The 44693-nt window shown below is 69.8% G+C and carries 29 protein-coding genes (1 of these 29 only partly in view); 14 read left to right on the top strand and 15 right to left on the bottom strand.

The window, feature by feature from the left end:
• Positions 1–352: 352 nt before the first annotated feature.
• Positions 353–889: a class IV adenylate cyclase gene (locus G011_RS0119535; RefSeq protein ID WP_019609969.1), complete on the top strand. Its 537-nt coding sequence runs from the start codon at positions 353–355 to the stop codon at positions 887–889.
• Positions 890–894: 5 nt separating this feature from the next.
• Here the strand turns inward: G011_RS0119535 and G011_RS0119530 are convergent, their stop codons facing one another.
• Both G011_RS0119530 and G011_RS0119525 read right to left on the bottom strand, forming a co-directional pair.
• Positions 895–1110, bottom strand: coding sequence for a helix-turn-helix domain-containing protein (locus G011_RS0119530; RefSeq protein ID WP_019609968.1), 216 nt, complete (start codon positions 1108–1110; stop codon positions 895–897).
• A gap of 182 nt (positions 1111–1292) precedes the next feature.
• Complete coding sequence (locus G011_RS0119525) at positions 1293–1745, bottom strand: ATP-binding protein (protein WP_019609967.1); 453 nt, start codon at positions 1743–1745, stop codon at positions 1293–1295.
• 234 nt (positions 1746–1979) lie between these two features.
• Between G011_RS0119525 and G011_RS0119520 the strand changes: the two genes are divergently transcribed.
• From G011_RS0119520 to G011_RS0119510, 3 genes are read left to right on the top strand one after another with little or no spacing between them, the layout of a single operon-like run.
• On the top strand, positions 1980–2801 hold the full coding sequence (locus G011_RS0119520) for a helix-turn-helix transcriptional regulator (RefSeq protein WP_026338455.1): 822 nt from the start codon (positions 1980–1982) through the stop codon (positions 2799–2801).
• On the top strand, positions 2798–2977 hold the full coding sequence (locus G011_RS0119515) for a DUF397 domain-containing protein (RefSeq protein WP_019609965.1): 180 nt from the start codon (positions 2798–2800) through the stop codon (positions 2975–2977). The genes G011_RS0119520 and G011_RS0119515 overlap by 4 nt, the downstream gene beginning before the upstream one ends.
• A gap of 50 nt (positions 2978–3027) precedes the next feature.
• On the top strand, positions 3028–3207 hold the full coding sequence (locus G011_RS0119510; protein WP_019609964.1) for a DUF397 domain-containing protein: 180 nt from the start codon (positions 3028–3030) through the stop codon (positions 3205–3207).
• A gap of 42 nt (positions 3208–3249) precedes the next feature.
• Here the strand turns inward: G011_RS0119510 and G011_RS0119505 are convergent, their stop codons facing one another.
• Positions 3250–4017, bottom strand: coding sequence for a helix-turn-helix domain-containing protein (locus G011_RS0119505; RefSeq protein WP_019609963.1), 768 nt, complete (start codon positions 4015–4017; stop codon positions 3250–3252).
• An 83-nt stretch (positions 4018–4100) separates the two neighbouring features.
• On the opposite strand from G011_RS0119505, the gene G011_RS0119500 reads away from it, so the two are divergent.
• The 3 genes from G011_RS0119500 (at position 4101) to G011_RS0119490 (ending at position 7987) form a co-directional block, all read left to right on the top strand.
• Entirely contained in the window at positions 4101–4913 is an 813-nt protein-coding gene (locus G011_RS0119500; RefSeq protein ID WP_019609962.1) for a TSUP family transporter, read from the top strand.
• Positions 4914–5057: 144 nt separating this feature from the next.
• The gene (locus tag G011_RS0119495) at positions 5058–5774 is read left to right on the top strand and encodes an SDR family oxidoreductase (RefSeq protein ID WP_026338453.1); all 717 of its coding nucleotides are present in this window, start codon (positions 5058–5060) and stop codon (positions 5772–5774) included.
• 488 nt (positions 5775–6262) lie between these two features.
• Positions 6263–7987 (top strand): hypothetical protein, encoded by a 1725-nt coding sequence (locus G011_RS0119490; protein ID WP_155979806.1) that lies wholly within the window; start codon positions 6263–6265, stop codon positions 7985–7987.
• A gap of 204 nt (positions 7988–8191) precedes the next feature.
• Here G011_RS0119490 and G011_RS0119485 read toward each other — a convergent pair whose 3' ends face one another.
• The 6 genes from G011_RS0119485 to G011_RS0119460 all read right to left on the bottom strand — a co-directional run bounded on the left by G011_RS0119485 (position 8192) and on the right by G011_RS0119460 (position 22133).
• A complete protein-coding gene (locus tag G011_RS0119485; RefSeq protein WP_155979805.1) occupies positions 8192–9367 on the bottom strand; it encodes a hypothetical protein in 1176 nt (391 codons plus the stop codon).
• A gap of 135 nt (positions 9368–9502) precedes the next feature.
• On the bottom strand, positions 9503–10687 hold the full coding sequence (locus tag G011_RS0119480) for a hypothetical protein (protein WP_155979804.1): 1185 nt from the start codon (positions 10685–10687) through the stop codon (positions 9503–9505).
• Positions 10680–14390, bottom strand: a complete 3711-nt coding sequence (locus G011_RS0119475; protein WP_020722861.1) for a hypothetical protein — start codon at positions 14388–14390, stop codon at positions 10680–10682. Before G011_RS0119475 ends, G011_RS0119480 begins: the two co-directional genes overlap by 8 nt.
• Complete coding sequence (locus G011_RS0119470; RefSeq protein WP_019609957.1) at positions 14390–16744, bottom strand: hypothetical protein; 2355 nt, start codon at positions 16742–16744, stop codon at positions 14390–14392. The genes G011_RS0119475 and G011_RS0119470 overlap by 1 nt, the downstream gene beginning before the upstream one ends.
• Positions 16741–20958, bottom strand: a complete 4218-nt coding sequence (locus G011_RS0119465; RefSeq protein WP_019609956.1) for a DUF6603 domain-containing protein — start codon at positions 20956–20958, stop codon at positions 16741–16743. Before G011_RS0119465 ends, G011_RS0119470 begins: the two co-directional genes overlap by 4 nt.
• Positions 20959–21026: 68 nt before the next feature.
• Entirely contained in the window at positions 21027–22133 is a 1107-nt protein-coding gene (locus tag G011_RS0119460) for a ComEC/Rec2 family competence protein (protein ID WP_019609955.1), read from the bottom strand.
• An 876-nt stretch (positions 22134–23009) separates the two neighbouring features.
• Here G011_RS0119460 and G011_RS31230 point away from each other — a divergent pair.
• On the top strand, positions 23010–23174 hold the full coding sequence (locus G011_RS31230) for a transposase (RefSeq protein WP_019609954.1): 165 nt from the start codon (positions 23010–23012) through the stop codon (positions 23172–23174).
• Positions 23175–23238: 64 nt separating this feature from the next.
• Here G011_RS31230 and G011_RS33015 read toward each other — a convergent pair whose 3' ends face one another.
• Positions 23239–23523, bottom strand: a complete 285-nt coding sequence (locus G011_RS33015; protein ID WP_369757393.1) for a hypothetical protein — start codon at positions 23521–23523, stop codon at positions 23239–23241.
• A 425-nt stretch (positions 23524–23948) separates the two neighbouring features.
• Between G011_RS33015 and G011_RS0119450 the strand changes: the two genes are divergently transcribed.
• Positions 23949–25469 (top strand): carboxylesterase/lipase family protein, encoded by a 1521-nt coding sequence (locus tag G011_RS0119450; RefSeq protein WP_231391531.1) that lies wholly within the window; start codon positions 23949–23951, stop codon positions 25467–25469.
• Positions 25470–25722: 253 nt separating this feature from the next.
• On the opposite strand, the gene G011_RS0119445 is transcribed toward G011_RS0119450, so the two are convergent.
• Positions 25723–26205, bottom strand: a complete 483-nt coding sequence (locus tag G011_RS0119445; RefSeq protein WP_231391530.1) for a hypothetical protein — start codon at positions 26203–26205, stop codon at positions 25723–25725.
• A gap of 82 nt (positions 26206–26287) precedes the next feature.
• On the opposite strand from G011_RS0119445, the gene G011_RS0119440 reads away from it, so the two are divergent.
• The gene (locus G011_RS0119440) at positions 26288–27883 is read left to right on the top strand and encodes an MFS transporter (protein ID WP_019609951.1); all 1596 of its coding nucleotides are present in this window, start codon (positions 26288–26290) and stop codon (positions 27881–27883) included.
• A gap of 151 nt (positions 27884–28034) precedes the next feature.
• The gene (locus G011_RS0119435; RefSeq protein WP_019609950.1) at positions 28035–28703 is read left to right on the top strand and encodes an O-methyltransferase; all 669 of its coding nucleotides are present in this window, start codon (positions 28035–28037) and stop codon (positions 28701–28703) included.
• On the opposite strand, the gene G011_RS30035 is transcribed toward G011_RS0119435, so the two are convergent.
• From G011_RS30035 to G011_RS0119415, 4 genes are read right to left on the bottom strand one after another with little or no spacing between them, the layout of a single operon-like run.
• The gene (locus G011_RS30035; protein WP_019609949.1) at positions 28687–29796 is read right to left on the bottom strand and encodes an HAD family hydrolase; all 1110 of its coding nucleotides are present in this window, start codon (positions 29794–29796) and stop codon (positions 28687–28689) included. The two genes, G011_RS0119435 and G011_RS30035, sit on opposite strands and share 17 nt — an antisense overlap.
• Positions 29797–29810: 14 nt before the next feature.
• A complete protein-coding gene (locus tag G011_RS0119425; RefSeq protein ID WP_026338451.1) occupies positions 29811–30932 on the bottom strand; it encodes an acyl-CoA dehydrogenase family protein in 1122 nt (373 codons plus the stop codon).
• Positions 30925–31209: an acyl carrier protein gene (locus G011_RS0119420; RefSeq protein WP_019609947.1), complete on the bottom strand. Its 285-nt coding sequence runs from the start codon at positions 31207–31209 to the stop codon at positions 30925–30927. Before G011_RS0119420 ends, G011_RS0119425 begins: the two co-directional genes overlap by 8 nt.
• The gene (locus tag G011_RS0119415; RefSeq protein ID WP_019609946.1) at positions 31206–32063 is read right to left on the bottom strand and encodes a 3-hydroxyacyl-CoA dehydrogenase family protein; all 858 of its coding nucleotides are present in this window, start codon (positions 32061–32063) and stop codon (positions 31206–31208) included. The genes G011_RS0119420 and G011_RS0119415 overlap by 4 nt, the downstream gene beginning before the upstream one ends.
• A gap of 645 nt (positions 32064–32708) precedes the next feature.
• Here G011_RS0119415 and G011_RS0119410 point away from each other — a divergent pair.
• The 3 genes in view from G011_RS0119410 to G011_RS30635 are tightly spaced (at most 20 nt apart) and all read left to right on the top strand, a layout consistent with a single transcriptional unit that may run on beyond the window.
• Positions 32709–38978 carry a type I polyketide synthase gene (locus tag G011_RS0119410; protein WP_036552831.1) on the top strand — a complete coding sequence of 2090 codons (6270 nt, stop codon included), beginning with the start codon at positions 32709–32711 and terminating at the stop codon, positions 38976–38978.
• Positions 38975–42703 carry a beta-ketoacyl synthase N-terminal-like domain-containing protein gene (locus G011_RS30770; protein ID WP_081642995.1) on the top strand — a complete coding sequence of 1243 codons (3729 nt, stop codon included), beginning with the start codon at positions 38975–38977 and terminating at the stop codon, positions 42701–42703. Before G011_RS0119410 ends, G011_RS30770 begins: the two co-directional genes overlap by 4 nt.
• Positions 42704–42723: 20 nt before the next feature.
• Positions 42724–44693 carry the 5' portion of a type I polyketide synthase gene (locus G011_RS30635; protein WP_019609942.1) on the top strand. Its footprint extends 1414 nt past the window's final position, so the window shows 1970 of its 3384 coding nt (coding positions 1–1970); it begins with the start codon at positions 42724–42726; its stop codon lies off the right edge, out of view.

The raw sequence follows: 44693 nt of genomic DNA, 5'->3' as shown, positions 1-44693 counted from the left end.
GCCCGGCACAGTGAGCCCCGCGCACGCGGGGATGGACCGCTTAGAGAGCCGCATGTCCCCCATCGGAGACAGTGAGCCCCGCGCACGCGGGGATGGACCGGAGGACAACACCATGGCGAGCACCCCCGACAAGTGAGCCCCGCGCACGCGGGGATGGACCGACCTGGAGAGCGGCGGCCCCCGCCAGCACCATGTGAGCCCCGCGCACGCGGGGATGGACCGGGGTACCGGGTCGCGCACGGTGAGTCCCGCGCACGCGGGGATGGGCCTGTCTTGGGAAACTCCCGCCTGGTGGGGCGCGGTCTCGGTACGCTCGCCGGGACGGTGGTGCCGAGACGCGAGGGGGCCTGTGATGCGGGAGATCGAGACGAAGTACCGGGTGGCCGACCTCGAAGCGCTGCTGGCCGCGCTCAAACAGGCCGGGGTGCACATGAGCGACCCCGCCTACCAGGACGACCAGGCCTACGCCCCCGCTGGCTGGCGGCCGGAGCTGGGCAAGGTCGGCCACACCTTCGCCCGTGTGCGCACCCAGGACAGCGTGCACCTGCTCACCACCAAGACCCCGCTGGCCAACGCCATGGAGTGCGTGGAGTACGAGACCATCGTCGCCGACCGCGAGCAGATGCACGGCGCCCTGCTGGCGCTGGGCTACGAACCCACGGTGCGCATCGTCAAGCACCGTCGCACCGGCACCACAGGGCCCATCGGGGTATGCGTGGACCTGGTCGAGGGCCTGGGCGTCTTCACCGAACTGGAACTGGTGGTCGATGACGACCGAGACGGCCTGGCCGCCCAGGCCGAACTCGACGCGTGGGCGCGAGGGCTCGACGTGGCCCTGGAACGCACCACCGACACCTACGACACCCTCGTGCGCGCCGCGACGGCCTGACGGCTTCAGGGGGTGGGGGCGGACTCATCCGGCTGGTTGAGGAGGGTGGCGATGTGTTCTTTGGGGTAGCGGCGTGCTCCGCCGGGGGTGCGGAAGGGTTTGAGGACGTTGTCCCATTCGCCTCGGTGGAGGCTGCGGGGGCGGATGTTGAAGAGGGCGGCGACTTCGCTGGGGGTGAGGACGTCGGGGCGGCCGTCGAGGAGGTAGCTGTAGTCGGGCATGAGGGGCTTTCCGTGTCCGGTGTTCTGTGTTTCTGTCGTTGGTGGGGTGGCCCCGCCTCCCCGGGGAAGGAGGAGGCGGGGCTTCGGGCCGGTGCCTTCCGCATCGGCCCTGGTCCGCAGCGGCCCGGGGGACAGATCGGGTGGCGCGGAGTCTGGAAGGGCTCGCCTACCGGGGAAGCGGGTTACCAGGGGAAGACGGCGCGGACGGTGATCGCGCCGCAGGAGTGCTGCTTCCAGTCCCAGTAGGAGCACAGGGCCTCGACCAGGCGCAGCCCGTTGCCGCTGGGGCGCAGGGGCTCGGGGTCGGGCACGGCCGGGAAGCTGGGTTGTTCTCCGGGGCGGGGGCCGTTGTCGGTGACGCGGAGTTCGAGGCGGCGCGGGGTGCGCTCGATCTCCACGCGGATGGTGCCGCCGGGGAGCCCGGACGCCGAGTGGCGCAAGGTGTTCGTGACCAGCTCGGAGACGGCGATGCCGACGGGTTCGGCCAGGCTCGGCCGGGAACGGGTGGCCTGGGCGGCCCAGCGGCGGGCGATCCTGACGTGACCGAGTTCGGGGCCGAGCAGGATGCCTGATTTGGTGGCGGTTCCGCACAGTCGGCGTGGAAGTGCCGGGGCCTGGACGATAGGCTTGTTCATGTCTCACCTCGGGTGACTCGGGGTGGGGCACTCTGCCTCGGAGACCGCTCTCACCTTCGGTCTCCGGGGCTTTTTCATGCCCTTGTGAATATTTCGCCCGATATGGGCTGCGAAGCTTTCTGTATTTGCTTCGTCATGAACCTTGCCAACTGGTCTGCCTTCGGCGCTATGCTTACCACTGAAGACGGTAAAACTTCTATGGCTAGTGGTAGGTCCGGTTAGCCTGGTGGTGAAATGGCGCAAGAAGAAGATGGAGACGAGGCTGCTCGGCTTCGTTTCGGGAAGCTCATTAGGAAACTCCGAGGTCAGGCCGGACTTTCTCAGCAGGAACTCGCTGACCTGGCTGTGATCTCACAGAGCGCCGTCAGTGATTTGGAACTGGGGAAAAAGGGGACGCGGAGAGACCCAGTAGCACGACTCGACAAAGCCCTTACCGCTCGGGGTGTGCTCGTGGACGCATGGGACGCAGTGTTCTCCGGAACCGGGATGACCGCGTACTTCCGCGAGGCGGCTGAGGCCGAACAGGCGGCAACGACGATCCGCGACTACTCCCTGGGCCTGGTGCCTGGCTTGTTCCAGGTTGAGGAGTACGTCCGGGCGATCAGTGAACTCGCTGAGCCAGACGCTACCCCCGAAGTCATCGACCAGATCGTGAACGCACGACAACATCGTCAGCAGATCCTGGAGCGCTCGCATCCTCCGAAAATCACGATGCTCCTGGACGAGGTAGTGCTGTTGCGACGCTTCCGGAACCCAGAGGTGATGGATGCGCAGATCAGCCATCTGATCAACCAGTCCTACCGCCCTCGCGTGAACATTCAGCTTGTGCCGATCGCAGCCGAGGGGCATGCAGGTCTGGGTGGGTCCTTTACGCTGATGGCTGTACCTGGAAACGGGGCGTTCGTGTACGTCGAGAGCCAGCAGACCGGGGTGTCGCTGAAGCAGCCCGATGTTGTGGCACGCTATGACCGAACGTTTGCGGAGTTGAGGAGCGCCGCGTTGCCGGTATCGGTGTCACGGTCCCGCATGGAAGAGATTCGAGGCAGCATCACATGATGACCGAGGCTTGGAGCAAGTCCAGCTACAGCAACGGCAGCGGCGGCCACTGCGTGGAGGCCCGTCGCGACCAGGCGGCCGTCCTGGTTCGCGACACCCAGAACCGGTCGCTCGGCCACCTGGCGGCTCCGGCTGCCGAGTGGACGGCCCTGTTGAGTGCGGTACGCGGTCGGTAGCGTCAGCACGTGAACGGATCGCTCATGGAAGAGATTCGAGGCAGCATCACATGATGACCGAGGACTGGAGCAAGTCCAGCTACAGCAACGGCGAGGGCGGCCAGTGTGTGGAGGCCCGTCGCGACCAGGCCGCCGTCCTGGTCCGCGACACCCAGAACCGGCCGCTCGGCCACCTCGCGACCCCCACCGTCGAGTGGACCGCCCTGGTCAGCGCTGTTCGCGCCCAGTAGTCCACAGACACGACCGGCCCCGCCCGAACCGGGCGGGGCCGCTCACTGTCCCGCCGCGTAGTCCCGGGGCGACGACCCCAGCACGCGCAGGAACATCGTGGAGAACGCCGAGGGGCTCTCGTACCCCAACCCCGTCGCCACCCTGGTCACCGGCTCACCTCTGGCCAACAGCGGCAGCGCGTGCAGCACGCAGGCCCGCTGCCGCCACCGCGCGAAGCTCATCCCCGTCTCCGCCCGGAAGAGCCGGTGCACCGTCCGCTCGCTGACGTGCAACCGCCCCGCCCACCGCGCGGGCGGATCGTGCACGTCAGGCGCCCCGAGGAACTCCTCGCACATCCGCCTCAACCCCTCGTGCCCGGGCAGCGGCAGGTCCAGCGGCAGCGGCACGAGCCGACGCAGTTCGTGCAGCACCAGCGCGAACACCGCCGCGTCCCGGCCGTGCGGGGAGTAGCGCGGCTCCAGGTCCACCGCCGTCAGCAACAATTCCCGGAGCAGCGGCGACACCTCCACCACCTGGCAGCGCCCCGGGAACCACGCGACCGTGCTCGGCTCCAGGTACAGGCTGCGCGTGCTCACTCCCGTCATGACCACCCGGTGGTCGGTCCCGGCCGGGATCAGCACGGCCCGGTGCGGCGGCACGGTCCACTCCCCGTCCGCGGTCTGGACCCGCATCACCCCCGTCGCCCCGTAGAGGAACTGCGCCCGCCGGTGCCGGTGGGCGGGCAGCACGTGCTCGGGCGGGTAGTCGGTGCCGATCGCCAGGACGGGCCGGTCGATGGAGTCCACCTCGGCGACGGGGATGTTACGCACGGGACCGAAGCTACCGGGTGTTGTCCGCTGCGCGAAGGATGGTGGCCTTCTTTCGAAAGCGCGCCAACCACTGTCTGCCTAACGTGGTCCGGGTGCTCACCTTCGTCCTTCCCCTGCTCGCCCTGGGCCTGCTGACCGGCGTCACCACCGTCCTGTTCGGCTTCGGCGGCGGCTTCGTGGTCGTCCCCGTCGTCTACTACGTCACCCGCGCCCAGGCCGACCCCGGCGTGGACCCGATGGCCGTGGCCGTGGCCACCGCCACCGCCGTGATGGTCGTCAACGCGCTCAGCGCCACCCTCTCCCAGCGCCGGGCCGGGCGGCTGCGCCGCGACTACGTGTGGCCGCTGGCCGCCTACATCGGCGTCGGCGCGGTGCTGGGCTCCCTGGTCGCCACGGCCGTCGGGGGAGGGGCCCAGCGCGTGCTGTTCATCGCCTACATCGCCGTCACCCTGCTCGACACCCTCCTGCGCAAGGGCTTCCTGACCCGCGACCCCGACGCCGGGCCCCGTCTGCTGGGGCGGCGCACCACCACGGCGGGCGGGGTCGCCATCGGCGCGGTGACCAGCTTCCTCGGGGTGGGCGGCAGCGTCATGACCGTCCCCCTGCTGCGCCGCCGGGGCCTGCCGATGGGGGAGGCGACCGCGATGGCCAACCCGCTCAGCCTTCCCGTCGCGGTGGCGGGCACGGCGGTGTACGCGCTGTTCGGCGACGGGGGAGGAGCCGGTCCCGGCCACCTGGGCTCGGTGGACCTCGTGGCCGGGGCCCTCCTGCTCGCCGGGTCGCTGCCCGCCATCGCCGTCACCCGTCGCCTGGTGGGCCGGGTGCCCGACCGGGTGCACGCGGTCTCCTACGTCGTGTTGCTGGCGGTGGTCCTGGCGGCCTTCCTGTTCGTGTGAACGTTCGGCCTCGGGGCGTCCCGCCGCTGGCCCTACCGCCGCGTACCGCTGGCCGCCGGGGCGCTCCGGCGGAGGGGCCGCACCAGTGCCCGGGGGCGCGTGTCGGTGACCGGTCCCCCCGCCACCTGCGGAAATACTGACCGTATGGATCTTGAGGGAGCCCGAGTCCTGGTAGCCGGGGCCACGGGCGTACTCGGCGGGCACATCAGCAGGGCACTGAACCGGGAGGGCACGCGGGTCGTGCTCGCCGGACGCGACGAGGAGGCGCTCGACGCGCTCTCGCGGGAACTCGACGGGTCCTCCACGGCCGTGTTCGAGGCGGCCGACACCGAGGGCTGCGCCGCACTCGTGCGCCGCACCGCCGAGGAACAGGGCGGTCTGGACGGACTGGTCATCGCCTTCGGCGTCGTGGCCTTCGACACCGGCCCCGACTCCGAGGGCGGCATCGAGGACGCCGCGGTCGAGAAGATGTTCCAGGTCAACACGCTCGCGCCGATGGCGATGCTGCGCGCGGCAATCGACGCGGTCAAGCCCGGCGGAGCGGTGGCGGCGGTCACCGCCGTGACCGCCGAGTACCCGACCCACGGCATGGCGGCCTACTCGGCCAGCAAGGCCGCCCTGTCGGCCTGGCTTACCGCCGCCCGCGCGGACTACCGCGCCAGGCACGTCGCGGCCCTGGACGTGCGCGCGCCGCACATGGACACCGGCCTCGCCGACCGCCCCCTGGCCGGGACCGCGCCCGGGAACCTGCCCGAGCCCCACCCCGTGGACGAGGTGGTGGACGCGATCGTGCGGGCCCTGCGCTCCGACGCCAGGTCGGTGGCCTTCGATCCCCGGGACCGCAAGCTCAACGTTCGGTAGCCGGTAGCCGGTAGCCGGTGGCCGGTGGTGCCCTGCACGGTCGTGGTTCCCCGGGGTGCGCGAAACACCTGGTCGCCGTGGTGTGCCTTTCGGTGGAAATCAGGTGTATGTGTCAGACCTTTTCTCGATGTGAGGATTGGTTTCCGACAGGTGTGAAGTACCGGCGCATAACGTCGCATCTGAGTTGTTCCATCTCCTGTTCGTCCGGAGTGCACAAAGGTTCCGAGGCGGTTCCCATCGGCCATCGGGTTCACGGGAATTCAGACGTCACCACGGGCCCGCCGTGCCGTAGTCCCGGGCCCGGAAATGACCTCGAACGTTCTCGCCCGCTTCCCCTCGACCTCCTGACCTGGTATTCCAGGTCGTGTCAGAAGGTTTGGCGTCCTCTCGGCCGGTCACTATAGCTACATGCAGTAGTCATGAGTAACTGAGAGTATTGGAATCTTTTCTGTGCCAGTTCGTATCAGTTGTGGGAAGGGATGCGGGGAATGGCAAAGTACGCACCGATGATCACCTCGGCCGTGATCCCCGAGGGCACGGCAGACGACGCCTATCTGTTCCAGGGGACATGGGTCGCGCACTACAAGCGCAAGAACGGTAAATGGGAGCACACGTACGCCGCCAACGAAGCACAACACGTCTCCCGTATGTGGCCCCAGCTCGCGCATACGGTCGGCCGGAAGGCGCACCGCGCGGTCTTCGAGCACAAGGAGGAGCTCTGGTTCTTCCACAACGGGAGCAAGAAGATCACCCTGTACAACCTCCGGGACAAAAAGGTCACTACGGTAGACACAGCCGCCAAGATCGTCCTTCCCGACGCGTTCAAGGACAAGCCGATCACCGCGGCGGCCAAGACCTCCTCGGACGTGGTGTACCTCTTCTCCGGGAGCGAGTACTTCGCCTACCGGCTCAGCGACGACGCCACGCTTGCGACGGGCGCGCTCGACACTCCCAAGCCCGTCGACTCCGGCTACCGCGACCCCAAGACGGGGAAGGCCTACCTGTGCAGCGGTGACAAGCTCGTTCCCGTCACGGCCGGAGACGACCACAAGCTCACCCCGGGAACCGCCGCCAGCCTCGCCGGGACCTGGCCGAAGCCACCTCTGGGGCGACCGCAGTTGGTCCTCTACTCCACGCGTAAGGCGGGAAACGTGTCCCGGCACGTCTTCGCGACCCACACCGACATCGACGCGAGCACCGAGGACACCCCCAAGGGCACAGCGAAGATCACGGTCAGCTCCCAGGACGTGGGGAACAACGAGCAGAAGAGCCAGTGGTGGACCGGCAAGCTCCTCCTGGCACCCGACCACAGGTACCTCCTGTGCCTCACCGCCGCCGCCCTGGTCAGTATCGACGTGAGCAGGATCGGTGCGGAGGGATACGAACCCTACGCCGCCGTCCTTCCGGTGAAGGAGCCCTGGAGCAACGCGGACGAATGCGAGATGGCTTTCAGTCTGGACGGCACGTCGTTGTGGATCAAGGGACGCCCCGGCCGCGGGGAATTCCAGCCCTTCCAGTGCGACGTCTCAAGCCCCGGCGCGCCCAGGATCACGGGCCCGGTCAAGAACCAGAAAGACATCTCCTCCTACCTCGGGGTCTCCGCGGGGCGGACCAAGAAGTACGAGTACGCCTACTTCGGAACGCACGGCGACAGAGGGATCATGCGCGTGCGGAAGGACGACCTCAAGGATGTCCAGTTCTTCCGCGGCGGACTGGAGGTGAGGGTGCTCGGTCACGAAGGGCAGGGAGAGACCCTGTACCTCTCCAGCAAGGAGGAGGAGAACGGCAAGTGGTCGCTCCGCCTGGAGTCCTACGAAACCCAGAGCAACGAGGCCGAGTTGATCAAGGATTACGCTCTCGACCAGCCCCGCCTCCATTTCAACTCCTTCCTCACCAATGGCGAGAGGATGTGTACGCTGCGCTCGCCGGGGTCGATTTATTATTATCTCTGCGAATTCTGGCGGAGGGGTGAGAAGAACCCCTACTCCTCCTTCGGGGTCGCTGTCCCGAGCAACTGGTCCGCTGACGATGAGTTGGGTTCCATTCTCGCCATGGACCCCAACGGGAACTTCGTGTACTACCTGTACGAGGAGAACGACACGAGCAGGATCGGGATCCTCTCCTTCGAGACCGGCACCCACGTCGCGCGGATCGACACGGGTACGCAGATCTACGACAGGGACCTCGTGCTCGGCTGGGCCTGGTCTTCCTAGCGTCTGAGCCGGATAGAGCACACGACCACCGCCGGTGCCCCAGCTGATCGTGTGCGGCCTCCGGCGGGCGGTGCCTGACCGGCGCCGCCCGCCGGAGGCCGACAGGGAGCCACGTCAGGCGGAGGGCCGGGAGGGTGTCCCTCCTGTTCCCCGCCGCGGGGCGGCGCGGCCGGTGGTCCGCGGCCTCGCCCGTGGGCGGGACCCTCAGTCGGCGGGGACCAGCATCCCGTGGCTCATGGCGTTCCAGTCAAGGCGGGCCTCGAAGGTGATGGACCTGTCGACGCCACCCGCCGCGGGAGCGCGGTTGGTCACCTCCCACGTCACCTCGATGGTGCTCCCCGAGGGCACGGGCGCGCTGAAGCTGCGGCCGGGCGTCGTGGTGTCCTCGGCCGAGCCCAGACTGCTCACCCGGGTTCGATGGGTGTGCCGCTCCCTGGTGACGGCGACCGTCGCCGTGACACGGGTCCTCGCCTCCAGGGCCTTGACGGAGCCGAACAGCGTGCCGTCGGTCTGGGCCGTGTACCTGCGCGTGTGTCTGCCCTCCAGGTAGGGCGGCGGAACGAGCTCCGGCTCGGTGGGGAAGCGCCGGTGCCGGAGCGCCCTCACCTGTCCGTTGACCGTGAGCGTGTTGACGGTCAGGTGCGGATCCGGAACGGTGACGAAGGTGTACAGGCTGTGGTCGAGCGCGGGGCTCCCGCGCAGGGCGCGCAGCCGGAAGGCGGTGTCGCGCCACACCTGGCACGCCCTGGCCCGCTCCTTGGTGACGATCTCGTCGTGCTCGCCCCCGTCATCGGTCCAGATGAGGTGTACGCCGATGTTCCCGGCCTCGGTGTGCTTCCACAGCAGCTCCGCCCTCGTCCCGGCGTCCACCAGCGGGTTCCGCGGGCGGAAGTCGGTGAGTACGAACGAGGTGGGGCCCTTCTGGAGGGGGAACGGCTTCTCCGGGTCCGGCTCGGTCCCGTGCTGGCACTCGCACGTGACGTGGAACGACGCGCTGCCCTCGACGGAGTTGACCTGGACCCCGTTGAGGACGACGATCGCCTCGTCGCCCGGTCCCAGGGTCTGGGACATGCCGGTGAACTCCACGTGGAAGGAACTGCCCTTCTTCCCCTTTTCGGACTGGGGCCACCTCCTCGGCTTGGTGACTCTGACGTCGTTCGCCTTGGCCTCGTTCTCCACGAGGTCGGTCGGCCCCGTCCCCAGCCCGAAACGTATTCGTACGGCCTTGAACTGAACGGTGTCCTCGGCGTGGATGTTCTTGATGGTCACCCTGATCTCCGCCGTCTTTCCGGCCTGGAGGGGTTCTGGAGTTCCCTTCACCCTTATCTCCAGTTTTTTCTGCCCTGTCAGCGAGGCGGCGTTGCCGTGTGCATCACGCATATCCCGTGTTTCTCCGCACTTGGGTCGGTGTCGGGGGCTCCGGTCCGGTCGGTGGCGTGTTCTGGGACCGTAGGCCTGAGGTCCCGAGGGTGTCGGGGGCGTTCGAGAGCGCGCCCGCGGGGAACGGCGGCCGCCTCAGAGGGAGACGGCCTTGCCCTGGCCGGTCGGATACCAGGTGAGCTGCGCGGTGTACTTGCCGGTGCCGGACAGGACGTAGCGGAACGACCCGCCGTGGGGAACGGGCACCGTCAGGCTCTGCGGTGAACCGGAGTTCTCCGAGGTGGCCTGGTAGAAGCGCGGTTTTCCCTCCCCCGCCTGCGGCGCTCCGTCCCCGTGAGCCCCGCTCCGGGCCTTGGGCAGGGTCACGGTGACCGTCACCACCGCCGGGGTACTGGCGTGGTCGCTCCTGATGCTGGCCGCGAGCGTCCCGTCGGTGGGCACCTTGAACGTCTTGGCCTCCTTGTTGTTCTGCGGTGTGGTGATCGTGCGGATCGCCTGGGGTGTGCCGAGCAGCCGGACCGAGCCGTTGGCCCTGATGCTTCCGACCTTGAGGTCGGCGTTGGAGGCCGTGACCGCGCAGGTGAGCCCCTGGGTCGTCTTGACCTGTTGTTCGGTCCACTCCGCCAGGAGCATGTAGGCGGTGGTCTCCTTGGGGGCGTGCTCGTACTTGCCGTTGCCCTGGTCGTCCATGATCGACCGGCCGTTCTGCTTGTGGCCGGGGTCGCCCACCTCGTGGACCTCGTTGCCGCAGTAGAGCCAGTACCGCAGGCCGTCCTTGCGGGGGCGGGGCAGTCCTTTCCAGGTGAGGACGACCTTGTTGCGGTTCGGGTCCTTGACGTCGACGTGGGTGATGCTCGGCCGGAAGTCGGACATCTTGCTCTCCGCCGTCTTGACGAGCGTCGTCTGGGAGGCGGTCCGCGACGCGCCCTCGGGTCCGTCGGTCTCGACCTCGGCGCCCAGGGTCACGGTTCCGACCGGGGCACTGGGTTCGATACCGGTCAGTGCGAGGGTGAGGGGCTCGTCGTACCCCAGTTCGCGGTGGTGGTCGGGGGTGAGCGTCAGGACGCCGCCCCGCTGGTCGTGGCCGAGGTCCCACCCCTGCTGGACCAGTTCCGGGGTCCGCCCCGGGGCCAGGAGGTCGCCGGGGCCCGAACCGGTCGGGAGCGTGAGCCGCACGCTCCTCAGGACCAGGGGGTGCGGGCCGGTGTTGGTGACGGTCAGGTGCAGGACCTCGCCGCCCTCCCGTCCGACGAGGAACAATCCCGGTGTGCCGGTGTGGACGACCGCCCGCACCGCTGACGTGGAGGTCCCGTCACTCATCGCTGCTCTCCTTGCTCGTCCGTCGCGGCTCCTCCCGCGGGGTGTAGGTGAGGTAGCCCGTGCGTGCCTGCCTGGTGTCGGTGCTGAACTCGGGTGCTCCGGAGCCCACGAGCGGCAGGTTCCGCCACGGCTCCGGGCCGGTGACCCGCTCGCTCCACGACCACGAGCCCTCCTGGGAGGACGCGCGCGGCAGCGCGGCGCCGACCTGCCCGGGCGCTCCCGGGCCGGGAGCCGCGGCGCGCACGTCCATGAGGAGCGGGCCGGTCCGGACCGCGTGGTCGACGCGGGGCAGCCCGTTGCGGAGGTAGTGCTCGGGCAGGCGCGCGCTGTACACCGGGAGGATGTCGCTGGTCACGTGCAGCGCGGCCCACGGGTCCAGGAGCAGGGTCAGCCACGCGTGGAACCGGGACGCCTGGGAGGGGTCGTCCGCCCGCAGGGCCGGGTCGCCGGACGTGTCGATCGGGCGGACGTAGGTCGGCTTCTCCAGGCCGGAGCAGTGCCCGCTCCACAGCCTCCGGTAGTCGGTGGCGGGCTGGTTGGGCTGGGTCGGGAGGAAGTAGCCGACCAGGCCGTCCGTGCGCCAGGAGGAGGCGCCGAGGCGGACCGGCCACCGCAGGGTGCGCAGCGGGTTCTTGTCGTCGGCCGAGGGACCGAGCCTCTGCCGGTCCCAGGCGGCGTCGGGCAGCGGTGGGGCCTGGAGCTCCAGCCGGAGCCTGGCCCTGGCCACCGCCACCGGCCGCCCACCGACCAGGGCCGGGGCGGGGTCGCGGCGCATGCCGGACACGCTGATCGTGCGCTGCGCCCGCGTGATCGCGGCCACCAGCTCCCGTACCTGTCCCGGAGCACCGGTCAGCAGCGGTGCGAGCAGGGGGCCCAGGTGCGGGTGCGCGTCGGTGAACTCCCGGCTCAGCACGGAACGCGCGGTCGTCCACGGGGAGCCCGGCAGCGGAAGCCAGATCGGGTTCGTGCCGGTGCCGGGCACGAGTTCGCCGAGGCCGCGTCCGCGGTTGTCGTGGACCAGGAGTGTGCCGTCGCGGTGGTCGGGGACCAACCATCCGCAGACGGGCGTCTCGGGTCCGAGGTGGCCGGTGATCTCCAGGTCGCGGTGGTCGTCGCGGGTGGAGAGCCATTCCAGGCCGATCCTGGCCGGCTGCTGGATCCTCGGCGGCAGCTGGACCAGTTGGTGCTTGCGGTCGGCGTCCACGGGTGTGTCCGGCGTGGTGGTCCGCGAGCGCTGGGGGAGGAGCCGTTTGTGGTTGTCGTCCAGTGTGCTGGCCAGGACCAGGGGCTGGCCGAACCGGTCGATCAGCTCCAGGGAGGTGAACAGGAACTGGTTGGCGCGTACCGGGGAGAAGGGGGTCTGGCCGTTGAGGGGGTCGGGCACGTCCGCCCCCGGCAGGGGCAGCCGCCCCAGTGTCCGCTCCGCGTCCTCCAGGCCGACCCGGCTGACGGGGGAGCGCCGCGCCAGCCAGGGGTTGAGACCCGTGAGGGACTGCGAGACGAACTGTTCCCGCCTGGTCCGCGCCAGGAGCTTGACCAGTTCCTTCTTGAGGTCGGCGTTTCTGGTGGGGTAGTTGTCGACCCGCCCGGCGACGGTGAAGGCGGAGAGGTCGGAGAGCAGGCTGCGGCCGCGCCAGGAGGCGGCCGAGCTGTGCTCACCGCCCTTCCACCGGTACCGGACGCCGTCGAACTCCCACTGCCGTTTCCCGTTCTTGTCCAGGAGCGGCAGGGCGTGGCTCGTGATCTTGAAGTCCAGGAACATCGGCGCCCAGGGCTGGTCGCCCAGGGCGCAGAACTCCGGCCAGGACGCCGTCGCGTGCTCCGCGGTCCTGATCACGTCCTGGGTGTGCCGGGGCACCAGTTCGCTCAGGGCGCCCCGGGCGTCCTTCGAGGCCAGGCGCACCCTGCGGGCCACCCGGTCCAGGACCCCGAACTCCGTGAGCAGTGCGGGCAGGGGAGCCCAGGGCAGGTGCGTGGCGAGCCTGTCCAGGTTGGCCTTGACCGTGCCGGACGGTTCGGGGAACCGGGTGTTCTCGTCGAGTTTCTTCCCGGGCACCACCGAGGCGATCAGACCGGAGGGAACCCGGCAGGGGAGTTTCGAGCGGCGCTCCGGACCGGCCGCCGCTCCGAGGCCGCGCAGCAGCACGGTCGGGTCCTCGGGCTGGGAGAAGGGCTGTCGGGGCCGTCGCCTGAGCACGCGGTTGTCGGGCAGGCCCGCCTTGCGGGCGTACGCGGCGGCGCTGGCGGCGAGTTCCTCGGGGGTGTCCCCCTGGGGCACACGGCCGTACAGGCTGGGCACGGGGGGTTGGGCGTGGGGGTCCCCGACGAAGCACTCCCTGTGCAGCTTCGCGATCTGTCCCGCCGTCGTGGTGACGGCTTCGCCGAAGTCCGTTCCGCCGGGTTTCTTGGGGTGGCCCTGCAACCACCACAGGGTGAACAGGCGCTCACGCAGGTCCGCCAGGCGCCGGATCGCGGTGTCGTAGGCGTCCTGGTCCTCGTTGAGTCCCTCGACGACGACGTGTTCGGGGGGACCGGTGAGCGCCGAGGGGCCCTTGCCGGGCGCGTCGCCCAGGGACCAGGTGAAGCCGCCGGGCACGGGGGTGAACCAGGTGCGGTGGGACGCGGCGTGCAGTACCCCCTCCCTGTCCTTGCGGGTGACGGCGTCGTCCAGCTCGTCCAGGCAGCCCGCCTCGAAGGCGGTCCGGAACAGCCGCCAGTGCTCCGCGTTCTCGAACCCCGGGGGCGCCTGCTCCAGGATCGCGGAGCGGGCGTCGACCGTGCCGTTGCCGAGGCCGAGCCTGACCTTGTTGACCTCCGGGCGCGAGGGCTTGCCGCCCTCGGGCCGGCTCTGCGTCTGCCAGTGCCGGTCCAGCAGGGTCCCCGCGTACAGCGACCGCTGTAGGCCGCCGGTCGGGGTGCCCTCGGGGAGCCGCCACCTCAGCGCGTCCAGGAGTGCGGCGACGCGTTCCTCGTCGCTGTACCCGGGATCGTCCAGGCCGTGGAAGTCCAGTACCGCTTCGGTGTGGGGCGGGGCGAGGGCGTCGTCCTCCCATCGGGAGTACCAGCCCACGACGAGGTAGCTCAGCCGCCCGGCCGCGAGCTTGACCCCTGCGCTGGCGAGGGGGTCGTGGAGGGAGAACACGTCCTCGTTGTAGGGCTGGAAGCCGGCGAACACCGGGATGCCCGGGCCGATCGCCGTCAGCCGGTCCTCGTGCGGCAGGCGGTCCTGCGCCTTCGGGTCCCATTCCTGTGTCAGCAGGTCGTACTTGCGGCCGATACGGGTGGCCTTCCCGCCGCCCCTGTCGTAGTAGGGCGAGGTGGCCTTCTCCTCGTCCAGGTAGTCACCGCAGACCATCCAGGCCGCGAGCCCGGGCTGGTCGGGCCGGGCGTCGGGGCGGTGGACCCGCAGCACGAGCCACCGGTTGGGGACCTGCGGGAAGACCGCCGAGTCCCACTCCGGGACGGGGCCGCGGCTCAGGTCGACGCGGCCCTCGGTGAGGGCCTGCGGCAGCTGCCAGTGCAGGTACATCCCGTCGTCGGAGTCCTCACCGAACGAGGTGTAGTCGTTGTTCGGGTCCTCGGGGTGGCGGCGGCGTGTGGAGAAGTCCAGTTCCCAGCGTCGGACGGTGTCGTCGCGGACGGGCTTGTTGACCATCCATCCGCTGACCTCGACCGGGACCACGGCGCACGTGGGAGGTGCCATCACTCGGACTCCTTCGGCTGGGACACGGGGGCGGGCACACCCTTGGGGGAGAAGACCAGTTGGCAGGGGCTGTTGAGCAGTTGCAGGCCCACGGCGGAGGTGGGCAGGGCGTCGTCCTTGGCGCACTGACCGGCCTTGTGGAGGCGGTCGCGGAGCGCCTTGACGAGGGTGTCGTCCTCCTTGGCGTCGGCGGTGCCGATGCGCAGGACCTCGCGTGCCCGCCCGCTCTCGCCGCGTGTGCGCAGCAGCTCCCGGCCGTATTCGAGCCGGGCCTTGTCGATGGTCTCGCCGACCCTCTTGCCGCCTTCGGCCTTCAGGTAGCGCAGGTTGAGGAAGTCCCTGCCGTTGCTCGTTCCGTCGGGGCCGAAGCTCAGGGCGTGGCCGGGTTCGCGCAGGACGACGTCGGTCGGCATCCGCGTGAACGTCAGCAGGAGGAGGTCGGGGGCCAGGCTCAGGGGCGGCCCGAACATCACGTCGACGGGGTCGCCGTTCTTCGTCTCCGTCCGGGTGGCGCTGATCGCCAAGCCGGGCCAGTCGCGGACCAGGGCCGAGCGGACGAACATCCCGGCCTCGGGGAGCTTCACCTTCTCGCGCAACCGCTCCAGGAGGAGGGCGCCCAGTTCCCCGCCCGGGGCCCCGCGTGTGCCCGTGGCCACCGCTCCGGCGGCCACCGCGTCGAACCACCGGGGGTCCAGGACGAACACGCGCGCGCTGTCGGGCGGGAGCATGCGGGCGTCCGGGACGACGTGGTCGAAGGGCAGGGCGCGGATCAGGGAGGCGAAGCCGAGACCGGCCTCGTCGAGGTCGCGTGCCCTGTCGGCGGCGAGAGCGCGGACCAGCGCGCCGGCCACGCTGTCGGCGGGCGCGTCCAGGACGGCCTTCACCGCCTCCGAGGGGGAGTCGGGGAGAGGGGGCGCCGGTGCGGAGGAGTCGGCGCTCAGGAGCGCTGGCGAGACGTGCGGGACGAGGCCGCGGCGGAACTCCTCGTCCGCGCCGTTGCCGCGGCGCAGGGTTCCCAGGGCCTCGGCCAGTTCCGCGCCCGTCGGCTCCCCGTCTCCGGGGAGGGGTTTGAGGGCGTCGGGGTGGCGGGCCAGCGCGTGCGCCAGGTCGAGCCCGTCGTGGCACAGGTCCAGGAGCCCCTTGGCCACCGCCGGGTCGGCCAGCGCGAGGACGCGGCCGAGGGCGAAGGCGGAGGCGTAGGAGACGTCGAAGCAGCCGTGCTCGGGCAGGTGGACCAGGGCGTCGGATTCGCGGCCGTAGGAGCGGGGGTCGTCCGGCAGGGGGCGCGGCGTCGCCGGGACGCACGGCCCGCGGTACCAGCCCACGGTGGTGCTGCCGTCCGGCAGATGGTGGTTGACCGGGACGAATCCGTCGTCGATCCGCCGTTGCGCGTGGGCCTGCGCCGTTCCGCTCCCGGAGACGGTGTGCGGCAGTCTCAGGGAGAAGCGGCCGGAGCTGTTGTCGGCGATCTGCTTGGCGACGGTGGCGAAGGTGGCCTTGGCGGCCTTGCGCGAGACGAAGGAGGACGACCACAGGGAGATCAGCCGGACCCTCTCGGCTTCGGGCTGCCCGGTCGAGGAGGGGGGTTTCCTCCCGTCGAGTCGGGTGGTGAAGCCCTCCAGGGACACCAGGTGGGCGATGTAGCGCCCGTCGGAGCGGGGCAGGCGGTTGCTGAGCAGGACCGCGCCCCTGGTCGGGACCTCGGGGTCGGCCATGGCGGGGGCCAGGCTGGGCGTGATCGTGCGCTGCACGTGCGCCAGGGGGGCCAGTTCCCCGAGGCGCGGGGTGAGGTCCACGAACACGGCCGCGGGCAGGTCGACGGTCCTGCAGTTGGTGACGCCCTCCGGGATGGGCTCGTAGGGCAGGTCGGGCAGGGCCGTGCCCGATTCGGAGTAGGTGCGCTTGCCCTCCTTGTCCAGCACCAGGGTGGCCGCGGGCTGGGGCCGCGCGCCGTCGGGGGTGAGGGCCGAGTCCGGCAGTTCGGACTCGTGCAGCACCAGCAGCGCCATCCAGGGGAACCGCTCGCCCTCCTTCATCGTGCGCTGCCAGGGCAGGGTGGGGTCGGTGAGCACCACGTGGGGCAGCACGAAGGAGAAATCGCCGGTCGAGCCGGGGTTGGGGAAACCGGTGTGGACCACCGACGGGTCGAGGGCGAAGCGGGGCCCGTGCACGTGGAACGCCTGCTGCGGCGCCCGGAACGGGGTACGGAAGTCCTTTCCCGTGCCGTCCTTGCCGCTGATCTCCTGGGCGAGGTCGATCGTGTAGCGGCCCGCGGCGACCGACGGTTCTGCGTTGTCTGCCAGGGTCACCGCGCGGTCGGTCGTGGTCGGGACCGCGGGTCCGGGAGCGCTCATGAGGTGCTCGTCTCCTTTCCGGACAGTGTCAGGGGTTCGCTGCGCAGGTGGGCGTGCAGGTCGTTCACGTAGCCGGTCAGCGGGTCGTTGGCCAGCGGTGTCGCGCCGGACGGGACCACTCCGCTCTGGGACAGCAGCGAGATGAGGGAGCGGCGCTCGGTGTTCGCCTGATCCGCCGCCAGGCGCTTGCGGACCTGCTCGCGCGCGTCCTGTGGCCGGGTCGGGCCCTTGGGCGCGGACCCGGCGGAGGGCAGGCGGGGCCCGTACTCGGCCTCGGTGCCCAGGGCGTGTTCGCTGGTGGTGTAGAGGGGGACGGGTTCGGAGGGCCGGGGAGCACGCACCCGCACCCCCGAGGTCCGGTCGAGCCGCTCCTGATCCGGGTCCGGGAGGGCGGGCCGCTCCCCGGCGCCGAGCGGGGATCCCCACAGGGCCCGGGGCACCGGGGAGTCGACGAGTTCGACCGTCCAGCCCCGGGACCGGAAGTCGAAGAGGCCGCCCTGGTGGCGCAGGGTGACGGAGCACTCCGAGGCGAAGGACGCGGCGCCCACGGGACGGATGGACAGCTCGCTCTTCCCGCGTCCGGTGTGGGTGTCGTAGGCGTCCTTGCCCTGGACCCTGCCCAGAGGGAGGGTGACGGTGCCCAGGGGCACCGAGGAACGGCACTGGAAGGCGAACCCCGTGCGGTCCAGGTACCAGGGCTGCCCCGGCTCGGGCGCCTCCTTGGCGGTGGGAAGCAGGCCCTCCTCGGGTAGGACCTGCACCACGGTCCGGTCCAGGAGCTGCTTGCGGAAGGTGTCGATGTCGAGGTAGCGGGGGGACGTGGGGCGGGGTTCGCCGAACTTGATGTGGACCCCGTAGCCGCAGATCCTCGCGGTGGCGATCCCGCCGGTGGGCGGGCCCCACAGTTCCAGGTCCACCTTCTTCTCACCGCGCAGGGTCACCAGCAGGTTGATCTTCGCCCTGATGAGCACCCGGACGGTGACCCAGTAGGAGAAAGGCTCCCACTGCACCAGCGCGTGGATCTCCACCTCGCACGAGGCCTCCACCGGGCCGCTGCTGTAGCTGATCTCGGTCCTGGTGCCGAGCATGAACGCCGACGGCGTCAGGGCCGCGTAGGCCGAGCCGCGCAGGGTCACCGAGTCCGAGGGAGTCCACGCCAGCGACAGGCGCCGCGGCAGCGGATAGTGCCCGGGCACCGGGTAGTGGGGGTGGTACCCGCCCACGGAGAACACGAAGTCACCGGGATGGGCGCTCGCGCCGAACCACACGCACAGGGCGGCGTCGCCCGAGAGCGTGCACGACTCGTGCACCACGAAGGACCCCGGGGCGATCGCCGCGAAGACCCGGAGCACGTCCTCGCGTCCGGAGTACGTGGCGGCCAGCACCAGGTCCACGCGCGCGAAGCTGGTCTTGACGGACTTGCTGGGCGGGAACTTCGCGCCCAGCCGTCCGAACACGCCGACGCTGAAGTTCCGGCCCCCGGAGGTGCTGAACTCCACCAGGGCCAGCGCCTGGCCGTCGAGCAGGGAGAAGGAGTTGAAGTCCAGCCCGGCCGCCAACCAGACCTGGCCCTGAGCGTCCCTGATCCAGGGGTTGGAGCCGCCGGTGAGCGCGGTCAGAGCCTTGAGCGGGTCGCCGTGCTCGGAGGAGTGGCCCGGCATGAGCGGGAAGTCGGAGACCTCCTCCAGGGCCACCGGCCGCACGGTGCTGTTGTAGCCGAAACCGGCCGCGCCGCCGGTGATCCGGAACGGGGGCGGCCCGATGCCCTGGCCGTTGTTCGTGCCCAGGCGGGCGAACAGGAACAGCGACGGCGGCCTGCCGGTCGGCTTGGCGTAGCGACCGGCGGCCTGTGCGCCCAGCGCCGGGGTGACGACCACGGCTCCGCCCTCCACCACGAGGTCGTATCCGGCCGCCTGGCGGTAGACGAGCATCCCGGCGACCTTCACCGGGGCGCGGGAGTAGGCGATGCCCAGGCCTTCGATGCACACCGAGATCCGTTCGGGGGTGCCCGGCGAGAAGCCGATGCCCATGCCGCGTCCCAGTACGGAGAGCCCGGAGGCGTCCATCCCGGCGTCCACCAGCAGCCACAGTCTGCCCGCGGCCACGCGGACCCCGAGCCGTTCCACCCGGACCGGGCCCACCGCGCGGCCGAGGTCGTACCAGACGGTGGGGTCGGTGCCGTCCCCGATCGGTACGGGGCTCTCGTCCCGGACCGCGAGCACCTGTTTCCTCTTGGTGGAGGCGAGCCAGCGGCTCTCCGCTCCGACGCGCACCCGGAGTTCGTAGGACAGGGTCAGACCGGGTGTGATCGCGGGCGGGTCCGACGTGTGCACCCGCTTCAGCAGCGCGGAGGCGGCCTTGGCCTGGTCCTCGGTGAACGCGGGTCTGGCGGCAAGGACGCGGACGGCGCTGATCCGCACGTCCACGTCCCTGGGGATGTGCGAGCCCACGACGGGGAGGTTGGACAGCCCGGCCGACATCCGCGCCTCGGCCGCCACGACGGCGGGCGAGGGGGCGCCGGAAAGCAGCGCGCCGCTGATGCGGCCCCTGTCCGAGTCCGCCGACCACGCGGCTCCGGTCTTGTCGGCGGTGAGGGCGATCCTCCTCAGGCCCAGCGCCTCCACACCGGCCACTCCGGGATCGGGGACCCCCAGGGCGCGCGCCAGGTCGCCGAACGGCAGCGCCCCGCCCTCCCCGGCTTCCCAGCTGGCGGTCAGGGAACCGCTGCCCTGGGCGCTGACGGTGAGGACGAGGTCGCGGGCGGGCCGGTCCTTCGAGGCGGGAACGGTCACGTGCAGCAGGCCGGACACCTGGGAGGTGTAGGACCCCGTCTTCTTGCTGATCCGGATCCGCACTTCGAGGACGGCCTCGGCGCCGCCGATGGTGACGTCGGCGAGACAGCCCACGGTGAGGGCGGTGAAGGGGTGGTCGAACTCGACGGTCACGTCCTTGACCGTGAGCCCTTCGAGTTCCTTGGGGGACTGCACTCCGAAGGGCTCCAGCAGCTGTGCGGGTTTGAGGTCGTGCCCTTTACCGAGGAACCGCCACGTCGTGTCCTTCTTCGCGTACGCGGCTTCGAGAGTGACGCGGCCGGTCGTGCCTACCGACGTGACGGCGGTCAGCGCGACGTCCCCGAGCGTGCCGCCGGTGCCGGAGGCGTCGAGCAGTACGTTTCGCAGGGCGAACTCGTCCCCGGCCACCTTCCAGGACCCGGTGGCGAACTGGACGCGGAACGGGCGCTGTTTGCCCTCGGTCTGTTTCAGGTCCGCCCATATCCGGGCCGCGTCCACGTCGACGTCCGGAACGGCCTGGTCGAGGCCGAAGGGGGTGAGCAGGGCCCGTAGTTTCGCCGGTCGTGTCAGTCCGGCGGAGAAGTCGCCGCGGGGCCACTCCACCTCCGCGTCGACGTCGGCCTTGTCGCCCCAGCGCGCGAGGGCGGCGACCGTGGCGCGCACGCGGCGTTCGGCGTCGGTGGGGCGGGAGACGGAGAACTCCACACGCAGGTTCTCCATCTCCACCAGTCCGGGAAGGACCTGCAGGGATGCCTGCCCGCCCACCCCGACCGCGAGTGCCGGGAGCAGGGGCGTGGGCTGGTCGTGCCCGAGGGCGAGGGTGAGGGCCACGTCGGTCAGGTCGGGTGCGCCCCAGGTGACGCCCGTGAGCTGGGGCAGGGCGAACACCGCCGGGTCGGACGTCTTCGCTCCGACCAGCGGGTTGAGGTCGGCCATCCTCGACAGTCGGATCTTCGTGTCGGAGGCCGTGAGCGTCCACCGGCGCAGGGCGTCGGCCGTCCGGGCCGTCAGCCGGGTGGAGCCGAGCCCGCCGGGGAGGGTGAGCGTGGTGGCCAGTTCCGCACCGGCCTTCGAGTTGTCGGCGGTGAGGGTGAGCTCGGGGGCAGTCACGCCGACCGTCGTCATCCACGATCGTTGCGGGAGTGTCGCCTTCAGGGTCATTCCCGTGACGGTGTTCCCGGACTCGGTGAAGGCCAGCGTGCACGCGAAGGACTGGGCCACCGCCCCGAGGCGCACCTGGACGGTGCCGGACGCCTGGAGGCCGTTGGCCGCGGTGACCTTGATCCTCACCGTGCGCTCGGGAAGGCAGCGGCCGAACTCGGCGGAGTCGCCCTTCAGGGGTAGGTCGGCCAAGGGCAGGCTCAGGGACCCGCCGACGGACTGTTTCAGCTTCTGGCGGAGCTCATCGGGTGTGTAGGCCATGGCGGCGCTCCTGGGTTCGGGGTCCGGTCCGTGCCGGGTGGCCGGACCGTGAGGACGTGTGCGACACGTCAGCTCCTCCAGATCTGGACGTACTTGTCGTCACTCCATGCCAGGCGCCAGAACCAGTTGCCGCCGACCCACTCCGGTATTTTTCTCCCTCCGACCTTCGTCGTCCTCTTTTCGATCAACGTGGTGCACAGGACCTGCTGGGTGCTGGCGACGGAGAAGTCCTTGACCGCCGGGGTGTCGTCGAAGAAGGCGTATTTGTGTGCGGCCATGGGTCCCGGTTTCGTCCACTTGGCCCATGTCTCGATGTTGTCCAGGTGTGTTCTGCTCGGCATTCCGGTTCCGCCGACACCGAATCCCCTGGTGTCCGAACTGGCGAGCACGCCGTCAGGGGTGATCGCCTCCACCCACTTCTTGGATGTGGACGACGTGCTGCCGTGGTGACCCATCTTCAGCAGGGTCAGGTAATCCTTCGAAAGGATCTTGGAGCCGCTCGCGGCGGTGCCCGCGATGATGCTCAGTTCGGTGTCCTCGGTCGCGTCGCCCATGAGGAAAATCTTGTAGTTTCTTCCCTTTTTTCCTGGATCTGTTCCCAGGAGCAGGACTACGCTGTCGGTGTTCACGGAGTGGCTCGTGCGGCTCCTGGTCCCGATGGTCCCCGACGAGTTCATGGACAGCAGCCACAGCTTGTGACCGTACTCGTCGAGTACGAGGGGCGCGTTCATCGAGCTGTCGAGGGGGAGGACCGGGTTGGCCTTCTTCGCGGTCTCCATGTCCGTGAGGAACTTGGTGAGGTCGATTCCCCTGCGCTTGTACTCCGTGAGGCTTCCGGAGTAGATGACATTGTCTACTTTGGCACACTTTTTCAAGACGTCGGGAACCATGTTGTAGTGGTCCGTGTCGGGGTGGGTGAGGACGAGCCAGTCGATCTTTCCGCCCGCCGCCTTGGCGTAGTAGTCGACCACATCCTCCACGTTCGGCCTGACGGTGCTCTTGCTCTTCGTCGATCCGGCGTCCACGACGACCAGGGAACCGTTCTTTTTCGGAGGTTTCCAGCCCTTGGGGTAGAAGCTTCCGAAGTCGGACGCGGCAGTGCCTTTCCTGTCGTAGAAGTAGAGGATGGTGCAGTCTCCCTGACCCACGTCCAGGAACACCACGTCGACAGCCATCGGATCACTCCATAATCGTCGGAAAGGGTGTTTGCGGTCTGGTGGGAAAGGGGTCTCTCTGCTTCTCCGCCGACGGGTGCGGCGGGGCCTCAATCGCGTTGGCGGGTATCCTCGCGGTTCGGGCGTACTGGCGGGACGCCGTGATTCCTCGTGTCAGGCGGCAACCGTACCAAGGGCACGGGTGCCGTTCCAGGAACGATACGTCCGTGTGGTGTCCACGTCGTGGACGCGTCGGCTTTCCTCTCGCTCGTGGGGTGGGCGTACTTGTGTGGCTGAGGGGGATATTTATTGTTTTTTCGAAACTCGGCTGTCGGAATGCGTTCCGGGGGGAAGGTGCTGGTTCCCGGAGTGCTTTTGCTCCTTTTCCGGTCTTGGGAAAGGGTGGCCATCCGGGTATTCGTGTGCACGGTGAAGTTTTGGTGCGAAGCCTCGGAACCAGTGGAAACCGGGCTCGGGGTCCCGGGCCGGGGCGCGCCTGCCGACAGGTGATCGTTTCGGTTACGGTCTGTCTTGCCGTCCCGACTGGCGCAACCGTTTCCGTCTCCGGCGGGGCTGCGCCCGTGTGGGACCGCTTCCGGGAACGCGTGCGGGGTCGTGGTCGGCCTGGGAACCGGGGGAACGCTGCGAGCCCGGGCGGCATCGCTGCGGCTCGACGACGGCTCATGGCACCTGCCGGGGCCGGTCGCCGCGCCGACGCGCTGACCCCAGGCAGACTCCTTCTTGGTCACGGAAGGTGACTAAGGCTGCGCCGATCTGCAGACATCACCACAGTGGCGCCCTTGTCTCGTGCCGGGTTCTTTAGAGGCTTTGGTGTGTCCTGCGTTCTTCGGAGCCGGATTTCTGGATTCTGGGACCACGTGACCTCAAGGAGGCAGTGTGGGACGTCGTGAATACCCCGCCGAGTTCCGCCGCAAGGTCCTGGAGCTGCTCGAAGCGGGGCGCAGCGTCGCGGACGTGGCACGTGACCTGGGCATCAGCACCGAGGCGGTCTATGCCTGGCGGTGCCAGGACCGTATCGACCAAGGCCTGGCCCCGGCCTGACCAGCGCTGAGAAGACCGAGCTGGCCGCGGCGAACAAGCGCATCGCCGAGGTGGAGTTTGGTGCTCAGCCCGTCCCGGGAGCGGCCCAGGGCCTCGGCCCTGTCCACTTCGTCCCGCGCTGTTTCCCTTTTTTCGCCGCTCCGGCGGCGTGCTGGTGGGCACGGACTCTGGTGGAGTCGATCCTGAGGCTGAGTTCCTCGCCGCTGTCGGCGTCGATGCGCAGCCGGTTGGCGATGCGTTTGCGGCGGTGGTCGGCCCACTTCCTGCCCCTGCGCGGGTTGGTGGGCATGGGCGGGGCGAGCAGGGCCCACCCGGCATCGGAGAGTTCACGGACGTCCGGGCACGCCATCCACGGTGCCAGAGCAGGCTCTATGCCGACCGCGGCACGCAGAGGGCGGCCAGCTTGGTGGGCCCGGACCATGGTCGCAACCCCGATTGGTCGTCATGGAAGCCCGCGCGTGTTCCGATAAATCTTACGGCATAAGATTAGTGTTGGCGCGAAACATACCTTGTAAGAAGCTGAGAGGGGTATGGACTTGTGGCTGGAACAATCATGGTGCTGACACACATGTCACTGATCCGGCAAAGCGGTCGTCTGCGCCAGCTGGCGGCCGTGTGCGCTCTGAGGGCGAACACGGCGTCCTTCGTTTCGAGCTGTCATGAGAGACGACACGAGCGTGCCGTCCCCGGCCGGGATGGGGAGAGGGGTTCTCAGGCCGGCCTATGCGGTTCTGTGTCCCTCCTTCCCGTACTAAGGAGGAATGTGTGAGGCGCGTGAGCACCCCTGCCGGGTACGGGGAAGTGGACAGGGCCGATCTCGCTGTTGCCACGCACAGCGGTACCGTGCTCGGCAGGACCGAGGACAATGTCCATGTGTTCCGGGGTATTCCGTACGCGATGCCGCCCCGGGGGCCCCTGCGGTTCCAGCCGCCTCGGCCGGTTGAACCCTGGACCGGCGTGCGCAAGACCGTCGAGTTCGGCCCCACCGCTGCGCAGCCGTCCTTTGCCCTGCCTGCGGGGTTGGATGAGTTCTACCCCACCGTGGACGGCAACGGCTGCCTCAACCTCAACGTCTGGACCGCTGACCTGGGACATGCTGGCCTGCCGGTCATGGTCTGGATCCACGGCGGCGGTTTCGACGGCGGTGGTAGCAGCATCTACGATGGAAGCCGCTTCGCCCGCGACGGAGTGGTGCTGGTGAGCGTCAACTACAGGCTGGGGGCTGAAGGGTTCTTGGCGTTGGGTGACGGGACCGCCAACCTAGGCCTGCTCGATCAGATTGCCGCGCTGGAGTGGGTGCGGGACAATATCGCGGCCTTTGGTGGCGATCCCGGTAACGTCACCGTGTTCGGGCAGTCCTCCGGTGCGATGTGCGCCGCCACCCTGCTCGCGATGCCCGCGGCAAGCGGCCTGTTCCGGCGCGCGATCCTGCAAAGTGGGGCCGGCAACTTCGTTCAGACACCTGAGACCGCGCGCCACGTGGGGCAGCTCTTGGCGGAGGCGCTCGGCGTCCAGCCCACACAAGAGGCGATCGCGTCCGCTTCCCCGGCATTGCTTCTGGAGGCCCAGATGGACTTGATGCCGCAGCTAGCCCTCCGCCCCGACCCGCGGCGCTGGAACGGTGAACCGGGCGCTCGCGTGACCGCCTGGCAGCCGGTGGTCGACGGACGCACCCTGCCCGGACGGCCCATTGACCTAGTCAGGGCCGGCGCGTCCGCCAACGTTGATGTCCTGCTCGGTACCAACACCGAGGAAGGACGGCTCTCACTGGTGCCCTCCGGGGAGCTCGAAGCCGTTACCGAGAAGGACCTGGCCACCGCCATGCGGCTATACGAGCTTCCGGCCGAACGCGCGTCGGCCATTTACCGTCGAGGTGCTCCCGATGCGGGGCCGGGTGACATCCTGGCGCTCCTCCAACGCGACTGGTGGTACCGTGCTCCCGCCTACCGGCTGGCCGAGGCCAGGGCTGTATCCGGGGTGCCGGTCCACATGTACGAGTTCGCCTGGCGTTCCCCCCGGTTTGACGGTCTGCTCGGTGCGTGCCACTTCCTGGAGGTCCCGTTTGTCTTCGACGTCCTGGACGACCCCCGATTCCAGGCGTTGACCGGGGAGGAACCACCACAGTCGCTTGCTGACACTATGCACGCCTCCTGGATCGCCTTCGCCACCCACGGCGATCCAGGCTGGCCCCACTACGACCTGCGGGAACGGACCGTCATGCGCTTCGACACCTTCGCGTCCCCCGTCCGCGACCCCTGGTCGGCAGAACGAGAACTCTGGGACGGCATCGACTAGGCACTGGTTCTGAACCGGTGAGATCGCCGGGCCAGATTCAGGTCGAGGAGACCAGGGTCTGGTCCGGCGAAGACCGCGGCCCGCTTGCCACGGCAGGTTGCGACCACTCAATCGAAGGTCGGTGGTCTACCCCCGTGGTCCTTTTGCGCCGGCGCTGCGGGTGCTGGCCCTCGGATGGGGCGATGTGCAGCGCACCGCAGACTCATGGCGACCGGGCCCGCCACCCGCCGCCGGGTGGCGGGCCCGGCTGAAATCACCTCCGACTGCGGGACCACGCTGCCACCATCGCCGTGGCTCCGGGGAGCAGAAGGATGAGGAGCAGCGTGAGCCCCAGCCACAGCGGGACGATCTGTTCGTAGGCCCCACCGCTGATTCCGGCAGTGGTGATCAGCGTGATCATGCCGAGGACGAAGAGCGTGGTCACGGTCGCCCGCACGCCACGACCCTTGCGCGCGGTCCAGATGGTCACAAGCCATCCCAGCAGCCCCACCGCGCCCACGGTCACGAGGTAGATGGCGATCGCGTTGCGGTCACCGGCTACCTCGGCCGGCCCCCAGTCGGGGTAGGCGGCCGCCACGTGTCGCTCGATCGAGCCGAAGATCCACAGGTCGAGCAGCGGCAGCACAATGCAGACCAGCTGCAGGCCCGCGCCGATCTGCGATGCCTGGACCACGGGCTGCCATCGCCCCGGGCGGGTCTCATTCTGCACGTCCATCAGAACCTTCCGTTTGCTCATGCGTTCTGCTGATGAGTCTCTTACGGTGTATGTTTGAGTTCCACGTTACTCTTACGCCGTAAGTTAATGCAAGGAGGAAGAGATGACGTCTCCTGACACCAACGCCGACCCGCCTGCAGACACCGGGAAGGGCGTGTCACGCCGTCTGCGCGGGCACCCATGGTGGACTCTGATCGCTGTCGCGCTCGGCGTGATGATGACCGATCTGAACATGACGATCGTTGCCGTGGCCAATCCGGCGCTGCAACGAGAGCTCGGCGCGTCCCTCACGGACGTGCAGTGGATCACCAACGCCTACCTGCTCGCCCTGGCGATCTCGCTTATCCCCGCAGGCAGGCTCGGCGACCGCTTCGGACACCGAACGGTCTTCCTCATCGGGGTGGCGGGCTTCGCGGTCACCGCTGCGTTCATCGCCGTCTCCGGCCACATGTGGTTGATGATCGCGCTGCGAGTGCTCCAGGGGGTGAGCGGCGCGCTCATCATGCCCTCCGGCCTGAGCCTGCTGCGCGCGACCTTCCCGGCCGAACGACTGACCATGGCGATCGGTGTCTACGGCATGGTGATCGGCGCCTCTACCGCGGCTGGGCCCCTGGTGGGAGGCCTGTTGGTGGAGCACGTCGGCTGGGAGTCGGTGTTCCTCCTCAACGTTCCGATCGGCGCGGTGATCTTGGCGCTGGGCCTGGCCGTGCTCAAGGCGCACCGCGTGGAGAACGCCACCCGTACCTTTGACGCCGCGGGGATCGCCCTGCTTAGCGCGGCCATGTTCTGCCTGCTTTGGCCCCTGGTGAACGCCGAAGCCCTGCGTCGCGGCGACGCGGGGACCTGGGCCTTCCTGGGCGCATCCGCGGTGCTGCTGGTGCTGTTCGTCCTGGTGGAGAGGCGGGCCGCCGAACCACTGCTGCCGCGCAGGCTGTTCGCCTCCGGGCCGCTTCTGGCCGGAGTGATACTGGTGGCGCTGATGGCCTTCGCGCTGGTCGGCGGGCTCTTCTTCATCACCTTCTACCTGCAGAACATCCAGGGGCTGGGAGCGGGCGAGAGTGGGCTGCGTCTGCTGCCGCTGACCGGCATGATGATCGTCGCCGCGCCCCTGGCTGGACGGCTGATCACTGCTGTCGGCGCGCGAATGCCGATGGTGGTCGGCATGCTCTTCACCGCCACGGCCCTGGTAGGTGTGGCGAACCTGGACGCGGGCTCCTCGACCGCCGTCACCCTGGGCTGGTTCGCCCTGCTGGGCCTGGGCATGGCGCCGGTGATTGTGGGGGCCACCGGCGTCATCGTTGGCAACGCGCCCATCGAACTGGCCGGGGTGGCCAGTGGTCTGCACCAGTCCGCCCTTCAGCTCGGCGGCAGTCTGGGCACCGCTGTGCTCAGCGGCGTGATGGCGGCGCGCGTGTCCACAGCCCTGCCCGACCGGTGGACCGACGCGGGTCTGGCCCCGCTGGAACCCGACGAACTGGGGGAGGCCGCCGAAGTGGTATCCGTTGGCGCCGCCCCGGTCCCCGAGGGCGCCTCGGCGCAGATCGCTGACCAGATCGCCGCGGTGGCGCAGGCTACCTTCCTTGATGGGATGACTGCGGCGTTCCTCGTCGCCGCAGGCGTCGCCCTAGTGGGCGCCTGCGTCGCCCTCCGTGTGAAGAGCGGTGCCACCTCTGAGTCGGATCTGACCCATTCCCAGTAAGAGGGCACGCTCATGCTTTCTCCGGCTCGGTGTCCACGGCCCGGCCACGGACACCGGCCCGGAGGAAGGGAGAACGCTCGACACCCCGTTCGTATTTCTATATCTTTGGCGAGGCTCAGTGAAAAACTGATTATTGAGAGGCCTAACTGAAATGGCGGATCAGATGGACTTCGGTCCAGAAATCACCTCCTATGTCCGGCGCGTTTCGCTGAGGGATGACCCGGTGTTGCGCGAGCTGCGTGAGGAGACGGCCGATCTCCCGATGGGGAAGGCGATGCAGGTCTCGGCTGAGGAAGGGCAGCTGCTGGCGCTGTTGGTGTCGGCCCTCGGAGCGCGGACGGTCCTGGAGATCGGCACCTTTACCGGTTATAGCGCGCTGTGCATGGCCCGTGCGCTTCCTCCCGGAGGGCGCGTCATCACGTGTGATATCAGCACGAAATGGTCGGACATCGGCCGAGAGTACTGGAGCCGGGCTGACGTTGAGGACCGCATCTCCTTGCGTGTCGGAGATGCGGCGGACACCCTCGGCTCGCTGCTGTCGGAATTGGGAGGCGAAGGAATCGACCTCGCGTTCATAGATGCCGACAAGGCGAATTACGAGAAGTACTACGAGAGTGTTCTCAAATTGGTGCGGCCCGGCGGTCTCATCGTCATCGACAACACGCTTTTTTTCGGTCGGGTGATCGACCCGGACGCGCGGGACGCAGACACCGAGGCGATCCGCCGACTGAACGAGGCACTGCACCGCGACCACCGGGTGGAGATCTCGCTCCTCCCGATGGCCGACGGCATCACACTCGTGCTCAAAAAGTTCGACTAGTGGTTGGGGTCGGCTTTCCGGCTCCGGCCAGGTCAACGGCGGTCAGGCGGATCACGGCGGTGGGCTCCTGGCGTTCGGGGCGCAGGTGCAGTCGCTGGACCGCTTCCGCCGGCGTCGGCAGCGCGGACGCCGCACAGGTGCAGTCCGCCTCCTCGTATCCGGCGAAGCGGTAGGCCACTTCCATCATGCGGTTGCGCTCGGTGCGCCGGAAGTCGGCGGCTATGTGCACACCGGCCCTAGCTGCCTGGTCTGACAGCCAGCCCAGGATTGCTGCGCCGGCTCCGAACGAGACCACACGGCAGGACGTCGCCAGCAGTTTGAGGTTCCACAGGCCGGGGAGTCGCTTGAGCAGAACCACTCCCACGGCGCCGTGTGGTCCGAACCGGTCCCGCATGGTCACGGTCAGGACCTCGTGGTCAGGATCGTCCATCAGCTCACGAAGAGCGGAGTCGGGGTAATGCACGCCTGTAGCGTTCATCTGGCTGGTGCGCAGGGTGAGCTCCTCGACCCGGGAGATCTCCTCGTCGCCCGCGCGACCGATGTCCATCGCGATGTCGAGGGTGCGCAGGAACTCCTCGTCAGGGCCCTTGAACTCGGCCTGCTCGGCTTCCCGGCGGAAGTTCGCCTGGTACATCCGCCGCCGTTGGGCCGAGTCCACAGTCACCCTGTCCGGACTGAACTCGGCCAGTCCGGGCAGTTTCAGCGCGTCCTCGGCCGCATAGCAGCGCACCTCCGGCAGATGGTGGGAGACCTCGGCACGCTCGGTCGGTTGGTCGTCGATGAACGCGATCGTTCCCTGGGCGAACCTCAGGCGGTCGGCGACCGCGGCCACCGACGCGGACTTGGGGCCCCAACCGATCCGGGGGAGGACGAAGTACTCGGCTATGCCCAGTTCCTCCAGTCGCTCCCAGGCAGGGGCGAAGTCGTTCTTGCTGGCGATGGACTGCAGGATGCCCCGGGAGTCGAGTTCGGCGACGATCTCACGGATCTCCTCGGGCAGCCACACCCGGTCGTCCTCCGAGAGCGTTCCCTTCCAAAGGGTGTTGTCCAGGTCCCAGACCAGGCATTTGACCAGAGTCGGTCGCTCTGACACGTGTCCTCCTGCGCTCAGACCGCTACGTTGAGGGCATGGCGGGCGAGGATCGTCTGGCTGATCTCGTTGCTGCCCTCGATGATCTCCATCAATTTGGCGTCTCGGTAGGCTCGGGCGACCACGTGGCTGTCGTCGGCCCCCCTCGAACCGAGCACCTGCACGGCGGAGGCCGCGCTCCGGGCGGCCTGTACGGAGCTGATGTACTTGGCCAGGACCGCTTCGGCCGCCAGGTCCACCCTGTTCTCGTCCCAGGCGCGGCTGGCGTGCTCGCAGGCGTGGGTCGCGGTACGCTCCGCCACCAGGAGTTCCGCCAAGAGGCGCCCGACCAACTGGTGGTCGGCCAGGGGGCGGCCGAACTGCTCGCGGTGTGCGGCGTGCGAGGTGGCGCTGCGCAGGCAGGCGCGCAGTATTCCCACGCACCCCCAGGCGACCGACATACGCCCGTAGGTCAGGGCGGTCGTGATGACCATCGGCAGGAGCAGGCCCTCACCGCCGAGCACGTTCTCGTTGGGCAGCGTGACGCCCGAGAAGTGCAGGTCGGCGTGGCCGGCGGCGCGGCAGCCCAGCGGAGCGGGCACCCGTTCGATCCGCACACCCGGAGCCGAGGCCGGCACCACCGCGAACGCCGCGCCGTCCTCGAAACGTGTCAGCACTAGGAGAAGATCGGCGTAACAGGCCGCGGTCACCCACTTCTTCTCCCCGTCGAGGACGATTCCGTTCCCCTTCCGGCGGGCCCGGGTGCCGATCGCGGCCAGGTCGCTGCCGGCTTCCGGCTCGGCGAAGCCGACGGCCGCGAGCCGGCCGGCGGTGAGCTGGGGTAGCAGGTCCTTGCGCTGTGCCGCGTCCCCCAATCGCTCGATGGTCCAGGCGGCCATGCCCTGGGAGGTCATGACACTCCTCAAGGAGCTGCACAGGGCACCGGCATGGGCGGTGAGCCGCCCGTTCCCCACGCTGTCGGCGCCTATGCCGCCATAATCGGTGAGCACCTGTGCGCACAGCAGCCCCTGGGCTCCGGCCTTGCGCAGGATCTCCTCGGGGATCCATCCCGAGCGGTCCCACTCCTCGGCGCTGTCCTCGGCCAGACCGGTGACCAGGCTCAGCGCCTCCTCCAGGCGGCTGTCGAGGTGTTCAGACATCGCCGGACGCACCCCGCAGACGGTGCACCAGCGCGGCCATGCGGTCCGCGGTGCGGAAGTTGTCCAGCTTCAGGTCAGGACCGCGCAGGTCCACCCCGTAGGTCTTCTCCAAGCGGGCCACCAGCTCCATCGCGAAGATCGAGGAGACCAGACCGGAGGCGAAGAGGTCGTGATCGGTTCCGACAGGGGTGTCGAAGCGTTCGGAGAGGTACGCCGACAGTTCCTCGGCGACGGCCTCGGCGCTTATCGGTGCTGCGGTGTTCGACTGATCGCTCATGTGGCTTCCTTTTCGTACTCGTAGAATCCGCGGCCGGACTTGCGGCCGAGGCGTCCCTCGTCCCTCATCCGCAGAAGCAGGTCGCAGGGGCGCGTCCGCTCGTCGCCGGTACGCTCGTGGAGCAGCGTGAGGGCGTCGACGAGGTTGTCGATGCCGATGATGTCGGCGGTGTACAGCGGCCCGGTGGAATGTCCCAGACAGCCCTGCAACAGCCGGTCCACCGACGCGGCGTCCGCAGTGCCCTCGGCCACCACGCGCGCCGCGTCGTTGATCATCGGGTGCAGGAGTCGGCTGGTGACGAAGCCGGGGCCGTCGCCTACCGTGACCGCCTCCCTGCCCAGGTCCGCCAGCAGATCGAGTACTGACCGCATGGCGGCCTCCGTGGACCGCGGCCCCTGGACGACCTCGACCATCGGGATGAGGTAAGTGGGATTCATGAAGTGGACGCCGACGAGCTCCCCCGGTCGGGTGAGGGCGTTGGCGAGCTCATTGATGGGGATTCCCGAGGTGTTGGTGATGAGCGGAGTCCCGGGAGGCACTGCGGCCTCGGCCTCGGCCAAGGCCTTCTTCTTGACCTCCGCCAGTTCGGTCACCGCCTCGACGACCGCTATGGCGTCTCCCAGCGCTGCGATCGAACCGGCGGTGGTGAGCTCCCCCTCAGTACGTCCGTCTGGGAGAGCGTCCATCAGTCGGGCGTGCTGGAGCCGCAGTCGGATACGCGACTTCACTTCGGCCAGGGCCGCTGTGCTGGTGTCGATCACCAGAGTGGAGATGCCGTGTCCAATGGCCAGGGCCGCGATGTTCGCACCCATGACTCCCGCCCCTAGGACGGCGAGCCTGTGCTGCGTTGCCACTGAACCTCCAAAGAACAGTAGGTGCTTTTACACGGTTGCGCTCGGGATTGCCGGCCCCAGGAACTTCGGAAAGCAGAGGAATTGCACGTAGAAATTTTTTGGACTTCTTGCTGGGGTCCGGTCTGATGTTGGTGTTAAGACTCGGTGCGTTCATCGAACAGTCACGCAACTCCGTGTGCGGCGGAGCCGTGTCCCTCGACTCCACGTGAACGTGTCCGAACGTCAAGATAGCAACAGCAGCAGATGGTACCGCGTAAGTCCAGAGCGTCTTCAACCGATGCGTAGTGGCCGGTTCCGGCCGTTTCAGTTCGGTGCATCCCCCTCCCTGGGCGCCGATCCTGGCCGGACTCGCGCAGGTCAGTGGCGATAGCCTTTTGTGCAACCGTAGGAATTGGATAGTTGCACACAAGATCATCGGAGTCGGCGTCCGTGCGGCCGAACCCGAGTGTTCTGCATTTCGGTTGTGTGCATCCGCAATGGCATGCATGATCCACCGTGGACGGACGGATCGCGGATCCGTCCCTCGCGGGAAGCCACGGCCGCCCTTGTACTCGGCGGCCGCGGTCGTCCACCGTCCGGCTGGTTCCGCGGCACGTCAATTCACCGGCCCCTTCGTGCGCAGATTCTGAGCGAAAGGAAGTTGCCATGCAGCCACCCCAAGGGAGACTTGGCGCTGAACAACCGCTCGCCGTCGTTGGGATGGCCGGACGCTTCCCGAAGGCCGAGGACACCGACGCGCTCTGGCGCCTGATCGTTGAAGGGCGCGATGCCATCGGCCCGGTCCCGGCTGACCGGTGGGACACAGGAGCCCAGTTGGACCCGCATCGGCGGATCCAAGACGTTGGTGGTTTCCTCGACGAGGTTGACGTCTTCGACGCCGCCTTCTTCGGCATCTCCCCTCGGGAGGCGGAGGTCATCGACCCCCAGCAGCGCCTCATGCTCGAAACGACCTGGCGTGCGCTGGAGGACGCCGGGGTTCCGGCCGGCTCGCTGACGGGCAGTCGCACGGGGGTCTATGTCGGGGCGTCCTGGCATGACTACGAACTCCTGCGCAAGGACATGGGCGCACCGGCCACCCAGCACAGCGCGGTGGGCAACGCCCTGGACATCGTCTCCGCGCGTGTGGCCTACTTCCTGGGGACCACGGGGCCGAGCATGACGGTCGAGACCGGCTGCTCCTCCTCGCTCGTCGCGCTGCACCTGGCTCGCCAGGCGCTGGCGGCCGGGGACATCGACGGAGCGATCGTGGGCGGCGTCAACCTCATCCTTGCTCCCGACGTCTCCATCGGACTCACTCACTTCGGCGGGCTCTCTCCAGGGGGACGGTGCAAGGCTTTCTCAGCGGACGCGGACGGTTTCGTCCGCGGCGAGGGGGTGGTCGCCGTCTACGTCAAACCTCTCGACCGCGCCCTGCGGGACGGGGACAGGGTCCGCGGCGTCATCACTGCCACCGCGGTTAACCAGGACGGCGGCGGCGAGAGCCTGGTGACGCCCCGTGCACGGGGCCAAGAGGACCTGCTGCGACAGATCTACGACCGCGAGGGCTTCCCCACTGCGGAGGTGGCCTACGTCGAGGCGCACGGTACTGGTACGCGGCGTGGGGACCCCGTCGAGGCCGGTGCTATCGGCCGGGTGCTGGGCAGTCGGCGGGGGAGTGCCGCGGGGCCGCTGCCGGTCGGATCGGTCAAGACGAATATTGGGCACCTGGAAGCGGTGGCAGGACTCGCCGGTCTGGTCAAGGCGCTGCTGGTCCTTGAGCACCGGGTGGTGCCGCCGAGCCTGCACGCCGAGGACCGCAATCCCGACATCCCCTTCGGCGAACTGAACCTGCGCGTCGTCAACGCTCCCGTGGACCTTCCGTCGACGGGGCGCCTCCTGGCCGGGGTCAGCTCCTTCGGCTGGGGAGGGACCAACGCGCACGTCACGGTGGAGACCCCGCCGACGACGGTCACAGCCTCCCCCGTACAGCAAGGGGGAGGCCCTGTCTTCCTGCCCCTGTCCGGTCACACCGCCGAAGCGCTCCGAACACGGGCCAGGGACGTCGGTGAGGCGCTGGACGGGAGCGGTACATCGCCGCTCGTTCACATCGCGGGCACACTAGCCCGGCGGCGCGACCATTTCCCGCACCGGGTCGCGGTCGTCGCGGCCGACGCCCAGGAGGCACGGGATCGCCTCGCCCACTACGCCGAGGACCCCGGCCGCGAGCACGAGGGTGTATTCGCCGGTCGGGTCGGTCAGGAGGGCAAGACGGCCTTCGTCTTCCCGGGCCAGGGGGCGCAGTGGCACGGCATGGGACGTGGGCTCTACGACGAGCACCCCGCCTTCACACAGGCGGTCCGACGCTGCGCGGACGCACTGCTACCGCACGTGGACTGGGACTTGGTCGACGTGGTGTCCGGACGCGCAGGGCAGGAGTGGCTCTCGCGGATTGACATGGTGCAGCCAGTTCTGTGGGCGATGTCGGTCGGCCTATGCGAGGTCTGGCGTGCCGCCGGGGTGGAACCGGATGTCGTGGTAGGCCATAGCCAGGGGGAGATCACTGCGGCCACGGTGGCGGGCATGCTCTCCTACGAGGACGCGGCTCTGCTGATGGCCCGGCGCAGCTCGATCGTCCGCCGCGTGTCGGGCCAGGGCCTCATGCTCGCGGTCGACCTCGACACCGACCAGGCCCAGAAGGCCATCGAAGGGTTTGAGCACGGAGTCTCCTTGGCCGTGAGTAACGGCCCGCGCAGCAGTGTGCTCTCCGGCGACGCGGAGCTGATCCGGGCCCTGAAGGAGCTGCTCGACGCCGAGGGCACGTTCTGTCGACTGGTCAACGTGGACTATGCCTCGCACAGTCCACAGATGGACGCGCTGGAAGAGGACCTGCTCGCGGCGCTGGAGCCAGTGCGGCCGGTCGAGGGACGCATCCCTTTGATGTCGACGGTGCGCAGGACCATGCTGTCCGGGCCGGAGCTGGACACCCGCTACTGGGTGGACAACCTGCGGCGACCCGTCATGTTCGCCGACGCGGTGAACGGGGTCTTCGATGACGGTGTCACCCGAGTGGTGGAGGTCAGCCCGCACCCCATCCTCGTCCCGGCCATCGAGCAGATCGCCGCCACGCGCCCCGAACCGCCTCGGGCCCTCGCCACCCTGCGCCGGAACAAGGGCTCCCTGCGGGACGTCGCCGAGTGCACGGCCCGCGCCTACCTTGCCGGGCTGGAGCCGTTCGGCGGGTTTCCGGGGGATGTCCACGTACCACTTCCCCCCTACCCCTGGCAACGCACCCGACACTGGGTGGCCCCCGGCCGGCGCCCCGCCTCCGGTTCCTCCTCGCGTGACCCACAACTCGTCCCCGACCTCGTCGAGCAGGGCGTTTGGGTGGCCACGGCCGAGGTGAGCCTGTTGGACCAGCCCTACCTGGGTGACCATCGGGTGCACGACACGGCACTGATGCCCGGCGCGGCGATGATGGGGACGCTGGCGGACATCGCGCGGACTCGCACCGGTGCCCTCCCCGCGGTCCTGTCCGACGTGTCCTTGCGCAGCGAGTTCCCGCTGAACGACGGTCCGGTGCGGACCGTGGTCCGCTGGCGAGACGACACCGCGGGCTCGGGTGACGTCTCGCTGTCCTCCCTGCCCCCCGGTGCCACCTCGTGGACCGAGCACGCCCGGGCCCGCGCCCTGCCGACCACACCGCCTGGCCCGGCTCCCCTGGCTTGCCCCGATCGGTTGGATGGGGCGCTCCGGGTCGGCCCCGAAGAGTTCTACGCCGACTGCGCCCGCAAGGGCCTGGACTACGGACCGGCGTTTCGCGCGGTCCAGAGCCTGAGCGTGGGGGAGAGAGAGGTGCTTGCCGACGTCCGGCTGCCCGAGGAGTGCGCGGCGTCACTGCGTCCCGACGCCCTCCATCCGGCGCTGTGGGACGGCGCGATGCAGGCCTGCCTTCCCCTGGTGGAGGCGGAGGGCGCCGCAGTGCCCAGTGCAGTGCGGCACGTCTACCTGGTGGAGGAGCCGACCCAGCCGATCACCCGCCTGCGGGCCTACGCCGTGTGCCGCGGCCGTCTGCTGTTCGACATCCACTGCTGGGACGCCGACTTGCGGCCTCTGCTGGTGCTGGAGGGTCTGCAGCTCACCCCGCTGCCCGACTCCGCTGGGACCGACGACGGGGAGGCAGACCGGCTGCACCGACTCGCCTTCGTCGCTCGCCCCCGTACCGACGAGCAGGGGGCCTCGCCGACGCCCGGCGCGGCCTGGGCCGTCTGCGCTCCCAGGGGGGAGTCCGAGGCCGCCGAGGCGCTGGCCGCCGCGCTGCGGGACGCCGGCACGGCCGCGGATCCGGTGATCGCCGCGGCGGACGGAGCGGGCTGGGAGAGCGCCCTGTCCGGACGGTCGGCCCCGGTGTCCGGGGTCGTCTTCGTGGCCTCGCGTGACAACGGCAGCAGCGAGGCCAGCGGCGGAGGACTCTGGTCCCTGACCACCCTGGTGCGGGCCTGTTCGGCGCAGGCACAGGCGCCGCGGCTGGCGGTGGTCACCGCGGGCGCTCAGAGCGTGCTGCCCGCTGACCGCCCCCGTACCGGGCCCGCTCTCTACTGGGGGTTCGGCCGCGTAGTCCGGCGCGAGCATCCCGCCCTGCGTTCCCGCCTGATCGACGTGGACCCCGACGACGGAGGATGGGCGTCGCGGTGCGCCCGAGAGCTCCTCGCCGACGACGGAGAGGACCAGGTCGCACTGCGCGGAGAGGACCGTTACGCCGGGCGTATCCGGCGCGGGCCCGCCGCCCCCTTCCCAGACGCCCGGCCACTCGAGTGGCGCACCCCCGCCCAGCCCTTCCGGCTCAGCCCGGACCGGCCGGGGTTCTGGGACGGTCTGACGTTCCGGCCGGCGCTCAAGGCCGCTCCCGGCCCGGAGGAGGTCGAGATCGAGGTGAGGGCCGCCGGGCTCAACTTCATCGACGTCATGAAGGCGATGGGCACCTACCCGGACCCGGATGGGCGGGACGTGCTGGGGCTGGACGCGGTCGGTGTGGTCACCCGCGTCGGGGAGAGCGTGACCGGTCTGCGGATCGGCGACCGGGTGGCCGCCTGCGGTCCCGGCGCGCTGGCCTCGCATCAGACCGTGCGCGCGGACCACACCCGCCCCGTCCCCGACCACCTGGACGACACCGACGCGGCGGCGCTGCCCTCAGTGCTGGCGACCGCCTGGTACGGGCTCAACGACCTAGCCGGGTTGGCTGCAGGGGAGACCGTGCTCGTACACTCCGCAGCTGGCGGTCTCGGTCTGGCGGCCGTCCAGGTCGCCCGGTCACTGGGGGCCCGGATCGTGGCGACGGCCGGCAGCGAGGACAAGCGCCGGTACCTGCGCGGGCTTGGTATCGACCACGTCTTCGACTCCCGTGGCCCTTCCTGGGCCGCGGAGGTGCTGGCGGCCACAGACGGCTGTGGTGTCGATGTCGTGCTCAACTCGCTCACCGGATCGGCCATTGAACGCGGCCTGGAGGTGCTCGCCGAGGACGGCCGCTTCGTTGAGGTCGGCAAGCAGGACATCCACGGCGGGCGGACGATCGGGCTCGGTACCTTCCGCAAGCGCATGGGGTTCTTCTCGGTGGATCTGGTGGGTCTCATGCGGCGGCGCCCCGAGCGGTTCGCGCGCCTGCTGCGCGACGTGTGGGAACGGGTCGAGACCGGGGAGCTCGGGCCGCTCCCGGTCCACACGAGCGCCTTCGCCGATGCGGCCGAGGCCCTGCGCCGCATGTCGCAGGGCCTGCACATCGGCAAGTTCGTCCTGGCCGAACCCGAGGGTGTGCGCGGGGTGGTGCCCGAACCCCTGCGTGACGGCCGACTCCGCCAGGACGGTACCTACCTGATCACCGGCGGTCTGGGTGCCCTCGGACTCTCTCTGGCCGAGTTCATGGCTGAACGCGGGGCCGGGCGGTTGGCGCTGGTCGGCCGCTCCGCTCCTGGTCCCGAGACGCTCCGCAGGATCGAGGACATCCGCGGCCGCGGGACGCGGGTGGATACCTTCCAGGCCGACGTCTCCGACGCCGGGGACGTCCGCCGGGTGCGCGAGCAGCTGCCACCGCTCCGCGGTGTGGTCCACGCCGCGGGCCTGCTCGACGACGCCACGGTCAGCGGCCTGCGCCCCGAACAGCTGTCCCGGGTTCTGGCACCCAAGATTGACGGGGCCGCACACGTGGACTCCGTCACCGACGGCGACCCCCTGGACTTCTTCATCCTCTTCTCTTCGGCCGCGGCCCTCTTCGGCAACGCCGGGCAGGCGGCCTACGCTGCGGCCAACGCCGCCATGGACGCACTGGCTCAGGACCGCCGACGGCGAGGACTGCCGGCCCACAGCGTCCAGTGGGGGCCCTTCACCGACGTCGGCCTGGCCGCCCGGCGGGGTGACCGCGGTGGCCGTCTGGAGGAGCGGGGCCTGGGCGGCTTCACCACGCGGGAGGCCTGGCACGCCCTGGAAAGGATTCTGTCCGAGGACGAGGCGGTTGTCTCCTACGCGCCGCTCGACCCGCGCCGATGGTTCGAGTCCTACCCTGACACCGCGGCCCTGCCCAGCTGGAGCGAGCTCCGCCGGGCCGCCGACGGCGGGCGGTCCGCAGGGGACACCGGCAACGCGTTCCTCGACGAGTTCCGCGCCTCCCCGCCCGGCGAGGGGTCGCGGCTGGTGGAGTCCAAGGTGCGCGAGCTTGCCGGGCGGGTCCTGCGCCTGGACGCGGACTCCATCGACGGCGACACCCCCTTCAAGTCGCTCGGCTTGGACTCCCTCATGAGTCTGGAGTTGCGCAACCGCTTGGAGGCGGAGTTCGCGCTCACCCTCTCGCCCACCCTGCTGTGGACCTACGGCAACACCCGTGCCCTGACCGGGCTCCTGGCCGAGCGGCTCCAGACTGCACAGAGCGCCGCAGAGAAGGGGCAGTGACCGTGGCAGAAGACGTGGCGACCGGAGGAGCAGCCCAGGCCACCCCGCTGACACGGGCCCTGGATACGGTCAGGAGGCTGCGCGCCGAACGGGACGCGGCGCGAGGAAGCGGCCCAGTGGCCGTCGTCGGCGCGGGCTTGCGCTTCCCCGGGGGCGTCGTCGACCTCGACTCCTACTGGAATGTGCTCGCGGAGGGCGCGGACCTGGTCCGGCCGATGCCTCCGGAACGGATGGAGCCCTTCACCCGGGAATGGGAGCACCTGCCGCAGGTCGGAGGGTTCTTCGACGAGGTGATGGACTTCGACGCGGATTTCTTTGGGATCGACGAGGAGGAGGCAACCGCGCTCGACCCGCAGCACCGGCTGCTGCTGGAGGTCGCCTGGGAGGCCCTGGAGAACGCGGCCCTGCCGCCCGACCGGCTGGATTCCGGACGGACGGGCCTCTACGTCGGCATCACCAACAACGACTACTGGGACCGGTTGGACGGAGATCCCGACCGGAACTGGTCCATGGGCAACGGGCACTACTTCGCGGTCGGCCGCACCGCCTACGCCCTCGGCGTGGGCGGACCAGCCCTGGCCGTGGACACCGCCTGCTCGTCGTCTCTGGTAGCCGTGCACCTCGCGCGCCAGGCGCTGGCCCGCGGGGAGTGCGACACGGCGCTGGCCGGGGGTGTCAGCCTGGTGCTCTCCCCGCGGATGACCCGGCAGCTCGACGCGGTCGGCGCGCTGGCCGCAGACGGCCGCTGCCGTTCGTTCGACGCCCGAGCCAACGGTTTCGTCCGTGCCGAGGGCTGCGGCGTGGTGGTCCTCAAGAGGCTGGTGGACGCGCGACGTGACGGGGACCGCGTCCTGGGCGTCATCAAGGGCTCTGCAGTCAACCAGTACGGCAGGTCCACCGGGTTCACCGCGCCCAACGTGCTCTCGCTCACTGCGCTCATGGAGACCGCGCTGGCCGACGCGGAGCTGACCGCGGCCGACATCGGCCTGGTCGAGGCGCACGGGACCGCGACACCGATCGGCGACGCGATCGAGCTGGAGGCAGTCGCCGCCGCGTTCGGCGGCCCCGACCGCACATCCCCCCTGCCGGTCGGTACGGTCAAGGCGAACCTGGGGCACGCCGAGTCGGCCGCCGGTGTGGCCGCCCTCCTCAAAGGGATCGCGTGCCTGCGGTACGGGGCGGTGCCGCCCTTGCCAGGGTTCACCACTCCTAACCCGATGATCGAGTTGGCCGACACCGGCCTGGTCCTGCCGGACCGGCTGGAGCCCTGGCGCTCGCCCGGGCGCTGCGTTGCCGTGAACGCGTTCAGCATGGGCGGTACCAACGCGCAGCTCATCCTGGCGCCGGCGGATGGACTCGGCGAGGCCGACGGGGCGGAAGAGCCCGACGGGCGCGTCCCCTCCGGCCCCGCCGAGGCCGGGGGCTTCGAGGTGTCGGCCCACACGCCCGAAGCGCTGCGGACCTACGCGGCGGCGCTCGGAGACCGCCTGCTCGAACTGGACGACGCGGACTATCCGGCCTTCGCCTACACGGCCTCCCAAGGGCGGGCGCGACACCCCTGGTACGTCCGGGTCGTGGCCGCGGACCGGACGGTGGCGCTGGCGGCGCTGCAGGCCGTGGCCGCGGGGGAGAGCGAACCGAGCAGACGCGATCCGGCGCAGGACGCCGACACGCCCCCGGGGCCGCCTCGCGCGGTTATCGACCTGCCCGCTTACCCCTGGCAGCGGCGGCGGTACGCACCGGCACCCGTGGAGCGGACCCCTACCGCTCCGGCACCCGAAGGCGATCCCGGCTCCGGCGGCGACACGCGGCTCGTGCTGCGGGACGGCTCCCAGCGGTCCGACCGGGCCGGGGGACGGGCCGCCGATGCCGAAGGGGACAACGTGCGCCTCCTGGCCGCGCGGCCGGGCCTGCTTGGTTCGGTGGCGCCGACGTCCTGGCGCCGATTCCCCCCCGGCCCCGGCCAGGTCGAGATCGAGGTGGCCGCAGCCGGCCTGAACTTCAGCGACGCGCTGAAGGCCATGGGCACCTACCCGGGAACAGCGGGCCCGGTGCCGCTGGGCATCGAGTGCGCTGGCCGGATCAGCGTGGTGGGGGAGGGCGTGACCGGCCTGCGGGCGGGCGACCCCGTCATCGCGGTGGCCACTTCGGCTGCGGCCGCCTACACCACCACCGAGGCCCATCTCGTGGCGCGCCGCCCCGAAGGCCTCTCCGACACACAGGCGGCCGCCGTGCCGATCGCCTACCTCACCGCGTTGCACGCCTTGGGGAACCTGGCTCGCCTGCGCGCCGGAGAGACCGTGCTCATCCACTCGGCCACCGGCGGGGTGGGTCAAGCGGCACTGGCCGTGGCGCGGGCCCGCGGCGCGGAGGTCTTCGCGACCGCGGGGTCCGAGGAGAAGCGGGAACTGCTGAGACGACGAGGACTGCCGGCCGACCGTGTGTACGATTCGCGCTCCCTCGCTTTCGCCGACGCCGTCGATGCGGCCACCGGAGGCCGCGGGGTCGATGTCGTCCTCAACTCCCTGACCGGCGACGCGCTCGTGCGGAGCCTCGGACTGTTGGCCCCTGGCGGCCGCCTGATCGAACTGGGCAAGCGGGATATCGCCGACGACTCCATCATCGGCCTCGGCGCCTTCGCCGAAAACCGCGCCCTGCTCGCCGTCGACCTGGACGCCGTGCTGTGGGAACGGCCCGAGGAGGTTCAGGAGCTCTTCGAGGCTCTCCTGCGCGGATTCGCCACCGAGGTCCTCAGCCCGATCGACGTCACCGCCCACCCCCTCCGGTCCGCCCCGGACGTGCTGGCCGACATGGCAAGGGCCCGCCATGTCGGCAAACTCGTCCTTGTCCCCGACCGGGACGGACCGTTGGTGCCTCCACCGGGCGGGTTCCTGCCGCGGCCGGGCACCACGTACGCGGCCTGGGGCCCCGACGCGGACCGGGCCGCGCGGCTGCTCGCTGAGGCCGGCGCTCGGCGGATCGTCCTCGTCGACGGCGCGGAGAAAGCCAAGAAGGCCGCCGCCGGACTGCGGGCGCGAGGAGTGCGGGCCGAAACGGTCCCGCCGTCCGAGGACACCTCAGGGCTCCTCGACCGGCTGCGCGGGTCCGCGGAGCCGCTCGCCGGGCTCGCATACGCCGGACCGGCGGGGGAGCGCGCGACGCACCTTCGGGAGCTGGCCCGTGAGCACGGGATGGACTTCCTCGAGACCGCCTCGGCCGACGGAGCGACGGCGACGGGCGCCGGAGAGCCGGACGAGGAGAACAGGGAGCGGATCGACCTCATCCGGAGGGCCGATCCCAGCCGCCGCCGGACCCTGCTCGTCGCGCACGTGGTCGGTCTGGCCGCCGAGACGCTCGGACAGCAGGCCGGGACCCTGGACCCAGCGGCCCCCCTGGCCCGACTGGGATTCGACTCGGTACGCACCCTGGAGCTGCGCGCCCGCCTACAGGGATCACTGGGCGTCGCGCTGCCAGCGACAGTCGGTTGGCGCTACCCCACCATCGACGCCCTGGTCCCCTACCTCGCCGAACGCCTGGACCTGCCACTGAGCTCCGGGGACGCCTCCGCCGAGGCCCCGCGCGGCGGTCCGGCGCCGGTGGCCGCTGGCCCCGCGCGGGAGCGGGAGGACGCCGAAACCGAGGGGATCGACGGGCTGACCGAGGACGAGCTCGGCGCACTGCTCTTGGCCAAGGCCCGAGAAATGGACGAACAGAGCCGCAGATGACCGCACAGGAAGGAGGAGCGATGACCAAGAGCGCAGAACGCTCGTCGGAGGAGGCGATGAAGAGCGCCTACCGGGCGATGGAGCGGATGCAGAGCACGATCGACGCCTACCGGCGTGAGCGGTCCGAGCCCATCGCGATCGTGGGCGCGGGTTGCCGCTTTCCCGGAGGCGTGGTGGACCCGGAGTCGTACTGGGATCTGCTCGCCAGCGGTACCGACGCAGTCCGCGAGGTTCCCGAGGACCGGTGGAGCGCGGAGGAGTTCCACACTGATGAGTCGGGACGGCCGGGCAGGCTCGCCTCGCGCTGGGGCGGGTTCCTCGACGACATCGACCGGTTCGACCACGACTTCTTCGGGATCTCGCGGCGCGAGGCGCTGGCCATGGACCCGCAGCAGCGGCTGCTGCTGGAGGTGGCCTGGGAAGCTCTGGAGGACTCCGGAACGGCACCATCGGACCTCGCAGGCAGTAGTACCGGGGTCTTCGTGGGGTTGGCCTCCAACGACCACGCGTCGCACGTCTTCCAGCACCCCGACGAGATCACCCTGCACATGAGCACGGGTACGGCGCACTCGGTGGCGGCTGGCCGCCTGTCCTACCTGCTCGACCTCAGGGGGCCCAGCGTCTCCTTGGACACCGCCTGCTCCTCCTCGCTGGTCGCGGTCCACCAGGCTTGCCAGAACCTGCGGCTGGGAGAGTGCGACCTGGCGCTGGCCGGAGGGGTCAGCGTGCTCCTCTCACCCCACCTGGGGATCTCCTTCTCCCAGATGCCCGGGATGCTCTCGGTGGACGGCCGGTGCAAGGCGTTCGACGCCAGTGCCAACGGCTTCGTCCGCGCTGAGGGTTGCGGGGTGGTGGTCCTCAAGCGCCTGTCGGACGCGGTACGGGACCGGGACCGCATGCTGGCGGTGGTGCGTGGATCCGCAGTCAACCAGGACGGCCGCAGCTCCGGGCTGACCGCCCCGAACGGCTCCGCCCAGGTCGACGTGCTGCGCCGGGCGGTCGCCGCGGCCGGGGTCGACCCCGGCGATGTGGGCTTCGTCGAGGCACACGGCACCGGGACCGCACTGGGAGACCCCATCGAGGTGGACGCGGTGGCCGAGGTCTACGGCCGTGTGGGAGGTGAACCCCTGCACCTCGGCGCGGCCAAGACCAACCTGGGGCACCTGGAGGCGGCGGCCGGGGTGGCCGGTCTGATCAAGGCGGCACTGAGTGTACGAAACGGGGTCATCCCGCCCAACCTGCACTTCACCGAGCTCAACCGGCACATCGACCTGGAGGGGACCCGGCTCGCCTTCCCGACCGAACCGGTGCGGTGGGACCGGGGAGCACAGGCCGGACCCCGCATTGCGGGAGTGAGCAGTTTCGGCTTTAGCGGCACCAACGCGCACGTGCTCATCGAGCAGGCGCCCGAGCCGGCCGTGGAAGAGACGGGGGCCGAGCGGCCCGCCTCGTTGCTCGCGCTGTCCGCGGCATCGGAGTCCGCGCTGCTCAAGCTGGCCCGCCGGTACTGCAACCGGCTTGCTTCGGCTGACGCCGGTCAGGCGGCCGATATCTGCTACTCGGCCAACACGGGGCGCTCCCACCACCCCTACCGGCTCGCCGCCGTGGGCACCTCGGGTGACCGGATCGCCGAGCTGCTCGCCGAGCATGTGCGTGGAGAGGCGGCACCCGGATTGACGGTGGGGCACGCCCCGCCCTCCGCCGCCGAGAAGCCGGTCTTCCTGTTCACCGGCCAGGGCACACAGCGCGCCGGGATGGCCCGTGCCCTGTACGAGACGCTGCCGACGTTCCGCCGTACCGTGGACCGCTGCGACGACATCCTCCGGGACACCCTGAACCGGCCGCTGCTGTCGGTGCTGTTCCCGGGCAGCGGGGCGGAGAAGGAGGGCGCACTCGTCGACGAGGTCGTCTACGGCCAGCCCGCACTCTTCGCCGTGGAGTACGCGATGGCGCAGACCTGGCGCTCCTGGGGAGTGGAGCCGGGCGCGGT

It is taken from the genome of Nocardiopsis sp. CNS-639 (assembly GCF_000381685.1).
Lineage (GTDB): Bacteria > Actinomycetota > Actinomycetes > Streptosporangiales > Streptosporangiaceae > Nocardiopsis > Nocardiopsis dassonvillei.
This window is presented reverse-complemented; position numbering and strand designations above follow the sequence as displayed.

Excerpts from the sequence above, each read along its gene's own strand:
- G011_RS0119535 (WP_019609969.1), top strand. The coding sequence starts at position 353 with ATGCGGGAGATCGAGACGAAGTACCGGGTGGCCGACCTCGAAGCGCTG.
- G011_RS0119515 (WP_019609965.1), top strand. The coding sequence starts at position 2,798 with ATGATGACCGAGGCTTGGAGCAAGTCCAGCTACAGCAACGGCAGCGGC.
- G011_RS0119475 (WP_020722861.1), bottom strand. The coding sequence starts at position 14,390 with ATGGCACCTCCCACGTGCGCCGTGGTCCCGGTCGAGGTCAGCGGATGG.
- G011_RS0119465 (WP_019609956.1), bottom strand. The coding sequence starts at position 20,958 with ATGGCCTACACACCCGATGAGCTCCGCCAGAAGCTGAAACAGTCCGTC.
- G011_RS0119470 (WP_019609957.1), bottom strand. The coding sequence starts at position 16,744 with ATGAGCGCTCCCGGACCCGCGGTCCCGACCACGACCGACCGCGCGGTG.
- G011_RS0119425 (WP_026338451.1), bottom strand. The coding sequence starts at position 30,932 with ATGTCTGAACACCTCGACAGCCGCCTGGAGGAGGCGCTGAGCCTGGTC.
- G011_RS0119510 (WP_019609964.1), top strand. The coding sequence starts at position 3,028 with ATGATGACCGAGGACTGGAGCAAGTCCAGCTACAGCAACGGCGAGGGC.
- G011_RS0119420 (WP_019609947.1), bottom strand. The coding sequence starts at position 31,209 with ATGAGCGATCAGTCGAACACCGCAGCACCGATAAGCGCCGAGGCCGTC.
- G011_RS0119520 (WP_026338455.1), top strand. The coding sequence starts at position 1,980 with ATGGCGCAAGAAGAAGATGGAGACGAGGCTGCTCGGCTTCGTTTCGGG.
- G011_RS0119460 (WP_019609955.1), bottom strand. The coding sequence starts at position 22,133 with ATGGCTGTCGACGTGGTGTTCCTGGACGTGGGTCAGGGAGACTGCACC.
- G011_RS0119495 (WP_026338453.1), top strand. The coding sequence starts at position 5,058 with ATGGATCTTGAGGGAGCCCGAGTCCTGGTAGCCGGGGCCACGGGCGTA.
- G011_RS0119530 (WP_019609968.1), bottom strand. The coding sequence starts at position 1,110 with ATGCCCGACTACAGCTACCTCCTCGACGGCCGCCCCGACGTCCTCACC.
- G011_RS0119485 (WP_155979805.1), bottom strand. The coding sequence starts at position 9,367 with ATGCGTGATGCACACGGCAACGCCGCCTCGCTGACAGGGCAGAAAAAA.
- G011_RS0119490 (WP_155979806.1), top strand. The coding sequence starts at position 6,263 with ATGGCAAAGTACGCACCGATGATCACCTCGGCCGTGATCCCCGAGGGC.
- G011_RS0119435 (WP_019609950.1), top strand. The coding sequence starts at position 28,035 with ATGGCGGATCAGATGGACTTCGGTCCAGAAATCACCTCCTATGTCCGG.
- G011_RS0119440 (WP_019609951.1), top strand. The coding sequence starts at position 26,288 with ATGACGTCTCCTGACACCAACGCCGACCCGCCTGCAGACACCGGGAAG.
- G011_RS0119480 (WP_155979804.1), bottom strand. The coding sequence starts at position 10,687 with ATGAGTGACGGGACCTCCACGTCAGCGGTGCGGGCGGTCGTCCACACC.
- G011_RS33015 (WP_369757393.1), bottom strand. The coding sequence starts at position 23,523 with ATGGCGTGCCCGGACGTCCGTGAACTCTCCGATGCCGGGTGGGCCCTG.
- G011_RS0119525 (WP_019609967.1), bottom strand. The coding sequence starts at position 1,745 with ATGAACAAGCCTATCGTCCAGGCCCCGGCACTTCCACGCCGACTGTGC.
- G011_RS0119410 (WP_036552831.1), top strand. The coding sequence starts at position 32,709 with ATGCAGCCACCCCAAGGGAGACTTGGCGCTGAACAACCGCTCGCCGTC.
- G011_RS0119445 (WP_231391530.1), bottom strand. The coding sequence starts at position 26,205 with ATGAGCAAACGGAAGGTTCTGATGGACGTGCAGAATGAGACCCGCCCG.